The organism is Corynebacterium sp. LK10 (genome assembly GCF_008042455.1).
Classification (GTDB): domain Bacteria; phylum Actinomycetota; class Actinomycetes; order Mycobacteriales; family Mycobacteriaceae; genus Corynebacterium; species Corynebacterium jeikeium_D.
Window position 1 is genome coordinate 57340 of the sequence record NZ_NOVT01000022.1, and the last position, 57671, is coordinate 115010.

Below are 57671 nucleotides of genomic sequence, written 5' to 3' on the forward strand. Positions count from 1 at the left end.
CTGCGCGTCTGCTCGGCGCTAACGGTCCAGTGCTGGAGAAGCTGATTGGTATTGCGGCCGAGACCATGACCCCGTCGTACCCAGAGATCGCGGAGAACTGGAACCGTATTCGCCGCGTCGCCGTCGCCGAGGAAAAGACCTTCACCAAGACTCTGTCCGCCGGTGAGGAGCTGTTCGAACGTGCTGCCACCAAGGCCAAGGCAGAGGGTAAAACCGTTCTATCCGGTCACGACGCCTTCACCCTGCATGACACCCACGGCTTCCCAATCGACCTGACCATCGAGATGGCCGAAGAGGCCGGCCTGACCATCGACCGCGAGGAATTCGATCGCGAGATGGCTGAGCAGCGTGCGCGCGCAAAGGCCGACAGCCAGGCAAAGAAGCAGTCTCACACCGACCTGCATGTCTACCGCGAGTTCATCGATGAACACCCGACGTCCTTCACTGGTTACGATCGGCTTGCCGACGAATCCACGATTCTTGGCATCATTGCCGATGGCCAGAAGCAGTCGTTTGCCGCAGAGGGCGATGAGATTGAGGTTATCCTCGATCGCACTCCGCTCTACGCCGAGGCCGGCGGTCAGCTGGCTGACCGTGGTCGTATCGTGACTGATTCCGGCGCTGTGGTCCACATCAACGATGTTCAAAAGGTGGGCAAGAAGCTGTGGCTGCACAAAGGCATTGTCACCGCTGGTGAATTCACTCCGGGTGTCTCCGCTGAAGCTTTGGTCGACGAGCAGTGGCGTCACGGTGCTCGTCAGGCGCACACTGCAACTCACTTGATTCACGGTGCTCTGCGTCAGGTACTGGGGGATACTGCAACTCAGGCTGGTTCCATGAATAAGCCGGGCTACCTCCGTTTCGACTTCAAGTACGGTGAGCAGCTCACACCGGAACAGCTCCGTGAGATTGAGCAGATCACCAATGAGGCTGTCGACAACGACTGGGCTGTCAATACTGCCGAGATGCCTTTGGAAGAGGCCAAGGCAGCTGGTGCCATGGCATTGTTCAACGAGAACTACGGCGACATCGTCCGCGTTGTCGAGGTCGGTGGCCCGTTCTCAATTGAGCTGTGTGGCGGTACCCACGTTTCGCATTCTTCGCAGATTGGTCCGGTAGCTGTGCTGGGCGAGTCCTCGGTCGGATCGGGCGTGCGCCGTATTGAGGCTTACTCGGGTATGGATTCCTTCCGCTACCTGTCCACCGAGCGTCTCCTGGCTGAACGACTGGCCACTGAATTCAAGGCTCCTTCTGCTGAGCTGCCAGACCGCATTGCAGCACTGGCTGAAAAGCTCAAGGCTGCAGAGAAGCAGCTCGCTGATTTCAAGGCCGGACAGCTGCTGGCCAATGCCGCGTCTCACCTGGAGTCCGCTCGCACCATCGGCGATGTCACCTACCTCGGCCTTAAGCTTCCCGACGGTACGGAGATGAAGGACATCCGTTCGCTGGCTAATGACTTGGCGAAGCGCCTTGCGGATCGCCCAAGCGTCATTGCGTTGATTTCCAACGCTGGCGGCAAGGTTCCGTTTGTGGCCTCGGTTTCGGATGAAGCCGTCAATCGCGGTATTAAGGCCGGCGATTTGGTGAAGCTGATGGGCGCTGAGGTCGGCGGCAAGGGCGGCGGTAAACCGGCAATGGCACAGGGCTCCGGCTCTGATGCTTCCGGAATCGACGCAGCATTGGCCGCGGTTGAGGCCGAACTGTCCAAGTAGCCAATTAACGGCTGTGCTATCGGAAGAGCAGTAAACAATGGCTAAGCCCCGTATTGATACCCCCGGTCAGGATGATCCCGGTCGGGGTCGACGGCTCGGAATCGACGTCGGCGATGTCCGCGTTGGCGTCGCGGTCTCTGACCCCGACTGTATCCTGGCGACCCCGGTTGAAACAGTCACTCGAGCAACGGGGCGAAAAGATCCTGACGGGCCGGATATTGACCGGCTCGTGGAACTTGCCACTGAACTTGAGGTCGTCGAGATTGTTCTCGGCATGCCCCTCATGCTCGACGGCTCGTTCGGGACTTCTGCGCGGAAAGCTACTGACGTTGGATTCCGGCTGCAGCGCCGACTCGGTGACCGAGTCGTAGTGCATTACGCCGACGAGCGGATGACGACGGTAATGGCCCAATCACGGCTGCACGCAGCAGGTATTGATGTTAAGTCCGGGCGGAAGATTATTGACCAGGTTGCGGCAGTAGAAATTCTGCAGTCCTGGTTGGACAGACGGGCAAAAGCTTTGGACGGAAATACCGACTAAGGGGGCACACAAAAGTTACCGAAAGGTGACAATTCACCCACCTTTGCGCAATTATTAAGTGTGTAATACCTAAGCACGTTTGTCGCGTGCATAGGATTTGAAAAGTTGAAGTGGCGATTCACACCTACAATGCAACCTAGTGCTACGACTTCGTCGTAAAGCTATGTCGCACCAGTCGTTATCAGTCGCGTGTCGTACCCGAACGGGAAGACTCCTTGCTGATACCGATGGGAGAGTGAGCTGCATTCGAGGAGATTATTGATGAGTAAAGACGCGCAGACTGCGCGCCGCACTGATAGCGGCGGTGCCGACCGGGACCGCGCTGGTGCTCGCAGCGGTGGGACAAAGTCTCGAGTTCGTCACCGCCAAACGGCAGTGGCAATCAATGTGACTTCTGTCCTGTTATGCGTGTTGGTCCTCGGAGTGATTGGCCTCGTCTGGAACCGTGGCGGCATTGTTGACGATTACGATGGCAAAGCTGAGGGTCCATTGACGATTGTTGAGGTCAGTGAAGGCACGTCACTTACTGATTTGTCCAACCAGTTGGTGGAAAGCGGCGTCGTCAAGTCTTCCCGTGCGTTCATCCAGGCCGCGAATGAGAACTCTCATTCAAGTGAATTGCAGCCTGGTTTCTACCGACTCCATCAGCGGATGAAGGCCGACGAGACCGTCGAGGCTCTTCTGGATGTCGAAAATCAGGTCGGTACCGTTGGCATTCCGACTGGCGCCCGTTTCGCCGATACCCGCATTGTGTCCTCATCGGATGTACGTAAGGGAATTTTCTCGCTTATTTCTGAGGCCACTTGTGTTGAAGACAATGACTGCGTATCCAAGGCCGATCTCGAACGTGCTGCTGGCGAGGCCGATTTGGCCGCGCTGGGTGTTCCAGAATGGGCACGGGACGCGGTAGCTGCGCGTGGCAACGACCCTCGTCGTCTTGAGGGACTCATTACGCCGGGTATTCATCACCTTGACCCGCAGCAGACGCCCGAACAGATGCTTGCAAAATTGGTCAAGGAATCGGTGAAGAATTATGAGGACACGGGTCTCATGGCTTCAGCGGACATGGTTGGTCTTACTCCATACGAGCTGATTACCGCAGCTTCTTTGATCCAGATGGAGGCGCCAGATGGCGACTTCGATAAGGTCGCTCGCGTTATTCTCAACCGTCTCGACGAACCGATGCAGCTGCAGTTCGACTCGACAGTCAACTACGACCTGCCAGATCAGGAAATCGCAACCACGGATGAGGACCGCGCGCGAAAGACCGCGTGGAACACCTACGCCAAGGAGGGGCTGCCGGAAACCCCCATTGCTTCGCCCTCCATCGAGGCGATTCGTGCCATGGAAAATCCGGCTGACGGCACCTGGCTGTACTTTGTCACGGTGGACAAGGAAGGAAATACTGTCTTTAGCACGACCTTCGAAGAGCACGAGGCCGCTATCGACGAGTCACGCAACAATGGCGTGCTGGATTCCAACCGCTAAGAGGTAGAACTCCTATGCCTATAACTCATCGCGCAGCCGTGCTGGGAGATCCGATTGATCACTCGTACTCGCCGGCTATTCACAACGCCGGTTACCGCGCTGCGGGAATGAATGACTGGCACTATGACCGCATCCGATGCAACGCCGAAGAGCTTGCCGACGTCGTTGGTGGCGCAGACCCCAGTTTCCAGGGGTTTTCCGTCACGATGCCCGGCAAGTTTGCCGCGCTGGACTTCGCCGATGAAGTCAGTGAGCGCGCGAGGCTCATTGGTTCAGCGAACACTCTGGTCCGTCGCGATTCGGATTGGTTTGCCGACAACACCGATGGCGACGGCGTACTGGGAGCACTGCGCGAGATAGACTGCACGAACGCACCACGTGGCCGCGCCGTTGTTGTTGGTGCCGGTGGCACAGCACGGCCGGCACTTTGGGCGCTGTCGCAGCTGGGGGTCAATCATGTGACCGTGGTAGCGCGCTCCGAGCGCGCATATGACATTGAACCATTAGCTGCCGCGCTGGGGATGGAATTTGTTTGGGTGACTTTTGATGTTCCAAACCTGGCAGATATTGCTGGTAATGCCGACGTGCTGGTCTCTACGGTGCCGTCAGCCGCAATTGAGTCGGTTGCTGGCTACCTCGCTCGAGCACCGAAGATTCTCGACGTCATTTACAATCCCTGGCCAACCCCACTTGTGAAAGCAGCGGAACGCGGAGGGACACAGGCGGTCGGTGGATTGTCCATGTTGCTACATCAAGCGGTGGGACAGTTTGAGCAGTTTACTGGACGCACTCCCGATGTCGAGGCGATGCGTGCAGCGCTGCCGAACTAGCTCACAACCGTTACAATCCCAAAGTTTTGGGGTGGGGAATAACTGAGATAGGGCTGTCTCCGATTGGACAGCACAGGATTGCCCCGGTCTACCTTGACCGGGTTTTCTATTTCCTAGTCGTGATGCTTGTACTCGGCTGGGGCGGTATTGGCTGCTGGTTGGATGTGACTCGGCGAAGACTACCGAACTGGTGGTTAGTGCTAGGGGCAGTGGGTCTGATAGCAACCACTGGAATGGTGCTCCAGCAAAAGAGCACCTTGGCTGACAATCTCGCCAGTGCAGTCGCAGCCATAGGAACAGGAATAGGCCTCTGGTTTGGCCTCTATGTAGCAGTCTTCATCTTCAACCCACGCTCTATGGGGGCTGGAGATGTGAAGCTCGCAGCAATTCTCGGGGGCGGTGTCGGTCTGGTATCGGGCGAGCCAGTGGCGACAGCAATTTGGATTGCAGTGGCAATTCTGTTGGCTGCCGGACTCACTCTCCTCATGGCAGGAGTCACCGCGGGAAAGCGGGGCTGGGGTGACCGTCGTAAAGCAAAAACAGCGCCTGTACCGGCGAGCGTGCCTCATGGGCCTGCGATGCTTGCAGCAACCGCCATTGTGTGGGGGATAAGCGGAGGGTACCTACAAGTCCCCTGAAGCGGTAGACCAGGGGCGATGAAATGGGGCATATTTGAAACTTGTATGCCCCCAAATGCACAAGAAGTACGGCAAACGTGACATTATGATACCTATGCTTCGTTGGACTACCGCGGGTGAATCTCACGGCAAAGCGCTTATCGCTCTCGTAGAAGGCGCGCCAGCCGGACTTCCCCTGACTACAGATGACGTATCACGCCACCTCGCACGCCGCCGCCTCGGCTATGGTCGCGGGGCGCGAATGAAGTTTGAGGCTGATGAGGTCACCCTGCTGACTGGCATTCGACATGGTGAGACGCTGGGATCGCCGATTGGCATTATGGTCGGCAACTCCGAATGGCCCAAGTGGACTGAGGTCATGAGCCCGGATCCAGTTGACCCAGTTGTTTTGGATACAGCTCGTGGCGCCACCTTAACCCGCCCGCGCCCGGGGCATGCCGATTTCAACGGCATGCTGAAGTACAACCACACCGATGCTCGAAACATCCTGGAGCGTTCATCGGCTCGCGAGACTGCAGCACGTGTGGCGGCATCGGTTGTGGCACGCTTAATTCTGCGTGAGACTCTCGGTGTGGAAGTTGTCAGCCACGTTATTTCCATCGGTCGTTCGGAGCCCTACGAGGGGCCACTGCCGACCTTCGCTGATCAGGACAAGATTGACGAGTCGCCAGTGCGTGCATTCTCCGCAGCTGCGGAGGAGTCGATGATTGACGAAATCAAGGCCGCCAAGAAGCAGGGCGACACCCTCGGTGGCATCGTCGAGGTCGTTGTCCACGGTCTGCCGGTGGGTCTGGGATCGCACATTTCCGGTGATGCCCGTCTGGATTCGCAGCTTGCGGCTGCCTTGATGGGAATTCAGTCCGTCAAGGGCGTGGAGATCGGCGACGGTTTTGAGGAAGCCCGTCGCCGTGGCACCGAGGCTCACGATGAAATGGTGCGTACCGACGACGGCGTGGATCGGGAAACTAACCGCGCCGGTGGCCTGGAGGGTGGCATGACTAATGCTCAACCTCTCGTTGTGCGTGCTGCGATGAAACCAATTTCGACCGTTCCGCGTGCGCTGAAGACCGTCGATATGGCCAGCGGCGATGCAGCTACCGCAATCCACCAGCGCTCTGATGTCTGCGCGGTCCCGGCCGGCGGTGTTGTCGCAGAGGCAATGGTCGCGCTGGTACTGGCGCGTGCAGTGATGGAAAAGTTCGGCGGCGATAGCCTGGAGGAAACCAAGCGTAACGTTGAGGGCTACTTGGAGCAGACTCGACGTCGCCTTGATTGGAAATAGCGCCACAGTCGCGCACACGAAGAAGGGTAAAACGAGGGGAATGTCCGTTCCTACTATTGTCCTTGTCGGACCGCCCGGATCGGGAAAGTCCACCATCGGTCGTCGACTGTCTCGTGCATTGAGCACAAGACTCACCGATACCGATGAGATGATTGAACAGCGCATGGGCAAGACTTGTGGGGAAGTCTTTTCCGAGCTGGGAGAGCCGGAATTCCGCCGTATCGAGGAACAAATCGTGGCGGAGGCTCTGACCCACGACGGAATCGTCTCACTTGGCGGTGGTGCCGTGATTTCGCAGGCGACCCGTGACCTGCTGGCAGACCATAACGTCGTCTACCTCGAGATCAGCATTGCAGAGGGGGTCCGTCGTACAGCGGGTAACAATTCGCGCCCGGTGCTCCAGGCGGATGACCCTGAGGCTCATTACCGCGCGCTCTATGAGGCTCGCCGAGCTTTTTACGAAGATGCAGCCACTTTCAAGGTGCGTTCCGACGAACGTTCCCCGCAGCGCGTTGTGGCCGAGATCCTCAGCTACCTCGATGAAACCTGCGACGAGGCTTAACTGGCGACTCTTAAAAGGCGGCAGCTAATCACTGCCGTATAACCAGCAACTCCATACATTTCTTACGCTAACGACTAGGGACTGACAATGAACTCAACCCGCACAATCCGTGTTGAAGGCCCATCCCCGTACACGGTAGCCATGGGGCATGGACTCACCGAGCAGATTGCGGAGGCCGCTACGTTTGCCTCCCAGGTTGCGGTGATTCACCAGGAGAGCGTTCAAGAGCTGAGCTTCGGCGTCATCAAGGCTCTGGCGGACAAAGGAGTCGACGCCTTTAGCATCCAGGTTCCGGATGCGGAGGAGGGCAAGACGCTCGCAGTTGCTGAAACAGTTTGGGACACTTTTGGTGAACGCGGTCTGGGCCGGCGTGACGCGGTAATCGCGATTGGCGGCGGTGCAGCCACAGATTTCGGTGGGTTCGTCGCCGCCGCGTGGATGCGTGGAGTGAAGGTTATCCAGGTCCCGACAACGCTGCTCGGCATGGTCGACGCAGCTGTCGGTGGTAAGACCGGTATCAACACTGCAGCCGGCAAGAACCTGGTCGGCGCTTTCCACGAGCCTGCCGCGGTGTTCTGTGACCTGGATGTCCTGCGCACCTTGCCGAAGGCTGAACTGATTGCGGGCTCGGCAGAGATCATCAAGGCTGGATTTATCGCGGACCCGAAGATTCTCGATCTTTACGAGGCAAACCCGCAGACCTGCCTCGATGTTGACGGTGACTTGCCAGAACTGGTCGAGCGCGCGATTGCTGTCAAGGCACGCGTTGTCGCTGAGGATTTGAAGGAATCTGGCCTCCGCGAGATCCTGAACTATGGCCACACTTTCGGTCATGCCGTTGAGCACTTTGAAAACTACCGCTGGCGCCATGGCCACGCCGTCGCTGTAGGCATGGTTTATGTCGCCGAGCTGGCCAAGATCACCGGACATATTAATCAGGAACTCGTAGACCGCCATCGTCGCATCCTAGAGTCCATTGGGCTGCCAACGACCTACCAGGCAGGTCGTTTTACCGAGCTCTACGATGCTATGACCAGGGATAAGAAGAACCGGGATGGTGCGATCCGATTCGTTATTCTGGAACGCCCCGGTGAAACAGCCCGTCTTGAAGGTCCGGGCATGGATGACCTCGAGCGTGCATACGAACTGCTCTGCAACAATGGGCAGGCCGCATCTGAGGAGTCAACCCGCTAATGACCTCTCTTCGTGCAGCAACGGATGCCACAACGGCGATTCCGACCGTGCTTGTTCTGAACGGCCCGAACCTCGACCGTCTGGGCAAGCGTCAGCCAGAAATTTACGGTGCCACTACTTTGGCCGATGTCGAATCTGAACTTCGCACCCTAGCCAAGGAGCTTGGCGTCGTAGTGGATTGCCGCCAATCCAACTATGAAGGTCAACTCATCGAGTGGGTTCACGAAGCTGCCGACTACGGTTGGCCAGTCATTATCAATCCAGGGGGGTTGACACACACCTCCGTCGCCCTACGTGACGCGCTTGCCGAAATTGCCGACGGCGCGGGCTTCCACGAGGTCCATATTTCAAACATTCACGCCCGGGAGGAGTTTCGGCACCACTCGTACCTGTCGGCGCTTGCCGCGGGCGTTATCGTCGGATGCGGAACTGATGGGTATTCCATGGCACTGAGAAGGGTGAGTACGAAACTATGACAGATATCTCCACGAACTACGCCGCCCGCCGAGCCGCTCTTATCGACGCATTGTCCGACAACGACTGCGACGGTTTCCTCACAGTCGATCCGACGCATGTTGGTTGGCTTACAGGTTTCCACGGCTCGAATGCTGGTTTGATTGTTGCGGCCAGTGGGGAAGCGCTGCTTTCCACCGACGGCCGCTATACGGTTCAGGCTGGCAAACAGGCACCGGACGTGGAGTTACTCACCGCCCGCAACACCGGCGTGGCACTCGTCGGTCAATGCCGAAAGCTGGATATCTCGCGTCTTGGTGTTGAATCTGAGTTCCTCACTATGGCCGCTTATCAAGAGCTAGAGGATGCCCGGCCACAGGCACTCGAGCTGGTATCGACTACGGGCGTCGTCTCTAAACTGCGGGAGGTCAAGTCCGATACAGAACTCGTCGCTCTGCGCCACGTCGCCGACATCGCGGTCCGCGCATTCGAGGACTTGCTTCACGACGGCATCGTGGTCGCCGGCCGCACGGAGCGCGAAGTCGCCGCAGAGTTGGAGTACCGCATGCGCATGCATGGCGCCGATCGGCCAAGCTTCGACACGATTGTCGCGAGCGGCCCGAATTCCGCCAAGCCACACCACGGAGCGGAAGATCGCGTAATCGAGGCAGGTGACCTGGTCACTATTGACTTTGGCGCCTTTGCCGGGGGCTACAACTCAGATATGACACGTACCCTCTTTGCCGGTGAGGCGGGAACGTCGTCAAGCGAAAACGGTCCGAACAATACGTCGTCAGATTTGGACGGCGCGATTGTTGCCGGGGTGGAGTTCGCAGACGAGAAGGCCCGAGAGATTTACAATGTCGTGCTGGAAGCCCAGCTGGCTGGCGTAAAAGCGGCCGTGCCAGGGGCTGATGTTGTGGCTGTAGACGCAGCATGCCGGGACATTATTGAAAAGGCTGGTTATGGGGAGCACTTCGTTCATTCCACCGGCCACGGAATCGGTATTGAGGTGCATGAGGCTCCATTTGCTGCTCGCACCGGCAAGGGGAAGTTGGCAGCTGGCATGACGTTGACCATCGAGCCTGGTATTTATGTGCCGGGGTTCGGCGGTGTGCGCATCGAAGATACGTTGATTATCACCGACACCGAGCCGGAAATTATTACGCAGCTGCCGAAACCGCGGGCCTAACATCACGGCGTTTTATTTTTCTCTCGATGAGATACGGAGTATCGTGGTTTCGTCAGAGAGCTTTTTAACAATTTCAGGAGAGTTTAGTTGGCTACCACCGCAGATTTTAAAAACGGTCTAGTTATCAAGCACGACAATAAGCTTCAGCAGATCGTGGAGTTCCAGCACGTCAAGCCAGGTAAGGGTCCGGCATTCGTCCGCACCAAGCTGAAGGACGTTCTGACCGGCAAGGTTGTTGACAAGACTTTCAACGCTGGCGTCAAGATTGAGACTGCTACCGTCGACCGTCGCGACATGACGTACCTGTACCACGACGGTGAAGGATACGTCTTCATGGACGACAAGACCTACGACCAGATTTCCATCCTGGACGCTCAGATGCCGGAGGGTGCTAAGTTCCTGCTTCCGGAAACCACCTGCCAGGTGTCCTTCCATGAGGGCAACGTTCTTTTCGCTGAAATGCCTGTTTCGGTTGAACTGAAGGTTGAGCAGACCGACCCGGGTCTGCAGGGCGACCGCTCCACCGGTGGCACCAAGCCGGCAACTTTGGAGACTGGCGCTGAGATTCAGGTGCCGCTGTTCATCGAAACCGGCGACGTACTGAAGGTCGACACCCGTGACGGCTCCTACCTGTCCCGCGTCAACCACTAATTCCCTCATCTAGTTCACCCTTTTGTTGAGAGCGATACATACACATCCATGACTGAAAAGGATCACAAGTCCGTCGAGACCCCGGATGCGCAGGAGTCCGCGAAAGTTCGCGAACCTAACTACAAGCGCCACGGCGCGCGCTACCGTGCGCGCCGTCGTGCGGTAGATCTGCTATTTGAGGCCGAGCAGCGAGGCGTCGACGTCGTCAAGCTTCTTGAAGAGCGGCTGGAAATGGTCCGTAATCCCGATCTGGATGTGAATCCAATTGCGGAGTACACCGAGCAGATCGTGCGCGGTGTAGCTGCGGAAATTATCGGTATCGACTCGACGATTTCTTCGTACCTGACGGAGGAGTGGCCGCTGCGTCGCCTACCGGCAGTCGACCGTGCTATCTTGCGTCTTTCCACCTGGGAGCTGTTCTACAACTCCGACGTGCCTCCGCGTGTGGCCGTGGTGGAAGGCGTTGAGCTGGCATCGGAATACTCCACTGATGTGGCGGCACCGTACATCAACGCAGTTCTCGATGCCGAGGCCAAGATTGCCGACCAGGCACGCCTGGCAGCAGCAGCTGTTAGCACTTCGGTGGGCGAGTCCCAGTTCGACGAGGCTATTCAGGCACAGGCTGCTGCAAATGAGGAAGCTGACAAGGCACTGGCTGACTCCGATGAGATGGCTAAGATTACCGGCCTGGACATGAGCGATATTGCCAAGCTGGTGGCTGAAGACGTGGCTAAGAGCGAGAACGGGTCCTAGCCAATCAAAGCGGCCGGGCTCACTGCGAGCCGATCACAGTCGGTTCTCGCGGATTGTCTGAAACTCCAAGTCCCTTTTTTGGGGGCTTGGAGTTTTGTTGCATTTAGAGGCAATTTAAGTGTGAGTGCTATTCTGGTCAGCGGAAGTTTGCACCGCGCCCGTAGTTGCGAGTCATGCAAACTGATAATCAAATATCCACAATCAAGACATCCTTTAACGGACCGCACTGAGAGGCGGGGAAGGAGGTCACGATGAGCGAAGGAACGCCGCAAACAACCGAGCTGCTCAATGCAGACGAAGTTGCACGTACCATCGCGCGCATCGCGCACCAAATTATTGAAAAAACTGCGCTGGATAGCCCAAATGCTGGGCGCGTAGTTCTCCTCGGTATTCCATCTGGTGGCGTACCGCTGGCGGAGAAGCTAGCCGATTTGATTGAACAGTTCTCCGGCATTCGCCCGGAAACTGGATCGCTTGATATCACCCTGTACAGGGATGACTTGCGCAAGGGCCCGCACCGCGCCCTGCAGCCCACGAACATTCCAAACTCCGGAATCGACGGCACCACCGTTGTTCTCGTAGACGATGTCCTCTTCTCAGGTCGCACAATTCGTGCCGCACTCGACGCTATTGCTGACATCGGTCGCCCGCGAGTAATTCAGCTTGCAGTGCTGGTTGATCGTGGTCATCGTCAACTACCAATTCGCGCCGATTACGTCGGTAAGAATCTGCCAACTTCCCGCGACGAAGACGTCGATGTGCTGGTAGAGGCACTTGACGGCCGTGACGCGGTTATTCTCACCCGGGCGGAGGAACAGTGAAACACCTGATTAGCATTGCGGATTTGACCAAGGATGAAATTGTCGGCCTGATGGATGAGGCCGATCGTTTCAAGGAGGTCATCCGCGGTCGGGAAATTAAGAAGCTGCCGACCCTGCGCGGCCGCACTATTTATAACCTCTTTTACGAGAACTCCACGCGTACCCGCTCTTCTTTTGAGACTGCGGGTAAGTGGATGAGCGCCGATGTTATTAATATCTCGGCTTCCTCTTCCTCTGTGAAGAAAGGCGAAAGTCTGAAAGACACCGCGCTGACTTTGGATGCTATCGGCGGCGATGCCATGGTCGTTAGGCACCCATCGTCGGGCGCGGCACAGCTGATCGCCAAGTGGACTGAGGAATTTGGCAACGGCCCATCGATCATCAACGCGGGTGACGGAAAGCACCAGCACCCGACGCAGGCTCTCCTGGACGCGGTGACGTTGCGTCAGCGCCTCGGTGGAATTGAGGGGCGCAAGGTCGTCATCGTTGGCGATATTTTGCACTCTCGCGTCGCTCGCTCTAACGCCGATCTGCTAAGCAAGCTCGGCGCCGAGGTCGTCTTCGTCGCGCCACCGACGCTGCTGCCGTTTGGCATCGAGACCTGGCCGGTGCGTGTTGCCTACCGCATGGAAGACGAGATTCGCGATGCTGATGCCGTGATGATGCTCCGCGTTCAGCAGGAGCGCATGAACGGAGGCTTCTTCCCATCCCATCGCGAATACGCCACTCGCTACGGGCTGTCGAAGGCTCGCGAGAAGATGCTTCGCGACGACTGCATTGTGATGCACCCAGGCCCGATGCTTCGTGGCATGGAAATTAACGATGCCGTCGCTGATTTGCCGCGCACTGCCGTGCTGCAGCAGGTAGCCAACGGTGTCCACGTCCGCATGGCAGTTCTTTTCACACTGCTGACCTCAGGTGTTTCCGCCAACTTGGAAGGGCAGGCATAAATGTCGAATCGCAATGAGTATGACGAAGCCTCGTACCCCGAGGTAGGACCATTGGCAGCACCCGCACGGGGACAGCTGCTGCTGAAGGGTGTGCGTCCCTACGGTGAAGGCGAAGACGTCGACGTCTTGATTGAAGATGGCGTTATCGCTGAGATTGGAGAAAATCTCACGGCCGAGGACGGGGTAGAGGTCCTGGAGTTCGACTCCCTCGTTCTCTTGCCAGGCCTGGTTGACATCCATGTGCACCTGCGGGAGCCGGGCCGTGAAGATACGGAAACCCTGGCCACTGGTTCCGCTGCCGCAGCACGCGGTGGTTTCACCGCAGTGTTCACTATGGCCAATACCGCGCCGGTAACCGATGACCCCTCGATTGCTGAGTCGGTGTGGCTCAAGGGCCAGGCGCTGAACCTCTGCGACGTTCACCCGGTCGGATCCATTACTAAGGGGCTGAAGGGCGAGACGCTGACTGAGTTCGGCATGATGGCAGACTCGCAGGCGAAGGTACGCATGTTCTCCGATGACGGTAAGTGCGTTGACAATCCGCTGATTATGCGCCGCGCGATTGAATACGCCCGCGGCGAAGACGTATTGCTGGCGCAGCACTGCGAAGATCCGCGTCTGACCGCAGATGCATCGGCTCACGAAGGTCCGACCGCCGCACGACTCGGCCTGACCGGGTGGCCGCGCGTAGCTGAGGAGTCCATCGTGGCCCGAGATGCCATTATGGCTCGCGACTACGGCGGACGCATGCACATCTGCCACGCTTCCACCGAAGGCACGGTTGAGCTGGTCAAGTGGGCAAAGGAGCATGATATTCCGCTGACCGCCGAGGTTACCCCGCATCACCTGATTCTCACCGATGAGAAGTTGGAGACCTACGACGGCGTCTACCGCGTCAATCCGCCGCTGCGTGAGCAGCGCGACACCCTGGCTCTGCGTCAGGCTCTGATTGACGGGATCATTGACTGTGTCGCTACCGACCACGCTCCGCACGGCTCTGAAGAAAAGTGCTGCGAGTTCGAGCACGCTAAGCCCGGCATGCTTGGTCTGGAGACCTCGATGCCAATCATCGCCGAAGAATTCGTTTTGAAGGGCGATTGTGATTGGCGCTGGCTGGCCAAGGTCATGAGTGAGCGTCCCGCTCAAATCGTGAAGCTACCGGGGCACGGCCGTCCGATTGCTGTCGGTGAGCCTGCCAACCTGACCGTTGTTGACCCGGGCAAAAAGTGGACGGTCCGCGGCGAAGACCTGGCGTCGAAGTCTGAGAACACTCCATATGAGGAAATGGAGATGGCCGTGTCCGTGGCAGCTACCGTGCTGCGCGGTAAGGTGACCGCTCTTAACGGAGAGGTCGCTGGATAATATTCATGTCAACGCATAAACATTCACATGCGTCCCGTATGATTAATGTAAATTCCTCGCACGCTACCCAACTGAAAGGCAATAACGTGAGCAACGAGTCGCAGGCCGCGGCCGCTACAGCGGCAGTCCTGGTATTGGCAGATGGCCGAGTGTTCCGCGGACGCGGTTTCGGCGCCACCGGTACAACCCTGGGTGAGGCAGTTTTTACCACCGCTATGACGGGCTACCAGGAAACCCTGACGGACCCGTCCTACCACCGCCAGCTGATTGTGGCTACCGCACCACAGATCGGCAACACCGGTTGGAACGATGAGGACTACGAGTCCCGCGGAAACAAGATTTGGGCAGCTGGCTTTATTATCCGCGATTTGTCGCGCATTCCCTCCAACTGGCGCTCGGAGCGCAGCTTGGAAGATGAACTGAAGGCACAGGGCATCATCGGTATCCGCCAGATTGATACCCGCGCGCTGGTTCGCCATTTGCGCGACAATGGCTCGATTGCCGCTGGTATTTTTTCCGGTGAGGACGCACAGCAGCCCGTCGATAAGCTGGTGGAAATCGTTCGCGCTCAGCCTGCGATGAAGGGCGCGGACCTGGCTCGCGAGGTCAGCACCGATGAGGCCTATGTCGTGGAACCACAGGGGGAGAAGAAGGCACGTGTTGTGGCCTACGACCTGGGCATCAAGTCCAACACCCCGCGTGAGCTGGCTAAGCGTGGCCTGGAAGTCGTAGTTGTTCCGGCTAACACTCCGTACGAAGATATTAAGAAGGAATACCAGCCGGACGGTGTCTTCTTGTCCAACGGCCCGGGTGACCCGGCAACTGCTGATGAGATGGTTGCGGTCGCCAAGGCTGCCCTCGATGACGGCATGCCGCTATTCGGTATCTGCTTCGGTAACCAGATTCTTGGTCGCGCACTCGGCCTGAATACCTACAAGCTGGTCTTCGGTCACCGCGGCGTCAATGTTCCGGTGAAAGACCACCGCACTGGCCGTATTTTTATCACCGCTCAGAACCACGGTTTCGCACTTGAAGGCAAGGCCGGCGAGAGTTTCGATACCCCGTGGGGCGAGGCAGAGGTTACGCACACCTGCCTTAACGACGACGTCGTGGAAGGTGTCGCACTGAAGAACGGCATGGCCTTTTCTGTGCAGTACCACCCGGAGTCCGCAGCCGGCCCGCACGATGCGCACTCTCTCTTTGATGACTTCCTGGCGCTGATCCAGAAGGTCGATTTCAACAAGTCCGCAACCGGAAACTCGAACAAGTAGGAAAGGGCTAAGGGACCTAACACCATGCCACGTCGTACAGACATCAACCACGTACTGGTTATCGGCTCCGGCCCGATTGTTATCGGTCAGGCCTGCGAGTTCGACTACTCCGGCACCCAGGCTTGCCGCGTGCTGCGCGAAGAGGGCCTGAGAGTCACGCTGGTCAACTCCAACCCGGCAACGATTATGACTGACCCGGAGTTCGCAGACTCCACCTATATCGAGCCGATTGAAACCAAGTACATCGAAAAGATCCTGGCCAAGGAAGCTGCAGAGGGCAACCCGATTGACGCTGTCCTGGCAACTCTCGGTGGCCAGACTGCACTGAACGCAGCTATTCAGCTGGACCGCGAGGGCATTCTGGAGAAGTACAATGTCGAGCTGATTGGTGCTGATATTCCGGCCATTCAGCGCGGTGAGGATCGCCAGATGTTCAAGGACATCGTCGCCAAGATTGGTGGCGAATCCGCTCGTTCCCGCGTCTGCCACAACATGGAAGAAGTCCATGAGACTGTTGCAGAGCTCGGTCTTCCGGTCGTTGTTCGCCCGTCGTTCACCATGGGCGGTCTGGGTTCCGGTCTGGCCTTCAACCAGGAAGACCTCGACCGTATTGCAGGTGGCGGCCTGGCCGCATCGCCCGAGGCCAATGTTCTGATCGAGGAGTCCATCCTCGGCTGGAAGGAATTTGAGCTCGAGCTCATGCGCGATGGCGACGACAACGTTGTCGTGGTCTGCTCCATTGAAAACGTTGATGCCCTCGGTGTCCACACTGGTGACTCGGTGACTGTCGCTCCGTCGATGACTCTGACCGACCGCGAGTTCCAGACCATGCGTGACCAGGGCATCGCAATTCTGCGTGAGGTCGGCGTTGACACCGGTGGCTGTAACATCCAGTTCGCCATCAACCCGAATGACGGCCGCATCATCACCATTGAGATGAACCCGCGCGTCTCCCGCTCGTCGGCGCTTGCTTCCAAGGCAACTGGTTTCCCGATTGCAAAGATTGCTGCCAAGCTGGCTATCGGCTACACCCTTGATGAGATCACCAACGACATCACCGGTGAAACCCCGGCAGCGTTTGAGCCGGTGCAGGATTACGTGATTGTCAAGGCTCCACGCTTTGCTTTCGAGAAGTTCCCAGGTGCTGACGATACGCTGACCACCACCATGAAGTCCGTCGGTGAGGCCATGGCTATCGGCCGTAACTACATCGGCGCGCTCGGTAAGGTCATGCGTTCGCTGGAGAACAAGCCAGCTGGTTTCTGGACTGTTCCGGATGAGGACTTTGCAGGTGAGCGCGCAAACGATGTCAACGCTGTCCTTGAGGACCTGAAGCGTCCGACTGAAGGTCGCATCTACGACGTTGAGCTGGCTCAGCGTCTGGGTGCTTCCATCGAGCAGATCCACGAAGCTTCCGGCCTGGATCCGTGGTTTATCGCCGAGATGGAAAACCTGCAGGATATCCGCAAGGAGCTTATCGACGCTCCGGTGCTGACCTCCGACCTGCTGCGTGAGGCTAAGTACTGGGGACTGTCCGACGCCCAGATTGCTGCGCTGCGTCCGGAATTGGCCGGGGAAGACGGCGTGCGCGAGCTGCGCTGGCGCCTGAACATCCACCCCGTATTCAAGACTGTCGATACCTGCTCCGCCGAGTTCGAAGCACAGACTCCGTACCACTACTCGGCATACGAGCTGGACCCGGCTGCTGAGTCCGAGGTCGCCCCGCAGACCGAAAAGGAAAAGGTCATCATCCTCGGTTCCGGTCCTAACCGCATCGGCCAGGGTATTGAGTTCGACTACTCCTGTGTCCACGCGGCGCTCGAGCTCTCCCGGGTTGGGTACGAGACCGTCATGGTCAACTGCAACCCGGAAACGGTTTCCACCGACTACGACACCGCAGATCGCCTCTACTTCGAGCCGTTGACTTTCGAGGATGTCCTCGAGGTCTACCACGCTGAGAGCCAGTCCGGAAAGGTCGCAGGCGTCATTGTTCAGCTCGGTGGCCAGACCCCGCTGGGCCTGGCGGAGCGTCTGCAGGCCGCAGGTGTTCCGATTGTCGGCACTAGCCCAGAGGCAATCGACCTGGCTGAGGACCGCGGTGAGTTCGGCAAGGTGCTGGCTGAGGCCAAGCTGCCGGCGCCGGAGTTCGGTACCGCCACCTCCTTCGCAGAAGCTCGCCAGGTTGCCGCTGGTATCGGTTACCCGGTGCTGGTCCGTCCGTCCTACGTCCTCGGCGGCCGTGGCATGGAAATCGTCTACGATGAGGCCACTCTGGAGGACTACATCAACCGCGCTACCGAGCTGTCCAATGAGCACCCGGTACTGGTTGACCGCTTCCTGGACAGCGCCATCGAGATTGATGTTGATGCACTGTGTGATGGGGAAGAGGTCTACCTCGGCGGCGTTATGGAGCACATCGAGGAAGCCGGTATTCACTCCGGCGACTCCGCGTGTGCGCTGCCTCCGATGACTCTGTCTGCAGGCATCATCGACAAGGTGCGTGAATCCACCAAGGCACTGGCACACGGCATCGGTGTCAAGGGCCTGATGAACGTTCAGTACGCACTCAAGGACGAGACGCTCTACGTCATCGAGGCCAACCCGCGTGCATCTCGTACCGTACCGTTTGTCTCCAAGGCAACCTCAGTTCCGCTGGCTAAGGCCGCGTCCCGCGTCATGATGGGCGCTACTATCGCGGAACTGCGCGAAGAGGGCATGATTCCGTCCAACTTCGACGGTGGCTCTCTGCCTGCTGACGCTCCGATTGCGGTTAAGGAAGCCGTCCTGCCGTTCAACCGCTTCCGCGACTTCGAGGGCCGCGCTCTCGACAGCCTGCTGAGCCCGGAGATGAAGTCCACCGGTGAAGTCATGGGCTTGGCAGACAACTTTGGTGCCGCTTTCGCCAAGGGCGAGCTGGCCGGTTTCGGTGAGCTGCCGACCGAGGGCACGATCTTCGTCTCGCTGGCCAACCGCGATAAGCGCACTCTGGTCTTCCCGATCCTCACGCTGGCGGATATGGGCTTCCGCATCCTGGCAACGGAGGGTACGGCCGGTATGCTGCGCCGCAACGGTGTTGAGTGTGAGGTCGTCGCAAAGCGTACGACTGATTCCGATGCGCCGACGGACGAGCGCGACATCGTCGACATGATTCGCGACGGTGAGGTTGACATCATTATCAACACCCCGTCCGGTTCTGCTGGCGCACGCTCTGACGGATATGAGATTCGCGCTGCTGCTGTGAGCCAGGGCGTAACTTGTGTGACCACCGCTCAGGGGGCCGTCGCCGCACTGCAGGGCATTCTGGCACTGCGCAACGGTGAGATGAGCGTTAAGGCTCTGCAGGAACTCCACCCGGCAGAGTTGGCTGCTCAGGAGCAGGCCTAACATGACCGCGAAGGCTGAAGGTTCCGCAGTGCGGACAGTCAAAGGTTTCGGCGATCGCCTCAGCGAGGTTGTCGCCGAGCGCGGTCGGCTCTGCGTGGGCATCGACCCGCACCCGGGGCTGCTGGATGCCTGGCAGTTGCCGCATTCGGCTGACGGTCTAGAGCGTTTTGCCGCCACATGCGTCGAGGCGTTCGGTGACATCGTTGCCGTCGTCAAGCCCCAGGTGGCGTTCTTCGAAGCCTACGGTTCCAAGGGCTTTGCCGTCCTGGAGCGGACGTTGGCGGATCTGAAGGACGCCGGTGCGCTGTCGATTGCAGATGCCAAGCGGGGCGATATCGGTTCGACGATGGCTGCATACGCTGATGCCTGGCTGTCGGATAGCTCGCCGCTAGCCGCCGACGCACTGACGGTATCTCCGTACCTTGGGTTCGGTGCTCTTGATCCGGCGTTTTCGTTGGCGTTGGAGAACGGACGCGGCCTGTTCGTGCTGGCCGCAACGTCCAATCCGGAAGGTGCGTCCGTACAGAAGGCGACGGTTTCGGGTGAGAGTCTGGCTCAGACCATGGTCAACCAGGCAGCCGCTATTAATGCCCGCCAGATTGACGCTGGTGCAAAGGCGGGCAGCATCGGCGTTGTTGTTGGCGCAACGCTTGACGACGCCCCGGTGCTCAGTGACCTGCGTGGTCCCATTCTCATGCCCGGTGTGGGAGCTCAGGGTGGAACCCCGGCCGATGTAGATCGTCTGGCAGGGGAATCCAAGGGGCTTGCACTGCCAAATATTTCGCGTGCAATTCTCTCCGCTGGGCCTGATCCTGCTGCGCTGCGGCGCGCAACTATTGAAGCTGCGGCTCCGTTCCTATCCGAGAGTTAGCAGCGAATCGACAATTTGGCAGAGGCCCGCAGGGCGCACCTCATAGAACAGGTGCCCCTGCGGGCTTCTTCCGTACCTAGCTGCCGAGATTATCCTAATGAGCCTCAGGTGGCGGCGGAGTAGGTATAGGCAAGTTACTGTGACGATTCCTGGGAGATTTCGTACAAAAACCGTGGTCAATTTCCATTCTCCTGGGCAAACGGTGCTACAATCGCCGGAGTTGGTTGACCACGACCGAAAGGTGGGGCGGATAAAGCCCTGGTGTCATTTTTATCGACACCCCGTCAGCATTTGCCTCAACAACCGGTAAGTGCGGTACGGTCTCCAATCGTTAAGCACGGTGTCGTTGCCTGCCCTTGGTGGACGCGAGGCTCGTGCAAGTAAATAAGAAACTAACCAATCTATTTTTACGGAGGAACACGTGGCCCTTCCGCAGTTGACCCCGGAGCAGCGTGCAGCAGCACTCGAGAAGGCAGCTCAGGCCCGCAAGGTACGCGCAGAGCTCAAGGACAAGCTGAAGCGTGGCGCTATCGACCTGCCAGAGGTTCTCAAGCAGGCTGACGAGAACGAGATCATCGGCAAGATGAAGGTCTCCGCTCTGCTCGAGGCTCTGCCGAAGGTCGGCAAGGTCAAGGCACAGGACATCATGAATGACCTGGAGATTGCTCAGACCCGCCGCCTGCGTGGCCTGGGTGACCGTCAGCGTCGCGCTCTGCTGGAGCGCTTCGGCTACGCAGTGGAGGACTAGTCGCAGTGGCCGGGAATGAAAACGGTCAGCTGGTAGTCCTTGCCGGCCCTGCCGGTGTGGGAAAATCCACTGTTGTCAGTCGGCTCCGTGCCGAGGTTCCCGGACTGTACTTCAGCGTTTCCATGACCACCCGCGCCGCACGGCCGGGTGAGGTCGATGGCCGCGACTATTTCTTCGTGACCCCGGAGAAGTTCCAACAGCATATTGATGCAGGAGAGATGCTCGAGTGGGCTGAAATCCACGGTGGTCTGCAGCGTTCTGGAACGCCGCGTGGCCCGGTGGATAAAGCTCTCGCCGAGGGACGTCCGGTACTCGTTGAGGTGGATCTGGCGGGAGCCCGCTCCATCCGTAAGGTAGCGCCGAATGCTCACCTGCTGTTCTTGGCTCCGCCAAGCTGGGAGATTCTCGTCAGCAGGCTCACTGGTCGTGGCACGGAAACCGAGGCGCAAGTCAAGCGTCGCCTGGAAACCGCGCGAGTGGAAATGGATGCTCAGCACGAATTCGATGAGGTTGTTGTCAACGACAATGTCGATGATGCTGTGGCGGCCATCGCTCAGGCGCTGACTACTGGCAAGTAACAGGGCGACTCCACATCATCGATAGTAGAAATCGTTTCCAAGCAATGGTGTTTCTATTGCTCCGACGGTTTCTATTGTCACCCCAGTAACTCACGTTCTATTGAGGAAAGATTTCTCGTGACCCAGGAAAATACCGCCACCGAGGCAGTGTTCGACCCGCCAATTGGTATTACCAATCCGCCGATCGATGAGCTGCTTGGTAAGGCTTCTTCGAAGTACGCTCTGGCTATCTTCGCTGCCAAGCGTGCACGCCAGATTAATGACTACTACCAGCAGATTGACGAAGGCATGCTGGAGTACGTTGGCCCGCTGGTTACTCCGGGGGTCGCTGAGAAGCCTCTGTCCATCGCTCTTCGTGAAATCAACGCTGGTCTGCTGGACCACACTGAGGGCTAGAGCATTTCCTTAAGGGGAGATATCTGTATGCATGCCGCCGGTAATGCTGACGTATCCGAATGTTTAAAGGTTGTCGTCGGGGTTGCCGGCGGCATCGCTGCATATAAGGCCGCACACGTTGTTCGTGGCTTCAAGGAACTCGGTCACGATGTTCGCGTCGTTCCCACCGAGTCCGCATTGAATTTTGTAGGTGCGGCTACTTTCGAGGCGCTGTCGGGGAACCCGGTGTCGACTACGGTTTTTGACGCAGTCGATGAAGTTCAGCATGTCCGCGTGGGGCAGGAGGCCGACCTCGTCGTCGTGGTTCCCGCGACTGCCGACTTTATGGCGCGTGCCGCACACGGGCGTGCCGACGACCTTCTCACCGCAACTTTGCTTGTGGCGACCTGCCCGGTGGTTCTGGCTCCTGCCATGCACACTGAGATGTGGAACCATCCAGCTACGCGCGATAATGTCGCGATTCTTCGTCGCCATGGCACTATTGTCCTCGATCCGGCCCATGGCCGTTTGACTGGTAAGGACACTGGTCCAGGTCGTCTGCCGGAGCCAGAGCAGATAGTTTCGCTGGCATTAGCGGCAGTCGAGAATCCGCGCCACTTCCGCCGCGACTTCGAGGGCGTGCGCTTCATGATTACTGCCGGTGGCACCCGTGAGGCTATCGACCCGGTACGTTTTATCGGCAACCACTCCTCAGGGCGTCAGGGCTTCGCGCTAGCTGAGATGGCAGCACAGCGTGGCGCTCAGGTCACTGTGGTGGCAGGACATACAGATCAGTTGCCGACACCGCTGGGCGCGAATGTTGTAAAGGTTGATTCCACTTTGGAGATGGCCAAGGCCGCCCACGAACACTCCAAGTTGGCCGATGTCTGCATTTTTGCCGCTGCCGTCGCCGACTTCCGTCCGGCATCGACCGCTGGGGCCAAGATGAAGAAGGGCGTCGCAGACGACGCTTTGAGCAACATCCAGCTCGTAGAAAACCCTGACATTCTGGCTACCACTGTGGAGCGGCGTAAAGCGGGCGAGATTCCGGCAACCACGACGATGGTGGGCTTTGCGGCTGAGACCGGCGACGAGACGACGACGCCACTCGAGCTTGCGAAGCAGAAAATTGTGCGCAAGGGCTGCGATTTGCTCATGTGTAACGACGTCTCAGGTGGGCAAACTTTCGGTGCGACGGACAATGTCGGATGGTTGTTGTCTCTCGATGGCGAGCAGTGGGACGTGCCGCGGGGCTCAAAATTCTCGGTGGCCGGTTCGATTTTGGATGCAGTTTCCGAGCTGCGACAGGAACCTCAGCCAGCGGAGTAGCGGAGGCCTACTACGGCGACTGAACCGCTTGGTCTATAATTATCGAATCAAACGAAAACCCACGCCGCAGCGACACCGCAGGCGTGGGGAAATGATCTAGAAGAAAGTTGTACTGCTCGTGGCCTCTAATCTTCGGCTGTTTTCCAGTGAATCTGTTACCGAGGGGCACCCAGATAAGATTTGCGACTCGATTTCGGACTCCATCCTTGACGCTATGCTCGCGCAGGATTCTGCATCGATGGTCGCCGTTGAGACTGTGGTGACTACCGGTTTAGTCCATGTTGTTGGCGAAGTTCGCACGAAGAGCTACGTTGACATCCCCGGTATTGTCCGGAGTCGACTGAAGGAGATCGGTTTCGATTCTTCTGAAAAGGGCTTTGACGGCAAGACCTGCGGCGTCTCCGTTTCGATCGGTGAGCAGTCCTCAGATATTCACGACGGTGTGCACACTTCTCTGGAAGCACGCAGCTCTGATGGCGAAGTCGAAGCAGAAGATCTCAAGGGCGCTGGCGACCAGGGGCTGATGTTCGGCTACGCTACCAACGAAACTCCGGAGTACATGCCGCTACCGATTGCGCTGGCACACCGCCTGGCTCGCCGCTTGACGCAGGTACGCAAGGAAGGCATCGTCCCATCGCTTCGACCGGATGGTAAGACTCAGGTCACCTTCGCTTACGACGAAGACAATAACCCGGTGTACTTGGACACTGTTGTGGTGTCCACGCAGCACGACCCGGATGTGACCCAGGAGTGGATTACCGAGCAGATTAAGACTCACGTAGTCGATTGGGTGCTCGACGACGCTAACTTGCGCGAGCGCTTTGTTACCGAAGAATTGAAGCTGCTGGTCAACCCGTCTGGCCAATTTATTATCGGTGGGCCGATGGGCGATGCCGGCCTGACCGGCCGCAAGATTATCGTCGACACTTATGGCGGTATGGCTCGTCACGGTGGCGGCGCATTCTCGGGTAAGGACCCGTCAAAGGTGGACCGCTCCGGCGCTTATGCCACCCGTTGGGTTGCGAAGAATGCCGTGGCTGCGGGTCTGGCTGACCGCCTGGAGATTCAGGTCGCCTACGCTATCGGCCGCGCTCGCCCGGTAGGCCTTTACGTCGACTCTTTCGGCACCGGTCACGTTTCGGACGACGCCATCCGCGAGGCTATCAACAAGGTCTTCGACCTTCGTCCGGCCGCTATTATTCGTGACCTGGACTTGCTGCGCCCGATTTATGCGCAGACCTCCACCTACGGTCACTTCGGCCGAACTGACTTGGACCTGCCGTGGGAGCAACTCAACCGTGTTGAAGAGCTCCGCGCAGCCGCTGGCCTGGGATAAACACCACCCGCCAGCATGACCCTGGGGTGGGGAAGTAGAGTAAGACTCTATGACCGACGCCCCTTTCGCACCCGCCGCCGCAGCTGAGAAGCTGCCTGTCGCGCGGGTGCTTCCACTTTTGGGGCTGCCGCAGTTGGATCGCCCCTTCGATTACCTGGTTCCGCGCGCGCTAGCGGAGGAAGCGGTTGTCGGTTGCCGGGTGCGGATTCGATTCCACGGCCAATTGGTCAATGCGCTGGTGCTGGAGCGCTGTGCCACGCCCACTCACGACGGCAAACTGTCCTATCTCAAGGATGTCATCAGCACTGAGGTTGTCTATCCGCCACAGCTTCGACGGTTGGTGGATTCTCTGGCGGAGTATTACGGCGCAACACGCTCAAACATCATTCGATCCGCCATCCCAACCCGTCATGCACGGGCCGAACGTGCCCGCAAGGAGAAGATGCCCCCAACGTGGGAGGAATTGGGAAAGCTTGCCACCGAGGATCCGGACCTTTCCGCGTGGGGCAACTATGTCTTCGGCGAATCCTTTGTCGATTCCGTCCGCAAGGGCGCCCCGGCACGCGCAGCGTGGCAGCCAGTTCCAGGGGAACAGGTGGCAGCCATGCTCGCCGCGCTCAGCGTTTTGGTCGCCCGCGATGGTGGCGGTGTTCTCATCATTGTGCCGGACGCACGCACGCAGGCACGCTTCGAGAGCGCTTTTCGCGAGCTCATTTCTGCCCGTCAGCTCACTCTTCTCGGGGCTGGTCTCGGTCCCGAGCCCCGCTATCGCCGCTACCTGGATATCCTGCACGGCCAGGGGCGCATAGTCGTCGGAACGCGCTCGGCAGCGTACGCCCCAGTGCAGAATCTGCGTTTAGCAGTGATTGTCGATGATGGCGATGACAACCTCGTAGACCCCCGCGCACCCTACGTCCACTCTCGCGAGGTGCTGGTCACGCGAAGTGCGCAGGAGGGATGCGCTCTTATTTTTGCATCGTATAGCCGTACAGCAGAGGTGCAGCTGCTGGTCTCCTCAGGTTGGGCGCACAATCTGGTTGCAGGCGCCGACGCCCTGGCTGAATCCATGCCGGAGATGATTGCCTCCACGGACACTTCCGAAGACCCGGATGACGTCAGTAGGGGACGCCTTCCTGCCATCGCTTTTCGACGGGCAAAAGCCGCGCTGCGCGAAGAGCTTCCGATTCTGGTCCAGGTACCCCGCAAGGGATATGTACCGACATTGTCGTGTCGTTCCTGTGGTGCTCCTGCGCGCTGTCGCTGGTGTAACGGTCCACTGGGAATTCCACCGTCCGATAACCCGGACGATCCGGCGCCGCCGACCTGTCGGTGGTGTGGCCGCATCGACATCCACCACCGTTGCCATAGCTGCGGTTCCACCAAGATTCGGCCAGTCGTGGTCGGCAGTGAACGTACGGCGGAAGAGTTTGGTCGTATTTTCAGTCCATTCCCAGTCGTCGCTTCCTCTGGCGAACGGATTGTTGACGACATTCCCGAAGGCCCGAGGGTCGTGGTGGCCACGCCGGGAGCCGAGCCTTATGCGCCGGAGGGCTACGGTGCAGTGATGCTGCTGGACACTTGGGCGATGCTCGGCCGGCAGGACTTGCGCGCTCATGAAGAGGCCTATGCGCATTGGTCTCGAGCTGTCACGCTTGCGCGACCGCGGGAGCGAGGAGGGGCAGTGGTTATCGATGCGGATGCTGCAGTCCCGACTGTGGCCGATCTTCTGGCATGGGACGCGGTAGGCGCTGCGAACAGGGAATTGGCCGACCGTACAGCCGCCACTCTGCCTCCGGCCTTTCACGTGGCAGCGGTGGACGGGACTGAAGAGGGCCTGCGTAACTTCATGGAGTCCCTGGAGGTTCCATCGGGCGCGGAAATCCTGGGGCCGGTAGACCTTCCCCGCAACGCCAGACCACCAGCAGGCGTGGAACCGGGTACACCTATTCAGCGGATGTTGGTGCGCTGTGACCGTCGGCAAGCACGGGCGGTGGGAGCGGCGTTGAAGGCAGCACAGGTCGTTCGAGCGACCAGGAAGGACCCGACGCCGGTGCGCGTTGTCGTCGATCCGATTAATTTCGGCTAGCTGCTAAAATGAGCGCGTTATCGCTTGATTCACACCAGTTTTCTTGGAGGCTCTAAGTTCATGGCAGTTCGTGAGGTACGTCTTTTCGGCGATCCGGTGTTGCTGTCCAAGGCGGATACCGTCACTGATTTCGACGCGACGCTGTCGCACCTGATTGATGACATGTTCGACACGATGGACGAGCAACAGGGCGTCGGGCTCGCGGCAAACCAGGTCGGCGTGCTGCAGCGCGTTTTCGTCTACGACTGCAACGGCACCCGCGGGCACATCGTCAATCCGGAATGGGAAGCCATCGGCGACGAGACTGTCCACGAAATCGAAGGATGCCTATCTATCCCGGGTATTAATGGACCCGTGACTCGACACGCACGTGTGCGCGTTACTGGCCAGGATCGCCACGGCACACCGGTGAGCTTCGAAGCTGATGATTTGCTGGCTCGCTGTGTGCAGCATGAAAGCGACCACCTGGATGGTGTGCTGTTTTTGAAGCGTCTCGAGGGCGACGAGCGCAAGACCGCGATGCGTTCTCTGCGTGAGCAGGACTGGTTCCTCAACCGCGGTTAACTCACCTGCGCCTAGACCCCTGGGTGTGGCGCCCCGAGTTTCATCACTAGATTAACTAGAACAACTAGGTCCACCAGGAAGGAATCCACTTACTGTGCGCCTGATTTTTGCCGGAACCCCGGAACCTGCTGTCGTTGCACTGAAGAAGTTGCTCGAAGACTCCCGTCATGAAATCGTCGCTGTTCTCACTCGCCCCGATGCCCGCCGTGGCCGCGGTAAGTCGCTTTCGCCCTCGCCGGTGAAGGCGCTGGCCTTGGAACACGACATTCCCGTGCTCACCCCGACGACCCTGCGCGATGAAGAGATCCAGCAGCAGATCCGCGAATTAAACGCCGACTGCATCCCGGTGGTCGCCTACGGCAATCTCGTGCCGGAGGAATTGCTCGATGTACCGACGCACGGCTGGGTCAATCTGCATTTCTCACTGCTTCCTGCTTGGCGAGGTGCCGCGCCGGTGCAGGCAGCTATCGCTGCCGGCGATGAAGTCACGGGTGCCAGTACTTTCCGGATTGAAAAGGGTCTGGATACCGGACCAGTTTTCGGTACCGTCACCGAAGCGATTCGCCCGACCGATAATGCCGACGACCTTTTGACCCGCCTGGCATACTCCGGCGCGGATCTTCTAGCCGCCACCATGGACGGCATCGAAGCCGGTGCGTTGCGTCCGACCGCTCAGCCAGAACAGGATGTCAGTTACGCCGCTAAGTTCGGGCCGGAGGATGCCCGAATCGTTTGGACTCAGCCGCGACATCTTCTTGACCGCCGCGCTCGTGCATTCACGCCTGCCCCAGGTGCGTGGACAACTCTCGACGGCGCACGTTTGAAGGTCGGAGAGCTCACCCCGCTTTCCGACGAGGACAGCGCCGCGGTCGACGAGGTGCGAAAGGCAGCTGCTCCGGAGGCGGCAGCCGCCACACCGGGTGAGTTGGTAGTGGAGAAGCACCGAGTATCTGTGCGTTGTGCCGATGGCTATGTGCAGCTGGTGAAGGTGCAGCCACAGGGTAAGAAGATGATGGATGCGTCCGACTGGGCGCGAGGTAGCCAACCCGGCGGAAAGGTCTGCGAGTAAATGGGCAACGACAAACCCCGCCACACCGGTGGCGGACGGCAGCGCGGCAACCGCAGCGGACAGAACCGCAATGACCGCAACCGTAACCGTGACAACAGAGGTGGGGACAATCGCGGTGGCATTGACCAACCGCGCAAGGTCGCACTGAAGGTACTAGCCGACGTTCGCGAGAATGATGCTTACGCGAACCTGCTGCTGCCCAAGTTGCTGAAGGCACACAAGCTCAAGGGTCGGGATGCTGCTTTTGCAACTGAGCTGACGTACGGCACACTGCGGGCGGAAGGCCTGTTGGATGCCGTGATTGAGGCATCGTCGTCACGTCCGTTAAGCGATATTGCTGGACCGGTGATGGACGTGCTGCGCCTGGGCACGTACCAGCTGCTGCGTACGCGCGTCGATGTCTACGCGGCGGTCGATACCTCGGTGCGGGCGGTGGCGAAGGTAGCGGGACCTGGTGCGCGCGGCTTTGTCAATGCCATTTTGAGGAAAGTTTCCTCGAAGACCGAAGGCGAATGGGTGGCTGAGGTCGCGCCGGATCCTGCGACCGATCCGATTAGCTACGTAGCGATGAAGCATGCCCACCCGCGCTGGATTGCGATGGAGTTTGCCCGCGCACTCGGTGCACAAGCCGGTGAGCTGCAGCAGGCACTCGCTGCCGACGATGCGCGCCCGGTGGTGCACTTGGTCGCTCGTCCGGGCGAGATTACTGCTGAGGAATTGGCACTGATCACCGGCGGTGAAGAGGGACCGTGGTCGCCGTACTGCGTGCGCTTGGATTCCGGTGCCCCAGGAGAATTGGAGCCGGTCCGACAGGGCTTGGCTGCGGTGCAGGACGAGGGTTCTCAGCTCATTGCGCGTGCCGTCACCATGGCACCCGTTGCCGGTGAAGACAGCGGCCGCTGGTTAGATTTGTGTTCCGGCCCCGGTGGTAAGTCAGCTTTCATCGGCGGCATCGCAGCTATTGAGGGCGCGAAGCTCGACGCTGTTGAGGTATCTGCGACTCGCGCAGAACTGGTGAAAAAAGCCACGGCCGGGCTGCCAGTGACTGTAACCGTTGCGGATGGTCGCGATACCGGGCTGGAGGCAGGCTTTGACCGCATTTTGGTAGACGCGCCGTGCTCTGGTTTGGGCTCGCTTCGCCGTCGCCCGGAAGCGCGCTGGCGGAAGTCGCCGTCCGATCTGAACTCCTTGACTGCGCTGCAGTTTGAACTGCTCAGTGAAGCTGTGCGTCTGGCACGGCCGGGTGGCATCATCGTCTATTCCACGTGTTCTCCGCATCTGCGGGAAACCAGGGGCATTGTCGATAGGGCAGTGACGGAATTGCCGGTGACGGAGCTGAATGCACACGAGTTGGTAGCGCCGATGACTGATGTCGGACCGTATCCATCTGTGCAGATGTGGCCACACCGCCACGGTACCGATGCGATGTTCTTCTCAGTTTTGCGCAAGAACGACTAGGCTCAGAGGTTATGAGCGCACCAATTATTGCCCCGTCCATTCTCGCTGCTGACTTCGCTCGCCTCGACCGCGAGGTTGAGGCTGTAGCCAATGCAGATTGGCTGCATATCGACGTCATGGATGGCCACTTCGTTCCCAACCTGTCCTTCGGCGCTCCGGTGCTGGAGGCCGTAGCTGCGGTGACGGACAAGTACTTGGATGTCCATCTCATGATTGAGAACCCGGAGAAGTGGGTCGACACCTACATTAAGGCGGGGGCGAGCTCCGTTATTTTCCATGTGGAAGCCGTCGACGATGCCATCGCACTGGCACGCCACATTCGTTCCCAGGGCGTGAAGGCCGGGTTCTCGCTGCGCCCGGGTACCCCAATTGAGCCGTGGCTGGATCACCTCGCCGAATTCGACGAGGTGCTGGTCATGAGTGTCGAACCCGGTTTCGGGGGCCAGTCCTTTATGCCGGATCAGCTAACCAAGGTCGAGAAGCTGCGTCAGCGCATTGATGCCGAAGGTCTGGATACTCTGATCGAGATTGACGGTGGTATCTCCGCCAAGACCATCGAATCCGCTGCCGCCGCCGGTTGCGACGCCTTCGTTGCAGGGTCGGCCGTTTTCGGCGCTGATGATCGTGCGGCGGCTGTCGATGAGCTGCGCGCATTGGCCACTACTGCTGCAACTAAGTAGACGGCGGTGAAGCACGGTGGCACAGTTTCCGGATCTCGTCTCCGCACAGCCGCTGACTGACGCTCAAGCTATGGCATTGGCCATAGAAGCCGGCCAGCGAGTTCGGGGCACCACCTATCCCAATCCACCGATTGGTTGCGTCATCCTCGATACCGCAGGGATTGCGGTAGGAGTGGCCGGAACTGAGCCGGTAGGTGGCCGACACGCAGAGCCACAAGCATTAGAAATGGCGGGGGCACGAGCTCAGGGCGGTACTGCAGTGGTCACACTAGAGCCGTGCAATCATATCGGCCGTACACCACCGTGCACCGAGGCACTTGCGGCAGCCGGAGTTTCCCGCGTCATATTTGCGGTCGCCGATCCTAATCCCGTGGCCGCTGGCGGCAGCGAGTGGTTGCGATACAAGGGAATCGACGTGGTCGAGGAGTTCCAACGCAATCGTGTGGCGGATGGCTATCTGCGTCCATGGTTACACTGGCAGCGCACTCGGCGCCCACACATCACGCTGAAGACGGCGGGCACGCTGGATGGTTTCGCCGCCGCTACCGACCGCACCTCGCAGTGGATTACGGGGGAGCAGGCGCGGGCACGGGTACATATCGATCGTGCACGTCGGCAAGCGATTGTCGTCGGAACGGGAACAGTGCTCGCTGACAATCCGCGATTGACCGCGCGCACACCAGACGGCGAGGAGCTGTCAACGCAACCCCTGCGCATCGCGATCGGCACCTCGGAGGTCGCCGCCGATGCGAATATCCGCGGCGATAACTTCCGCCACATTCGCACTCACGATGTGGAAGTGGCGCTGGAGACAATGGCGGATATGGGACTTATTGACGTGCTGGTAGAAGGCGGCCCACGGCTCGCCAGCGCTTTCTTAGAAGCCGATGCTGTCGACGCGATTGAGTCTTACATTGCCCCGGCGTTTCTCGGAGCTGGTCTGCCGGTGACATCGGCCAACCATGAGACCACCATCACTGACATCTCGCGCTTTCGTACCGTCGCGGTCGAGACTCTGGGAGATGACATTTTGATTACGGCTCTCCGCAGTGGCAAAGATCGCGGGTAGACCGGCTAGAGTTAATTTTGTAAAAATCTTTCAATTTATAACAAACGGTAAAGGATTTTCCTGACCACTATGTTTACGGGAATTGTTGAGGAACTCGGCGAAATTCGCGAAATCCACCGCGAAGCCGATTCCATTACTCTGACCATTCGCGCGACCACCGTGCTTGACGACGTGCACCACGGTGATTCCATTGCTGTCAATGGCGTTTGTTTGACCGTCGTGGAGTTTGGCGATGATTTCTTTACCGCTGATCTCATGCAAGAGACTCTGGTTAGGTCGAGCCTCGGCCAGGTTGAGGTCGGCTCCAAGGTCAACCTCGAACGTGCAACCGCAGTCGGTCAACGCCTCGGCGGCCATATCGTGCAGGGACATGTCGATGGCACCGGCGAGGTTATTTCGCGCACGCCAGGGGAGCGCTGGGAAGTAGTGCGGATTTCGCTGCCGGAGCATCTCTCCAAGTATGTCGTGGAAAAGGGCTCAATTGCCGTGGATGGTACTTCGTTGACCGTCTCTGCAGTAGGCGAGGGGTTCTTTGAGGTCAGCCTGATACCGACGACGCTGACGGACTCCGTTATTGGTTCGACCGCGGTAGGCGCCAAGGTCAATTTGGAAGTCGATGTGCTAGCCAAGTACGTCGAGAAAATGTTGGAAAGATAAGCTACAAGACTGTGATTAAGTTCGATTCTGTAGAGCGGGCCATTGCGGACATCGCAGCCGGTAAGGCCGTGGTCGTCGTCGACGATGAAGATCGTGAGAACGAGGGCGACATCATCTTCGCCGCCGAGAAGGCAACGCCTGAACTTGTTGCCTTTATGGTTCGCTATTCCTCTGGTTACATCTGCGCGCCGCTGACCGCCGAGGACTGCGAGCGTCTGAATCTGCCACCGATGGTGTCAGAGAATGAGGATGCCCGCGGTACCGCATACACAGTGACCGTGGATGCCAACACCGGTACGACCGGTATTTCCGCCACAGATCGTGCGAACACCATTCGTACTCTCGCTGACCCCACGTCGAGCCCGCACGATTTCACCCGACCAGGACACGTGGTCCCGTTGCGAGCTCGCGATGGTGGCGTCCTAGTCCGTGCCGGCCACACCGAGGCTGCGGTCGATCTCGCCCGCCTGGCAGGGCTTCGTCCTGCCGGCGTGCTGTGTGAGGTTGTCTCCGAGGAAGACCCGACCGGTATGGCGCGCGCGGAGGAACTGCGTCGCTTCTGCGACAAGCACGATTTAGCGCTGATCTCCATTGAGCAGCTGATCGAATACCGTCGCCACAACGAGCACTTGATTGAACGCGTTGTCGAAACCAAGCTGCCGACCGACTACGGCGAGTTCCGTGCCATTGGGTACCGGAGCCTTATCGACGGTGTCGAGCATGTCGCTCTCGTTGTGGGGGATGTGTCTTCCAACGATGGTCAGGACGTCCTCGTGCGTGTGCACTCCGAATGCCTCACCGGCGACGCACTGGGATCTCGCCGCTGCGACTGCGGTCAGCAGCTGCACAACTCCATGCGCATGGTTCACGAAGCGGGGCGTGGCGTCATCCTCTACATGCGCGGTCACGAAGGCCGAGGCATTGGTTTGATGCCGAAGCTGCAGGCCTACCATCTGCAAGATGAAGGCGCTGACACCGTTGATGCCAATCTCGCGCTCGGTTTGCCGTCGGATGCCCGTGAGTACGGCACTGGTGCACAGATCCTGCAGGATCTTGGAGTCACCACTATGGCGCTGCTGACGAACAATCCGACCAAGCGTGCCGGCCTAGGTGGTTATGGACTGGAGATGAGCCGCCGGGTACCGGTGCCAGTTGAGGTCAACGAGGATAACTTGAAATACTTGTTGACAAAGCGCGAACGCATGGGCCATGAGCTCCCTTGGTTGGATGAGTACATGGAGACCCACGGCATTTCGACAGAAGGAGCACAGTAGATGAGTGGCGCAGGTCTTCCTGAAATTTCCGTTCCCGATTCCACTGGTGTGACCGTCGGTCTGGTCACCTCTCACTGGAACGAGGAGATTACTGGACAGCTTCGTCGTGAAGCGCTGGCCCAGGCCGAGGAGGTCGGCGCTGTAGTTACGGATGTGACTGTCGTCGGTGCTCTGGAGATTCCGGTTGTGGTGCAACAGCTCGCCCGAACTCACGACGCCGTGGTGGCGCTGGGGTGCGTTATCCGCGGTGGTACGCCGCACTTCGACTATGTCTGCGACTCGGTGACTGAGGGCCTGACGCGGATCGCACTGGACTGTGAAACGCCAGTTGGCAATGGTGTGCTGACCTGCAACACTGAACAGCAGGCAATTGATCGTGCCGGCGGTAAGGGCGCCGCGGAGAATAAAGGTCGCGAGGCCATGGCCGCAGCGCTGCACACCGTCGCAGTGTTGAAGTCCCTTCGTGAAGGTGGAGCTGAGTAAGAATGGGTAACTCCGAACGCCACAGCAATTCGACTGCCGTCGACACCGGTAGCGAAGACAAATGGCTGTTGGAAATCACCTCGCAAAAGCTGCGTCTGTGGGCGATTATCGCTGCAGTTGTGGTTTTCGCTATCCATATCTTCATGGGTATCGTGGTGGACTTTGGTAACACCGGAGCTTCGGTGACCGCTATCGACCAGCTGGCTTTCCCAATGATTGGTTTGATCATCGCCGGGGTAATCCTGCTGCTGACTCGGGCTCGCGTTCGCGTAAATGCCAGGGGTGTGGAAGTCCGCAATCTACTCAATGCGAAGTTTTACCCGTGGGTCGATATTTACGGCCTGAGTTTTCCAAAGAAGTCCCGCTGGGCTCGCTTGGAGCTGCCTGACTTTGAGTTTGTGCCGATGCTCGCGATCCAGTCGGCCGACGGCAGCCGCGTCGTGGAAGACATCCGCCGGTTCCGTGAACTTGAAGACGAGTTCATGCCGGAGGACTAACCCAAGGACACGTTTTAAGGACACCGTAAGTGACTGACCCTTCTCAGTACCGTCCCGCCCCCGGCACCATTCCCACGGAGCCGGGGGTGTACCGTTTTCTCGATTCAACCGGGCGCGTTCTCTACGTCGGCAAGGCGAAGAATCTCCGTGCGCGTTTGTCTAACTATTTCCAGGACTTAACTCGGCTTCATCCCCGCACCCGCCAGATGGTGCAGTCCGCTTCGAAGGTGACGTGGACTGTCGTCCACAATGAAGTCGAAGCGCTGCAGTTGGAGTACACCTGGATCAAGCGCTTTAATCCGCGGTTCAACGTGATGTACCGCGACGACAAGTCGTATCCGATGTTGGCCGTCAGCGTTGGAGAGCTGTACCCGCGGCTCTTTCTCTACCGAGGACCGCGCCGGAAGGGCGTGCGTTATTTCGGGCCTTATTCACACGCGTGGGCTATCCGAGAAACGCTCGACTTGCTTACACGAGTTTTCCCAGCCCGCACCTGTTCAAAGGGAGTCTTCAACCGGCAGCAAGCCCTGGGGCGGCCCTGTTTGCTCGGCTATATCGACAAATGCTCGGCGCCTTGTGTCGGCCGTGTCAGTGCCGAGGAACACCGCGAAATTGTCCGTGGTTTTACCAGCTTCATGTCGGGAAATACGGGCCCGGTCACGAGGCGCTTAAAAAAGGAAATGGAGGAAGCTGCCGGCGAGTTAGACTTCGAGCGCGCCGCTAGTCTGCGCGACAACCTCGCTGCCATCGACAAGGTCATGGAGCGGCAGTCAGTCGTGCTTTCCGACGCCGCCGATGCCGACTTTATTGCGCTAGCAACCGACGAACTGGAAGCGGCCGTGCAGATTTTCCATGTTCGGGCGGGACGTATTTACGGTCAGCGCGGCTGGGTAGTGGAGAAGTCCGGCGAGTACGCGACTACGGAGTTTCGAGAGGGAGAAACTGACCCCAGCTTGGGTGGGCTGCTAACGCAGTTCCTGACACAGTTCTATGGCGACGCCGCCAAGCACGCGGATGTCGACGGCGATGAATCAACCACTGCCGCCCAGGTTGTGCCCCGCGAAATTCTCGTTCAGGCCACGCCCGACGATCTTGACGAGGTTACTGCATTTTTGGCCGATATTCGTGGCACCAATGTAGATATTCGCGTCCCACAACGCGGTGACAAGCGGACGCTCATGGAGACCGTGCAGAAAAATGCAGCTGAAGCGCTACGCCAGCACAAGCTAAAGCGAAGTGGAGATCTAACTACTCGATCGCAGGCTCTCTCCGAACTCCAGGACGCGCTATTTATGGATGAAGCGCCGCTGCGCATCGAGTGCACTGACATCTCGCATATTCAGGGCACCGATGTGGTGGCCTCGTTGGTGGTCTTCGAGGATGGATTGCCCAAGAAGTCCGACTACCGCCGCTACCGAATCAAAGATGCAGCGGGTGACGGTCGCTCGGACGACGTCGGTTCTATCGCTGAGGTGGTGCGCCGTCGTTTTCTGCGCCATAACGAGGACAAGCTCGCCATGCCCGATGATGCAAGCGAGATGTTCGTCGAAGAGACGACTGATGCCGTCGATGAGCAGTCGCGGAGTAACCGCAAGTTTGCCTACCCGCCACAGTTGTTCATCGTCGACGGTGGTGCACCGCAGGTCGCAGCCGCACAGGCGGTCCTCGATGAACTCGAGGTCACCGATGTGACGTTGGTGGGAATTGCCAAGCGCTTAGAAGAGCTGTGGATTCCCGACGATGATGAGCCGCTAATTCTGCCGCGTAATTCGGAAGCGATGTACCTAATCCAGCGAATTCGTGATGAGGCGCACCGCTTTGCCATTAATTATCACCGTCAGCAGCGATCTAAACGCATGCGCTCGTCGGTGCTTGATGGCATTAAGGGGCTGGGGCCAGCACGCCGCAGTGAGTTGGTCAAGCACTTTGGTTCCGTTGCGGCGCTGAAGAAGGCCAGCGTCGAGCAGATCGAAGAAGTGGCTGGTTTCGGGCCGATGCTCGCGAAAACTGTTTACGATTACCTCCATCCAGACGAGAAGTCGTCAGAGCCAAACTCGGATGTCGGTCCGGGAGAGTAGGCGTAGAAGTAGGTAAACAAGTGGCTAAAACCGCACTTGAAACAGTGCTAGGGGGTTTACTTCCGCTAGTAAAACCGAGAGCGGTTGGGCGGAATTGTATTAGAGTGATGGCATGATTACTTCGGGTTATTCCCCTCAGGCTGAAAAGTCACTTGTGTTGATTACCGGCATGTCCGGTTCCGGACGCAATACGGCCGCCAGCGTCTTGGAGGAGATGGGCTGGTATGTCGCAGACAACCTGCCCCCGGAGTTGATTATGCGCATGGTCGAGTTGTCGTTTGAAGCGGACTCTCCAGTAGAGCGCCTCGCTATCGTCACCGACGTGCGCTCGCGCGCGTTCGCCGGCAGTTTGGGGGAGGTGCTCGACGGACTCCGCAATGAGGGGCGCCAGCCCTATGTCATCTTCTTTGATGCCAACGACGACACCCTCATCGCCCGCTACGACTCTGTCCGCCGCACCCATCCGCTGCAGGAAAATGGCACGCTTTCACAGGGTATTGCCGCTGAACGTCAGATGTTGCTGCCAATAAAGGGCATGTCGGATTTAGTAGTGGATACCTCTGACATGAGCGTGCACGATTTGCGCCGTGAGTTAGAGCATCAGTTGTCGGATACCGCTAGCAAGATTCAGCAGATCACCATCGAATCATTTGGGTTTAAGCACGGTGCGCCGCGCGATGCCGACATGCTTTTCGACGTCCGTTTTCTCCCCAATCCCTATTGGGTACCTGAGCTGCGTGCGGGCCGCGGTACCAACAAAGCCGTGGCCGACTACGTGCTGTCCCAACCTGAGTCTCAGGGGTTTTTGGACAACGTCACAAACTTGATTGAATTGGTTTTGCCCGGGTACCGCCGTGAGGGCAAGGGTTTTATGACTATCGCTGTGGGATGCACCGGAGGCCATCACCGAAGTGTGGCCATGTCGGAGGCGCTGGCTAAGAAGCTCGAGGGAGTTTCCGGGATCAACGTCAACGTCGTCCACCGCGATATTGACCGCAACTAGCGGTTTTCGTGGAGGTGTAGAAATTGACATCAATTACCAGTCTGGGTGGCGGTCATGGTCTATTTGCCACGCTGAGAGCTGACCGTCAGGTTGCGGACCATGTCACAGCGGTGGTCACAGTTGCCGACGACGGCGGATCCTCGGGTCGCCTTCGTCGTGAGCTGGGGCAGATTCCCCCTGGAGACCTTCGCATGGCACTCGCCGCGCTTTCCGCAGATACGGAAAAAGGCGATCTGTGGGAAAAGACACTGCAGCACCGCTTTGGCGGAACTGGCGCACTGGCAGGGCATGCGATTGGCAATCTGATTATCGCTGGCCTCACCAGTGTGATGGGAAATGAAGTCGACGCGCTTGACGAAATTGGCCGGTTGCTGCAAATCCGGGGTCGCGTCGTGCCCATGTCGCCGATCCCGCTAGAGATTGAGGCCGAAGTCGTTGGCTTGGAGCAGGATGCTCGCGTTGTGCGCCAGGTCCGTGGCCAGGTCGCAGTGGCCACGACACCTGGCCAGGTGCGCCGAATCCGGCTGATTCCTGAGACTCCGCCGGCATCCGAGGAGGCCATTGAAGCTATCCTCAATGCCGATTTGGTGACGCTGGGTCCGGGTTCGTGGTTTACTTCGGTTCTGCCACATCTTCAGGTGCCCGGGCTGCGGGATGCTCTGCAAGAAACCAATGCCACAACCGTCGTGGTGCTGAATCTTGTCGCCGAGCCGGGGGAGACCGCCGGTTTTTCTTCCGAACGGCACATCCATATGCTCACGCAGCATGCACCTAACTTGAAGCTCAATTACGTGCTTGTCGACGACAACACGCCGCTCGCGGATACCGAACGAGAATACCTGCAGCGAGCGGCGGATAGCCTAGACGCGCAGGTTGTCTTCGCCGATGTGCAAGAAGTTGATGACCACGGAGCTTTGACAGGTCGACATTCGCCGGAGAAGCTAGCTGTCGCACTTCGTCAGTTCCTCTAAAGCGTCCTGTCAATCGAGGGTTTTTATGCATTCTCCTGCGGGGATGCAGCAGGCAATCAACTAATTGCCACTCGATTGGTACCGGATACTATCCTTGAGGTTTATTGCTAAAGCTCAAATGGGGTTAATTTCACCTAAATTAACCAGGCCCAAACCCAGCTCGTACACATGAAATGAGGATGGACAGCATCGTGGCATTGACGGCGAAGGTCAAAGACGAACTAGCCCGCGTGTCAGTTTCGCAGGAAAGCGCTCAGGCAGCGGAGATTGCGACCCTGTTCCGCTTCGCAGGAGGACTCCACCTGGTGGCAGGTTCGATTGTGCTGGAGGCGGAGTTGGATTCCGGCGCTGTCGCACGCCGCCTGCGCTCCATGCTGGCCGAACTCTACGATGTCAAAGCCAGCCTCAATGTCTTGTCTCCCGGTGGCTTGCGAAAGACCTCGAAGTACATCGTGCGGGTAACCGATGGCGCGGAACTCGTCGTTAGGCAAACTGGCCTGATTGACTCTGCAGGACGTCCCGTACGTGGGCTACCACGCAAGCTGATCATGGGGCAGAAAATTGATCAGGAAGCTGCATGGCGGGGTGCTTTTTTGGCACATGGTTCACTGACTGAGCCGGGGCGGTCCTCAGCTTTGGAAGTCACTGCTCCCTCTGCTGAAGCGGCACTCGCATTGGTGGGATGTGCTCGTAGGCTCGGAATTACGGCTAAGAGCAAGGAGAATAAGTCCCGCGGTGGCGATCGCGTAATCATCCGGGAGGGCGATGCAATCGGTGCGCTGCTGACGCGAATGGGAGCCCAGACTACTCGCCTGCAGTGGGAAGAACAGCGTATGCGTCGTGAAGTGCGAGCGACGGCCACTCGTTTGGCAAACTTCGACGATGCCAACCTGCGGCGCTCGGCTCGTGCGGCCGTTATTGCAGCAGCGCGAGTAGAGCGTGCTTTAGAGATTCTCGGTGACGATGTACCAGACCATTTGGTGTCTGCAGGACAGCTGCGCATCGAGCACAAGCAGGCTTCATTGGAAGAACTTGGGCAGCTGGCCAATCCGCCAATGACCAAGGACGCCGTCGCAGGACGCATCCGCCGTTTGCTCTCCATGGCGGACAAAAGAGCAAACGAACTCGGAATTCCCCCCACAACTGCAGTCGTTACAGACGAACTTTTTGACAAAGAAGTTGACGAGTAAAGCACCTGTTATGCCTAGTCAGGTGCGTAATTTTTGATAAATCTCCGTTTATTTGGGATTTTCGCACCAAACCACCGCTGCGCGAATGAAAAACCCAACGTACACTTCTGTAGTGAACCTGTTGGAGCGCAATCAGCGCCCTGACAAGTGGCATCGATTCGCCAATCCATTAAGGAGATTATTGTGACGGTTCGTGTAGGTATTAACGGTTTTGGTCGCATTGGCCGCAACTTCTTCCGCTCCCTGCTCGCTGCGGGCGCTGACCTGGAAGTCGTTGCTGTAAACGACCTCACTGATAACAAGACCCTGGCTCACCTGCTCAAGTACGACTCCATCATGGGCAAGCTTGACGCAGAGGTCACCTACGACGATGAGTCCCTCACCGTCAACGGCAAGCGCATCGCGGCATACGCTGAGCGCGACCCGAAGGACCTGCCGTGGGGCAAGCACGAGGTCGACATCGTCATTGAGTCCACCGGTTTCTTCACCGATGCCAACGCTGCCAAGGCTCACATCGAGGCTGGCGCCAAGAAGGTCATCATCTCCGCTCCGGCTAAGAACGAAGACGCAACCTTCGTTGTCGGTGTTAACCACACTGACTACGACCCGGAGAAGCACAACATCATTTCGAACGCTTCTTGCACCACCAACTGCCTGGCTCCGATGGCTAAGGTCCTGGACGACAAGTTCGGCATCGAGCGCGGTCTCATGACCACCATCCACGCATACACCGGTGACCAGCGTCTGCACGACGCTCCGCACAAGGACCTGCGTCGCGCCCGCGCTGCTGCACTGAACATTGTTCCGACCTCCACCGGTGCTGCAAAGGCAGTCGCTCTGGTTCTGCCGCAGCTCAAGGGTCTGCTGGACGGCTACGCACTGCGTGTTCCGACCCCGACCGGCTCTGTCACCGACCTGACCTTCACTGCGAAGAGCGAGGTCACCGTCGAGTCCGTCAATGCTGCCATCAAGGAAGCTGCTGAGGGCGAGCTCAAGGGTGTTCTGGGCTACAACGAGGACCCAATCGTTTCCAAGGACATCGAGGGCGACCCGCGTTCCTCGATCTTCGACGCACCGCTGACCAAGGTCATCGGCGATCAGGTCAAGGTTGTCTCCTGGTACGACAACGAGTGGGGCTACTCCAACCGCCTCGTCGACCTGGCTGTCTACGTCGGTGAGCGCCTCTAATAACTCACCTGGTTAATCCCAGACCCCGAACGGGCCGGGGTGGTTGCGCCTGAGTAGGGCACGCCACCCACGGCCCGTTTTTTACACACTTTCACAAGGATTTCATTGAGATGACTGTTAAGACTGTCAAAGACCTGATCAACGAAGGTATTGAAGGCCGTTACGTCCTCGTCCGCTCCGACTTTAACGTTCCGTTGAAGGACGGCGTTATCACCGATCCGGGTCGAATCGATGCTTCGCTGCCCACCCTGTCCGCGCTTGTCGAGGCCGGCGCCAAGGTCGTTGTTATGGCTCACCTGGGTCGCCCGAAGGGCGAGGTTAAGTCCGAGTTCTCCCTGGCCCCGGTCGCTGAGGCGCTATCTGAGCGCCTGGAGCAGTACGTCGCGCTCGCCGGTGATGTCTCCGGTGAGGACGCGCACGAGCGCGCAAATGGTCTGACCGAGGGCGATGTACTCCTGTTGGAGAACGTCCGCTTCGATCCGCGCGAGACCTCCAAGGACGAGGCAGAACGCGCCGAATTCGCAGCCGAGCTGGCCGCACTTGTTCCGGACGGAGCATTTGTTTCCGACGGTTTCGGTGTTGTTCACCGCGCCCAGGCTTCCGTCTTCGACGTCGCTAAGAAGCTGCCGCACTACGCCGGCAACCTGGTTCAGGCTGAGCTTGAAGTTCTGCGCAAGGTCGCAGAGACCCCGGAGAAGCCGTACACCGTCGTGCTCGGCGGTTCCAAGGTTTCCGACAAGCTGGGCGTTATTGAGGCTCTCGCGCCGAAGGTTGACTCCCTGGTCATCGGCGGCGGCATGTGCTTCACCTTCCTGGCTGCCAAGGGCTACGACGTTGGTGCGTCCCTGCTGCAGGAAGAGATGATTGACACCTGTAAGGATCTGCTGGACCGCTACGGCGAAAAGATTGTTCTGCCAACCGACGTAGTCGTGGCCGACAAGTTCGCTGCTGACGCTGAAAACAAGGTCGTCGATGCCACCGAGATTCCGGAAGGCTGGATGGGCCTGGACATCGGATCGGCTTCCGCTGAGGCATTCGGCAAGGTGCTGGCTGAGTCCAAGACTGTGTTCTGGAACGGTCCGATGGGCGTGTTCGAGATGGAGGCTTTCGCAGCTGGTACCCGCGAGGTTGCACAGGCCATCATCGATGCCACCACTAACAACGGTTGCTTCTCCGTCGTCGGTGGCGGCGACTCCGCAGCAGCAGTACGTACTCTGGGGTTGAACGAGGACGGCTTCAGCCACATCTCCACTGGTGGTGGCGCTTCGCTGGAGTTCCTCGAGGGTAAGACTCTGCCGGGCGTCTCCGTCCTGGAAGACTAAGATTTTTCCACCACCGGATTTTCATCGCTTAAAAATCCGCTAATTGATAGGGAAGTGAATTCCACCACTATGGCACGTACACCATTTATTGCTGGTAACTGGAAGATGAACCTGAACCATCTCGAAGCTATCGGTGTGGTGCAGAAACTCGCGTTCGCTCTGCCAAAGGAGTACTACGACAAGGTTGACGTCGCTGTCATCCCGCCGTTTACCGACCTGCGTTCGGTCCAGACTCTGGTTGAGGGCGATAAGCTCGGCGTCACTTACGGCGCGCAGGATGTCTCAGTCCACGAGTCCGGCGCTTACACCGGCGAGATTTCCGCATCGATGCTGGCAAAGCTCGGCTGCACCTGGGTCGTCGTCGGTCACTCCGAGCGTCGCGATATGCACGCAGAGGACGATGAGCTGGTCGCAAAGAAGGCCAAGGCAGCACTGCGCGAGGGCATGAACCCAATCGTCTGTGTCGGCGAGCCGCTGGAGGTCCGAGAGGCCGAAGAGCACGTCGAGTACGTTGTCTCTCAGGTCAAGGGCTCCCTGGCTAACCTGACCAACGCTGAGCTGGCCAAGACCGTCATCGCTTACGAGCCTGTCTGGGCTATCGGCACCGGTAAGGTCGCATCGGCTGCAGACGCGCAGGAAGTCTGTGCAGCTATCCGCGAGACCGTCGCAGAAATTGCGGACGAGAACATCGCAAAGGAGATGCGCATCCTCTACGGTGGTTCCGTCAAGGCCGAGAACGTCGCTGAGATCGTCGGCAAGCCCGACGTCGACGGCGGCCTCGTCGGTGGCGCTTCGCTCGACGGTGAAGCATTCGCGAAGCTCTGCGCACTTGCTGCAGATGCCGCTCAGAACGCCTAAGTGCATATAAATTCAGAACAACTGATAAGATAGGCGCCATGCGCGACCCCGGATTGGTTTTATTGATTCTCATAAAACCGATTCGGGGTTATTGCCTTTAGGCGGACTCAATCCAGGCACACCGACTGGCAATGTTTTAGCGCGATACATTTCCCGAGGCTTTCCACTTGGAATGCCCGGCAATTTTCAAAGGACGTGCTCAATGAACGAACAAGTACATGGTGACACTGACCGACACACTGCAAGCAATGAGCAATCCTCATCGACCGCTACCGCGAAGCAGCAGGACTTGCTCTGGGAGGATATTCGCCACCTGGGTCGAATTCTTGGGCAGGTAATCCGCGAGCAAGAGGGTGACGAGGTCTTTAACCTGGTCGAAAATGCTCGCCGTGCAGCCTTCGAACTCCATCGTGGCGATGGCGACATCGAGAAGCTCACCGGCCTCTTCCGCGATATTGACCCAGCCGAGGCAAGCCCTGTCATCCGTGCTTTCACGCACTTCGCACTTTTGGCCAACCTCGCTGAGGATTTGCACGAGGAGCTGGGCATCGAGGCATCTCTCGATGCTGGCGATCCACCGCAGGACTCCACGCTGGAGGCAACATGGCAGAAGCTTCGCGACGCCAAGGTTTCCGGCGGCGCGATTGCGGACATGATGGACCACATTGAGGTCGTCCCGGTTCTGACCGCACACCCAACGGAAACTCGTCGTCGCACAGTGTTCGATGTGCAGAAGCACATCACGGCCGCAATGCGGCGCCGCCACGAGATCCAGGCAGCCCCGATGAATGCGCGCACCGCGGACCGACTCGCTGAGATTGATGCCGATATCCGTCGCCGGATCCTGACGCTGTGGCAAACGGCTCTGATTCGCATGAACCGCCCGGATATTCGCGACGAGGTCGAAGTTGGTCTTCGCTACTACCAGCTTTCTCTGCTGGAAGCTGTGCCACAGATTAACCGAGACGTCGTCAAGCACTTGCGTCAGCTCGGCGGGGACAAGTTGCCGGCTAACCCAACGATTCGCATGGGCTCGTGGATTGGCGGTGACCACGACGGCAACCCATACGTGACAGAGGAGACGCTGCGCTATGCCTCCGATAGGGCGGCGGGTACGATCCTGCGTCACTACTTCTCGCAGCTGCACCTGCTGGAGCGCGAGCTCAGTCTCAGCGACCGCCTGACCAAGGTCACCGTGGATTTGGTCGCTCTGGCCAGCCGCGGCCACAATGACGTTCCTAACCGCGAAGATGAGCCGTACCGTCGTGCGGTTCACGGTATCCGCGGTCGCGTGGCGGCAACAGCGGTGAACTTCTTCGACGAGTCCATCATCGAGGGCGACTGGTCGGAATTCACTCCGTATGACAGCGCCGAGGAGCTACTTGAAGAGCTCTCGATTATCGACGACTCCCTGCGGTCCAGCCACGATGACCTCATCGCCGATCACCGCCTGCGCGACCTGATGGATTCAGTGGAGGTATTTGGTTTCCACCTGTACTCGATTGATATCCGCCAGAATTCGGACTCTCATGAGGAAATCCTCACCGAGCTGTTCTCCGCTGCCGGTGTGGTGGACAACTACGCGGGATTGAAGGAAGCTGACAAGGTCGAGCTGCTGACCAAGGAACTGCAGTCCTCCCGTCCGCTGGTTTCGACTTCCGCAGATCTTTCCGAAGCTACGGCTCGCGAGCTAGGCATTATGCGTGCGGCATCTCGTGCGGTGCGCAAGTACGGTCACGACGCGGTACCGCACTGCATCATTTCGATGTGTACATCGGTCTCCGACCTGCTGGAGCCGATGATTCTGCTCAAGGAAGTCGGTCTGATTCGCCCGAATGGCTCCCAGCCGACCGGTTCTGTTGACGTCATCCCGCTGTTCGAAACCATCGAAGACCTGCAGGCTGGTGCCGACGTGCTGCGTGCTGCGTGGGACATTCCGGTCTACCGCGCATACGTGTCCGCACGCGGAGATCTGCAGGAAGTCATGCTCGGCTACTCCGACTCCAACAAGGACGGCGGGTACTTCGCTGCAAACTGGGCGCTTTACGACGCGGAGGTCGCAATCGTGGCAGCCGCGAAGGACAACGACATTCGCCTGCGTCTCTTCCACGGCCGCGGAGGTACTGTCGGCCGTGGTGGCGGTCCGTCCTACGAGGCAATCCTGGCGCAGCCTTCCGGCGCAGTCCAGGGGTCGGTGCGTATCACCGAGCAGGGCGAGATTATCTCTGCCAAGTACGGTCACCCTGCAGCGGCACGCAGGAACCTCGCCGCGCTGGTTTCGGCAACGATTGAGTCGACTCTGCTCGACGTCGATGATCTGAAGAACCCGGCTCGCGCCCACGAGATTATGTCGGAGATTTCCGACCTGTCTCGCGAGGCCTACTCGAAGCTCATGCACGAGGACCCGGGCTTTATTGACTTCTTCACGTCGTCGACCCCGGTCGATGAGATCGGCAGCCTGAACATCGGTTCGCGTCCGACCTCACGCAAGCAGACCCAGACCATTTCTGACCTGCGCGCAATTCCGTGGGTACTGTCCTGGTCGCAGCAGCGTTCTATGGTGCCGGGCTGGTTTGGTGTCGGCTCTGCACTGCAGGAGTGGATCGGCGAGGACGAAGACGGTTCCCGCCTGGCTGAGCTCCGTCAGCTCAACGAGATTTGGCCGTTCTTCAATTCGGTGCTGTCGAACATGGCGCAGGTCATGTCCAAGGCTGACCTCAACCTGGCGCGCGCCTACGCTAGCCTGTGCCAAGATAAGGCCGACGGTGAGCGCATCTACGGCATCATCAATGCTGAGTTCGACCTGACTTTGGAGATGTTCCTGAAGGTAACCGGGTACAAGCACCTGCTGGAGGACAACCCGCTGCTCAGGCGCTCGGTGGACATGCGCTTCCCGTACCTTATGCCGCTGAACATCATCCAGCTGGAGATGCTGCGTCGTTACCGTGCCGGCGATAATCGCGACAAGGTGCGTCGGGGCATTCAGCTGACCATGAATGGTCTGGCAACTGCACTGCGCAACTCCGGCTAGGAATTCGCCTAGGGATACGGCTAGGGATACCTAGCCAGCGGAGCAATTGCGCTAGTATAGTTGGAGTTCTTAAAGAAGCGACGTTTCAAAAGGAAGTGCGCGTGTACCTCGCCATTCAGATTGTCCTGGTCATCACATCAATCCTGATGACGCTGTTCATCCTGCTCCACAAGGGTAAGGGTGGCGGACTGTCCAGCCTCTTTGGTGGCGGCATGCAGTCGAATCTGTCCGGTTCGACTGTGGTGGAGAAGAACCTTGACCGCGTCACTATTGTGACCGTGATTATCTGGTTGCTCTGCATTGTCCTGTTGCTGCTGTTCAATACTTTCGGCTGGTAGGTTCCGCACGCAGCACGCCCCACCGCAGGCCTTTAAGGGCTCTTCGGAATTTTGGGTGTAGATGGGTTTGGTGATCGGGGTGTGTTGAAGTGGTCGGACGCGATTGATAGAGTAAGCCCGGACTCATTACGGAAGTTGGAAATCCCACATGCTCAAAAGCTGGCTGTTACTGATCGGGGCGGTTGTTGCCGAGGCGCTTGGCACCATGTGCCTGCGTGCAGCCGTTGATCAACCGCTCTATGCCATCGGGGTGGTCATCGGATACATCATTGCTTTCACCCTCTTGGGACTCGCCCTGGGAAGAGGTATTCCAATCGGCATTGCCTATGGAATTTGGGCAGCAGCCGGAGTTGCCCTGGTCGCGGTTCTGGGTGCCGTGTTATTCCATGAAACGCTCAGCTTAACGGCGATCATCGGCATTGTCACCATCATGGCCGGCGTCTTCATTGTCCAAACCGGCCAGCGCGATCCAGGCAAAGCTGAGGTGTTGGAATCATGAGCTGGCTGTTTCTGTCCTTTTCGATCGTTTCTGAAATTATCGCTACCCTGAGTCTGCGTGCTTCGGATGGCTTTCGGAAGAAAATCTGGATCCTGCCACTCGTGGTGTTCTACGGGCTCGCTTTCTTTTTCTTAGCGGTTACTATCTCCTACGGCATGCCGGTGGCCATTGCCTACGGCATCTGGTCAGCTATCGGTGTCGCGCTCATCGCAGTGCTGGCGCGGATCATCTGGAAAGAGCCGTTAACCCCGCGCATGATCTTGGGACTGGTGCTGATCATGGCGGGGGTGGTGCTCGTCGAACTGGGGTAAGCGCTATTGGGCCCGAGCGGCGCGAACCTGCTGCTGGATAGTCTCCATGACCGAAGCATCGGCCAAGGTTGTGGTATCACCAATCTCGCGGTCTTCGGCGAGATCTTTGAGCAGACGGCGCATAATCTTACCCGAGCGGGTCTTGGGGAGGTCAGTGACCACGGTGATTGATCGCGGTGTCGCAATCGGTCCGATCGCGGCACGAACATGATCACGCAGGACCCCGACGGCGTCGTCGAGTTGCTGAGCGCTTTCGCGCAGAATCACAAACGCCTCGATCGCCTGCCCGGTGGTTTCATCTTGGGCCCCGACCACAGCGGCCTCAGCAACCATCGCATGGGCGACCAACGCCGATTCAATTTCTGCCGTCGACATCCGGTGCCCGGAAACATTGAGCACATCATCGACCCGGCCCAGGACCCAAATATCGCCGTCCTTATCGAATTTCGCGCCGTCACCGGCAAAATATACGCCAGGGTACTGTGACCAGTAGGTTTTCTGATACCGTTCCTCATCGCCCCACAGGGTGCGCAGCATGCCGGGCCACGGTTCGGTGATCACCAGATAGCCACCGTTGCCGGGTTCTACCGGAACGCCGGCTTCGTCATAGATATCGGCCGTAATGCCGGGCAGGGCGCGCATCGCGGCCCCGGGTTTCGTGGCGGTCACCCCGGGTAGCGGGCTGATCAGAATATGGCCGTTTTCGGTCTGCCACCAGGTGTCCACGATCGGTGCGTTATTGCCCCCGATGTGCTCGCGGTACCACATCCACGCTTCGGGGTTGATCGGTTCACCCACGCTGCCCAACAACCGCAGCGACGACAGGTCATATTCGGCCGGGATATCGCGACCCCAGCGCATGAACGTACGGATACTGGTGGGCGCACAGTACAGAATCGTCACGCCGTATTTCTGCACGATCTCCCACCAGCGCCCCCGATGCGGAGTATCCGGGGTGCCCTCATACAGCACCGAGGTGGTCGCATTGGCCAGCGGCCCGTAGACGATATAGGAGTGCCCGGTGACCCAGCCGATATCGGCGGCCGTCCAGTAGATATCGGTTTCGGGTTTGATATCAAAAACCGCCCAGTGGGTGTAGGAAACCCCCACGAGATATCCGGCTCTTCGGAATTTTGGGTGTAGATGGGTTTGGTGATCGGGGTGTGTTGAAGGCGTAAAAAGAGTCGAGGTCTTCCGAAGATGGAAGTGACGAAACCACACATCTGAAGAAAGACCTCGACATGCACCAGCTTACCTTCTCGCGCCCAGATCTTGATGCCTTTTGCCTGCTGAGCAATTCCGGCGTCACCGTGACCGGTCAACACGTCACCGCCGAGCAAGCCGTGCTGGAATGTCGAGTCGTGGAGGCCGATCAGTTCTGTCGGCATTGCGGTGCTGAAGCCACAGTGCGAGGCAGTGTGGTGCGCAAAGTCACGCATGTGCCGGTGGGTTGGCGGCCCACCCACTTGCATGTGCGGTTACGCCGCTACCGGTGCGATACCTGTGCCCGTGTCTGGCAACAAGACACCACATCCGTGGTGGCTCCGGAGGCCAAACTCTCGCATGCTGCCGCGTTGTGGGCGTTGAAATCGGTAGTCATCGACCGGTTATCCATTGCCCGGGTGGCGGCCAATCTGGGCGTGTCCTGGCATACCGCCAACGACGCGGTGCTGACCACGGGTCGGCGGTTGCTCATTGACGATCCCAACCGGCTCAATGGGGTCAGAGTGTTGGGGGTCGATGAGCACGTGTGGCGCCACACCCGCTGGGGTAACCGGTATGTCACCGTGGTCATCGATTTGACCCCCGTGGCAGACCGCACAGGCCCGGCACGGTTATTGGATATGGTCCCGGGCCGGTCCAAACAAACCTTCATCACCTGGTTAGAAGCGCAAACCAGCGCGTTTCGGGCCGGCATTGAGATCGTGGCCATGGATGGGTTCACCGGGTATAAAACCGCAGCAGCTGAAACCCTGCCTGAGGCCACCACGGTCATGGATCCCTTCCATGTGGTGGCCCTGGCCGGTCAGGCCGTGGATAAGGTTCGACAACGCATCCAACAAGCCACCCTGAGCCGGCGTGGTCGCAACGGGGACCCATTGTATGGGATCCGCAAAGTGCTAAAAACCGGCAAAGAGTATCTGACCGAACAACAACAAGCCCGCCGGGATGCCGTGTTTGCCAACCCGGACCATGCCCCGGTCAAGACCACCTATGACATCTACCAAAAGATTGTCGCCGCCTACCGCAACCCCAACAAGAAGCAAGCCAAAAAACGGTTCCGCAAACTCATTGCTTCCATCAGCCACGGGGTCCCCAACACGCTCAAAGAGCTGCAGACGTTGGGCCGGACGATGAAACGCCGGGCTGATGACATCTTGGCCTACTTCGATCATATCGGCACCAGCAACGGTCCCACCGAAGCCATCAACGGCAGAATCGAACACCTGCGCGGTACCGCCCTAGGCTTCCGCAACCTCACCCACTACATCACCAGAGCACTGCTGGACACCGGCGGATTCCGAACCAAAATACACTCATTTTTACGATGAGCCCCTTTAAGCAATAAAAATTCCCGTCGATAGCATTTCGCTTATCGACGGGAATTTGCTGGTTCTGGGCTGTTAGCGGTGAAGCGGAAGCCTAGAGCTGCGCAGCCGCAGCATCGTCAACAAAGACAACGGTTTCCTGAACACCGCGAACCCCGGCCGCCGGCCACTGCGCTGGGTCGTCCTGCTGAGCGATAGCTGCAATTGCCTCAGCCTTTTCGCCGCCCGCTACAAGTAGCCACACACGCTGAGAGCTGGCGATGGCCGGCATCGTCAGCGTGATGCGGGTCGGCGGTGGCTTCGGGCAGTTATGCACGTCCACGACCAAGCGTTCCTGCTCAGCCAGCGCTGCGGTATGTGGGAAAATCGAGTTGATGTGTCCCTCTCCGCCCATACCGAGAAGGTGAAGGTCAAAGCCATTTGGAGCCTTCTCCCGAACGATCGCTTCGTAGCTTTCGGCGGCCTCCGTGGTGGTCACGCCGCTGTCGGCAGCGGCAAACTCGAAGATGTTTTCCTCCGGCACGCCGACAGGGGACAAGAGACGCTTACGAGCAGCCAACGCATTGCGATCTGCCGAGTCGGCAGCGACAAAGCGTTCATCTCCGAAGAACACCAGGACTCGGTTCCAGTCGATGTCTCCGGAATCGTCGGCAAGCGCACTGAGCAAAGCGGTACCCGCGCCGCCACCGGTGAGAACGACGCGTACGAAACCGTCATCGGTGACCGGAGAGGCGTTGCCATGGTGGACGGCGACAACCGCATCGATGAAGCGCTGACGTGCAGCCTCGACGATGCCCGCCTGGTCAGCGGCGCGGTGGAACTGAGGGGCAGGGACGGTATTCGAGGCGTTATCGGTGGTCACTTGTCAGAGACTCCTGGTTCGTTAGCGAAGCTAGTTGTTGTGGACGTCGGAGATTGCATTCCCACCGTGTGAATCTGACTGAGGCCACGCAGGGCACGTCCGTAGGCAGTATCGTGGTCGAGGTGACGCAGCTCCTCTGCCAAACATTCGGAGCGTGTTGGACGCGATACTGCAACCTTGAACGGGGGCTTTTCTCCGTTGGTGACCGATGCAGTGGTGGCGCTTTCAATATCGATACGCAAAGTCTGGCCATTTTCACGCTCAAAGGCGACGGAGGTCACCGGTGGCTTGGCGCGGCCCTTTTCGTCCACCGGAATCTTCTTCTCACCGGTGGAGTAACGGTTGACCGGCAGCCCCAGGCGATCTGCCAACCATCCGGCGGCGACCTCGACCGATGGCGAGTCCTGTGGGCCGTAGATGGACACGGAGGTCACCGGCGAGTGCGGCGGCAAGTCGAAAGCGGATGCCAACACACCGCGCCAGTTCGTCAGCCGCGACCAGCTCAGGTCGGAATCGCCGGGCGTGTAGCCCGTACGGCGCGTGTAGATAGCGTTGCTATTCGGGTCACAGAGTGAATCGGTGATACGGCGCTGGGCAATCCGGCCGATTGGTGTCGCCGCTGGGACCTGCGGCGCCTCAGACGGCCACCACGCCACGACCGGCGTATCCGGTAGCAACAGGGGAGTCACCACAGAGCTGTGGTGCTGACCAATCTCACCGGACATATGCATAACGACGATCTCAGCGGCACCGGCATCACCACCGACGCGGAGCTCCGCGTCAAGGCGATTGTCCAGGCGTGGATCATCGGAGACCAATACCAGCACACGGGATGGGTGCTCGCGGGAAACGGAGTTGACCGTGGAAATAATGTTTTCCAGGTCGTCTTCGCTTTTGGCCAAAACAATCAGGGTGAGGACACGGCCCGTGGTGACGATGCCGCCCTGCTCTCGAAGCTGCACCAACTGACGAGCAATGCTCGCGGTGTCAGTGTCTGGCAAATTGACAATCATGAAAGTGTTCTTTCTGTCAGAAAATTCTTAAGAACTGAGAGGTCGGCAACCTATGGCCGTCGCCAAGCGCGACCGTCGCGCTCGAGCATGTGGTCAGCGGAGGAAGGCCCCCACGAACCTGCGGGGTAGCCCTCGGGACGACCGCGCTTGGCCCAGTACTCGATGATGGGGTCAAGAATCTTCCAGGACAGCTCGACTTCCTCATTAGTGGGGAAGAGGCTGGCCTCGTCGAGAAGCGCATCCAGAATCAGGCGCTCGTAGGCCTCTGGCGACTGCTCGGTAAACACCTCGGAGTAGGAGAAGTCCATGTTGACATCGCGTACCTCCATGGCCGAGCCCGGAACCTTCGAGCCGAAGCGCATGAGCACGCCCTCGTCTGGCTGGACTCGAATCACCATGGCGTTCTGGCCGAGAGCGGCAGTCATCGTCTCCGCAAAAGGCAAGTGCGGTGCGGACTTAAAGACCAGCGCAATTTCAGTGACGCGACGGCCGAGGCGCTTGCCGGTGCGCAGGTAGAAGGGGACACCGGCCCAACGACGAGAATTGATCTGGAGCGTACAAGCGGCGTAGGTCTCGGTCGTGGACTCGGGGTCGAATCCTTCCTCATCGCGCAGCCCCGGCACAAAGTTGCTGCCCTGCCAATCCGCGGTGTACTGGCCACGTGCGGTGTATTTCGAAAACGGACGCACTGGCTCGACGGCACGCAGAACCTTAATCTTTTCCGCCTGCAGCTCTTCCGGGGTAAAGGCGATGGGCTCTTCCATTGCCACCAGTGCCAGCAGCTGGAGTAGGTGGTTCTGAATTACGTCACGAGCCGCACCGATACCGTCATAGTAACCGGCGCGACCACCCAAACCGATGTCCTCGGCCATGGTGATCTGAACGTGGTCAATGTAGTGAGAATTCCACATCGGATCGAACAACTGGTTGGCAAAACGCATGGCCAAAATGTTCTGGACGGTTTCCTTGCCCAAGTAGTGGTCGATGCGGAACACGGCGTCTTCTGGGAAGACCGAGTTCACAATCCGGTTGAGTTCCTGAGCGGAGGCTAGGTCGTGTCCGAATGGCTTCTCAATAATCACGCGACGCCAATAATCCTCGCCCGACTGCGCCAGCCCCGAACGATCGAGCTGATGACAGACATCGGGGAAGTTAGCTGGCGGAATGGACAGGTAGTAGGCCCAGTTGCCAGCGGTGCCGCGGGAGCGATCGAGCTCCTCAAGTTGTGCGGCCAGGCGATCGAAGGCCTCGTCATCGGTGAAGGTACCGGTGACAAAGTGAATGCCCTCAGCCAGGCGCTGCCAGACACTCTCACGGAAGTCTGTGCGGGCGCCCTGTTCCACTGCGGTGCGCACATAATCCTCAAAGTCCTGTTTCGACCATTCGCGACGACCGTAGCCAACTAACGCGAAGGAGGCGGGCAGCAGACCGCGGTTGGCCAGATCGTAAATGGCAGGCAGAAGCTTCTTTCGGGCCAGATCGCCCGTCACTCCGAAAATCACCATGCCGCCCGGGCCCGCAATACGCGGCAAGCGTTTATCCTGTGGGTCGCGCAGCGGGTTGATGTATCCGTCGTGGTTGGTGCTGTCGTCTCCGTTGTGCGGAGAGCTGGCAGTAGGGGAGTTCGAATCGTTGCGTTGCAGAGAATCACTCACGGTTTACATAATGTCATATCGAGAAAAGTCCGGTGGAATCGTTTCCGATTCCTCCGATGGGGCCTTGACGGGTCCCTTTCTTCTGCCTTAGGTTTATGACCTAGGTGGTATACCCATAAACCATGGAGGTGTATATGCAGGCGAAGGAGGCGGACCCTCGGCCCATCTACGTCCAGATCGCCGAGGATCTGAAATCAATGATTTTGTCCGGGGAGCTCTCGGCTGAGGATCGTGCCCCTTCAACCAAGGAGCTCTCGGAGTTTTATCAGGTCAACCCAACCACGGCCGCCAAGGCCATGACGGAACTGTCGATGGTGGGGCTTGTGGAGAAGAAAAGAGGACTCGGAATGTTTGTCACTCCAGATGCCCGTGAGCGCATTCGCGCTGAGCGTCGTGAAGCGTTCCAGCGCACCTACATCGAGCCGTTAAAAGCGGAGGCCGGCATTCTCGGCCTCACGCTCCACGACATCATCGCCATGCTGGAGGAGGAGAAATGAGCATCTACGGCGTGATTGGCCCCAACGGCGCCGGCAAGACTTACTACCTGCGTACCCTCGCGCAGATGCCTACGGCGGCCCTGGCGAAGGCTGCACCCGACACCCAGGTCTTCGGTGCCACCCCGCGCGAATATTTCCAGATCCTGCGCACCGGCTGGGATCAGCTCGATGTGCCCCACGCGGAGTCCCTCCTCGATTTCCCCGCTGACACCCCTATCAAAAAGCTCAGCCTGGGCCAGCGCCAGCTGCTCATCGCCGCTGCCACCCTGGCATCGGGCAAGGAAGCATTGCTTTTCGACGAGCCCTTCAACGGCCTCGATGTCGAGCACCGCGCCACATTGCGCGGCATGCTTATCGACTCGGCCGAATCGGCCAACATTGTGGTCACCTCGCAGCACTCCCAGGATCTAGCCGGCCTAGTCGACACCTTGATTGTCATCCACAAGCAGGATGCGTACGGGCCCTATGACGTCGATAAGCTGCGCGCTAGCCATCCGGTGCTGCGAGGCCCTACGGATCTCGTGGCGCAGGTGGCCGGCCCAGTGCTCGCTAAGAAAACCCTCGGCGAGCGCTGCGAGGCAATCCTGGCTACAGAGCTCAGTTCGTCTGCCGCTGCGCATGCCCGCGCCCTCGGCGTTGAGGTGAGCTACCTCGACCCCGCGGCCCTCATCGACCTCGCAAGCACCTCCTCCTACATCGAACGGAGCAAGAAATGAGCACCGGAGCTTTCATCGCGACCAACAAGAAAACCTTCCTCGGTGTTGCCGCCGTGGCCATCCTGTACTCGGCCTTCGGGCGCATGCTCGTAGGCAGCGGAACCGGCAACACCTTGCTTGGCATTATCGCGCTGGGCATCCTCTTCCTCATCACAGCCCGGCGTTCGGTCACCCTGCGTGACTACGGCGTGAGCACCGCCCGCTGGGTACGCTCCGCAATCATCGCAATCTTGGGCACATCGTTGGTGGCTACCGCCTTCATCGTCACGGCGATGGTCATCGAGCAGAACAAGTCCGGTTACTACCGCGGATTCGATAGCTTCATTGTCACCTCCGGACCGGCCCTGTTTCCGGACACTAACGGGGAGCTGTACATGATTGAGGATTCCGGGCAGAACTACACCACAGTTCTGCTCACCGCGCTGTGCGTCTTCTTGAGCTTCCTCATGACTACCGTGGCGAGCACCGCAGTCGGCACCGTCGCCGGCGCGAAGGGCACTCGTGCAGGATCAATTACCATTGGCCTGGCCCTGGCCACGCTCTTCCTCTTCAGCTATCTGCTGGACGTGACCGACTCCGTACCGGGTGCCCCCTGGCCGGCTGTGCCGATCTTTGCCTCAATCATCGCCGTAATCTCTGCGTTCGTGATGGCCTGGGCTTTAAAGGAAGACAAACGCCCACTGCCCTCTGTGCGTCCCACCTTCGCCACGTCCTAGCACCAATAGAAAAGCTCCCCGCGCAGGGGAGCTTTTTCATGTCCAACGTTGAACATGCGGGTTAAGTAACACAACAGGCGAACCGAAACTGACAACCCCAAAAGTTACGGGCTGCAGATGTGAAACTGTGCAAGTTTATGACACCTTCAGGCTATTTTTCGGGCCGTTTTTGACATAACCGCAGTCAGTAACTCGGATCGCCAGGCGACCTGCTGGCGCCAGCCAGAAACGCAGCCACTACCAACAGGCACCTAGATAATCAGCAGGCTTACTTCAGCTGCTCCATGCGCTGTGCAATCGACTCGAGCAAGGACTGCCAGGAGTCCACGAACTTCTCCACGCCCTCGCGCTCCAGGACAGCGAAGACGTCATCGAGGTCGATGCCAATCTCGCTGAGCTGAGTCATAACGGCATTGGCTGCGTCACCCTGGCCGCTGACGGCGTCGCGAACCTCGCCCTCGAAGCCCGCGGCAGCACGCAGCGTCTTCTCCGGCATGGTATTCACAGTCTGCGGTGCAGCCAGCTCAGTGACGTAGAGGGTGTCCGGGTAAGCCGGGTTCTTCACACCGGTCGAAGCCCACAGCAGGCGCTGCGGCTTAGCACCGGCGTTTTCCAGCTGTGCCCAGCGAATATTCTGCGCCGAGAAAGTCTCCTCGAACTTGGCGTAAGCTGCACGGGCATTGGCCAGACCAGCCTTGCCGCGCAGAGCCAGGGCCTCCTCGGAGCCGATCTTGTCCAGGCGAGCATCGATTTCGGTGTCAACGCGGGAAACAAACAGCGACGCAACAGAGTGGACCGAAGCCAGGTCCACGCCGTTGTCCTTCGCACGCTCAATGCCCTCGATGAACGCATCAATGACCTGCAGGTAACGCTCCACCGAGAAAATCAGGGTGACGTTTACCGAGATTCCCTCGGACAGAGCCTGGGTGACAGCCGGCAGGGAAGCATCGGTCGCCGGAATCTTAATCATCGCGTTCTGCTTGCCGACGCGCTCCCAGAGCTTACGGGCCTGCGCAATCGTGGCCTCGTAGTTGTCGGCGTAGCGAGGATCGACCTCGATGGACACACGGCCATCGACACCGTCGGTTTCTTCGGATACACCAGCGAAAAGGTCACAGGCATCGCGGACGTCGTCGATTGCCATCGCGAACACAGCATCTGCCGAGTTCGCACCCTCTGCAGTGAGCTGCGCCAGCTGAGAGTCGTAATCCTCACCGGCGGTCATCGCCGAAGAGAAGATTGCCGGGTTAGTAGTGACACCGACAACCCGAAGCTCTTCAATCAGATTTTTCAAATCGCCCGAGGTGAGGCGCTGGCGCGAAAGATCGTCGAGCCACGCCGAAGTCCCTACCTTGGCGAGCGCTTCCATCGTGGTGCTTCCCATAGTGTTTAACGCCTTTCTGTCAATACCGCTTCGTTGCCTAAAGACTTCGCTAAAAGTTGTATGTCCTTAAACTACTGTGCGTCACAAACAATACTGGCGCTACCGGAGCGCGGTACGGTTTTCACAAATCCCGTCCCGACAGCGGCCGATAGCGCCAGGTTTTAACAAACTTACTTAGCAGCCTCGATGGACTCCTTGGCGGCATCGACAACAGCCTCTGCTGTGATGCCGAACTTCTCGAACAGCTCCTTGTACGGAGCCGATGCACCGAAGTGCTCCAGGGAGACAGCGCGACCAGCATCACCCAGGTGGCGGTACCACGGCATTGCAATACCGGCCTCAACCGAGACACGAGCGCGGACGGACTTCGGCAGAACCTGCTCGCGGTAGGCATCGTCCTGCTGCTCGAACCAGTCAAGACACGGAACGGAGACAACGCGGGCGCTGACGCCTTCCTCAGCCAGCTTGTCAGCAGCTTCGACAGCGAGGTGAACTTCCGAACCGGTAGCCATCAGGATGACGTCCGGGGTCTCCTTGGCACCGTCGACAAGCACGTACGCACCACGACGGACGCCCTCAGCGGCCTTCTCCTTGGTACCTTCCAGGACCGGAACGTTCTGGCGGGTCAGAGCCAGAGCCTTCGGGCCTGCCTCTCCCTGAAGAACAGCGGCCCAAGCCTGAGCGGTCTCGTTAGCGTCAGCCGGGCGGACAGTGGACACACCCGGGATAGCGCGCAGCGAAGCCAGCTGCTCAACAGGCTGGTGCGTCGGACCGTCTTCGCCCAGACCAATGGAGTCGTGGGTCCAGACATAAATAGGGGAGATGCCCATCAGCGATGCCAGGCGGACAGCCGGACGCATGTAGTCCGAGAAGATAAGGAAGGTGCCGCCGTACGGACGGGTACCACCGTGGAGCAGAATGCCGTTGAGGATCGAGCCCATAGCGTGCTCACGAATACCGAAGTGCAGGTTGCGGCCGTACGGGTCAGTGGTCCAGGTGCCGGTGGTGATGGACTTCGGACCGAAAGACGGCTCGCCCTTCAGGACGGTGTTGTTGGAGCCAGCCAGGTCAGCCGAGCCACCCCACAGCTCCGGCAGGGTCTTGCCCAGTGCCTGCAGCGCAGCCTCAGAAGCCTTACGGGTGGCAACACCCTTCTCGTCCGGCTCCCAAGTCGGCAGCTCAGCGTCGAAGCCCTCCGGCAGCTCGCCAGCGGTCAGACGGTCCAGCAGAGCCTTGCGCTCCGGGTTAGCCGCAGCCCACTCGTCGAACTTGACCTGCCACTGTGCATGAGCCTCAGCACCGCGCTCAACTAGCTTGCGAGTGTGCTCAATG

The 57671-nt window shown here is 58.9% G+C and carries 52 protein-coding genes and 2 pseudogenes (2 of these 54 only partly in view); 48 read left to right on the plus strand and 6 right to left on the minus strand.

What is annotated here, in order from left to right; translation table 11 throughout:
* From alaS to CHU70_RS09900, 44 genes and pseudogenes are all read left to right on the plus strand, one after another.
* On the plus strand, positions 1-1712 hold the 3' portion of the coding sequence (alaS, locus tag CHU70_RS09685) for an alanine--tRNA ligase (protein ID WP_016422696.1). Its footprint begins 949 nt before the window's first position; 1712 of the gene's 2661 nt are visible here — the last part of the coding sequence; its start codon lies beyond the left edge, outside the window; it ends in the stop codon at positions 1710-1712.
* A gap of 37 nt (positions 1713-1749) precedes the next feature.
* Positions 1750-2253, plus strand: coding sequence for a Holliday junction resolvase RuvX (gene ruvX / locus CHU70_RS09690; protein ID WP_016422697.1), 504 nt, complete (start codon positions 1750-1752; stop codon positions 2251-2253).
* A gap of 261 nt (positions 2254-2514) precedes the next feature.
* Positions 2515-3741, plus strand: a complete 1227-nt coding sequence (gene mltG, locus CHU70_RS09695) for an endolytic transglycosylase MltG (RefSeq protein ID WP_147719049.1) — start codon at positions 2515-2517, stop codon at positions 3739-3741.
* 14 nt (positions 3742-3755) lie between these two features.
* Entirely contained in the window at positions 3756-4571 is an 816-nt protein-coding gene (locus CHU70_RS09700; RefSeq protein WP_016422699.1) for a shikimate dehydrogenase, read from the plus strand.
* A gap of 122 nt (positions 4572-4693) precedes the next feature.
* Positions 4694-5209, plus strand: a complete 516-nt coding sequence (locus CHU70_RS09705) for a prepilin peptidase (RefSeq protein WP_224783722.1) — start codon at positions 4694-4696, stop codon at positions 5207-5209.
* A gap of 94 nt (positions 5210-5303) precedes the next feature.
* Positions 5304-6491 (plus strand): chorismate synthase, encoded by a 1188-nt coding sequence (gene aroC, locus CHU70_RS09710; RefSeq protein WP_187269731.1) that lies wholly within the window; start codon positions 5304-5306, stop codon positions 6489-6491.
* Between the two features lie 40 nt (positions 6492-6531).
* Positions 6532-7053 carry a shikimate kinase gene (locus tag CHU70_RS09715; RefSeq protein WP_048731844.1) on the plus strand — a complete coding sequence of 174 codons (522 nt, stop codon included), beginning with the start codon at positions 6532-6534 and terminating at the stop codon, positions 7051-7053.
* Between the two features lie 87 nt (positions 7054-7140).
* The gene (gene aroB / locus CHU70_RS09720) at positions 7141-8247 is read left to right on the plus strand and encodes a 3-dehydroquinate synthase (RefSeq protein WP_147719048.1); all 1107 of its coding nucleotides are present in this window, start codon (positions 7141-7143) and stop codon (positions 8245-8247) included.
* The gene (gene aroQ, locus CHU70_RS09725) at positions 8247-8723 is read left to right on the plus strand and encodes a type II 3-dehydroquinate dehydratase (protein WP_016422704.1); all 477 of its coding nucleotides are present in this window, start codon (positions 8247-8249) and stop codon (positions 8721-8723) included. Before aroB ends, aroQ begins: the two co-directional genes overlap by 1 nt.
* On the plus strand, positions 8720-9892 hold the full coding sequence (locus CHU70_RS09730; protein WP_070653108.1) for a Xaa-Pro peptidase family protein: 1173 nt from the start codon (positions 8720-8722) through the stop codon (positions 9890-9892). Before aroQ ends, CHU70_RS09730 begins: the two co-directional genes overlap by 4 nt.
* A gap of 87 nt (positions 9893-9979) precedes the next feature.
* On the plus strand, positions 9980-10543 hold the full coding sequence (gene efp, locus CHU70_RS09735) for an elongation factor P (RefSeq protein WP_016422706.1): 564 nt from the start codon (positions 9980-9982) through the stop codon (positions 10541-10543).
* 48 nt (positions 10544-10591) lie between these two features.
* Positions 10592-11113: pseudogene (gene nusB, locus CHU70_RS09740) on the plus strand (transcription antitermination factor NusB); the annotation flags it as partial.
* A gap of 434 nt (positions 11114-11547) precedes the next feature.
* Entirely contained in the window at positions 11548-12117 is a 570-nt protein-coding gene (gene pyrR, locus CHU70_RS09745; protein ID WP_016422708.1) for a bifunctional pyr operon transcriptional regulator/uracil phosphoribosyltransferase PyrR, read from the plus strand.
* The gene (locus CHU70_RS09750; protein WP_147739801.1) at positions 12114-13067 is read left to right on the plus strand and encodes an aspartate carbamoyltransferase catalytic subunit; all 954 of its coding nucleotides are present in this window, start codon (positions 12114-12116) and stop codon (positions 13065-13067) included. Before pyrR ends, CHU70_RS09750 begins: the two co-directional genes overlap by 4 nt.
* Positions 13068-14429: a dihydroorotase gene (locus CHU70_RS09755; protein ID WP_016422710.1), complete on the plus strand. Its 1362-nt coding sequence runs from the start codon at positions 13068-13070 to the stop codon at positions 14427-14429.
* Between the two features lie 38 nt (positions 14430-14467).
* On the plus strand, positions 14468-15700 hold the full coding sequence (gene carA, locus CHU70_RS09760) for a glutamine-hydrolyzing carbamoyl-phosphate synthase small subunit (protein WP_255465687.1): 1233 nt from the start codon (positions 14468-14470) through the stop codon (positions 15698-15700).
* 24 nt (positions 15701-15724) lie between these two features.
* Positions 15725-19084, plus strand: coding sequence for a carbamoyl-phosphate synthase large subunit (gene carB, locus CHU70_RS09765; RefSeq protein WP_049193726.1), 3360 nt, complete (start codon positions 15725-15727; stop codon positions 19082-19084).
* Between the two features lies 1 nt (position 19085).
* Positions 19086-19955 carry an orotidine-5'-phosphate decarboxylase gene (pyrF, locus tag CHU70_RS09770; protein ID WP_070438379.1) on the plus strand — a complete coding sequence of 290 codons (870 nt, stop codon included), beginning with the start codon at positions 19086-19088 and terminating at the stop codon, positions 19953-19955.
* Positions 19956-20376: 421 nt separating this feature from the next.
* The gene (gene mihF, locus CHU70_RS09775; protein ID WP_016422714.1) at positions 20377-20703 is read left to right on the plus strand and encodes an integration host factor, actinobacterial type; all 327 of its coding nucleotides are present in this window, start codon (positions 20377-20379) and stop codon (positions 20701-20703) included.
* A 5-nt stretch (positions 20704-20708) separates the two neighbouring features.
* Positions 20709-21281 (plus strand): guanylate kinase, encoded by a 573-nt coding sequence (gene gmk, locus CHU70_RS09780; protein WP_070438382.1) that lies wholly within the window; start codon positions 20709-20711, stop codon positions 21279-21281.
* 117 nt (positions 21282-21398) lie between these two features.
* Positions 21399-21677, plus strand: a complete 279-nt coding sequence (rpoZ, locus tag CHU70_RS09785; RefSeq protein WP_005510796.1) for a DNA-directed RNA polymerase subunit omega — start codon at positions 21399-21401, stop codon at positions 21675-21677.
* Positions 21678-21704: 27 nt separating this feature from the next.
* Positions 21705-22985: a bifunctional phosphopantothenoylcysteine decarboxylase/phosphopantothenate--cysteine ligase CoaBC gene (gene coaBC / locus CHU70_RS09790; protein WP_070547083.1), complete on the plus strand. Its 1281-nt coding sequence runs from the start codon at positions 21705-21707 to the stop codon at positions 22983-22985.
* 118 nt (positions 22986-23103) lie between these two features.
* Positions 23104-24321: a methionine adenosyltransferase gene (gene metK / locus CHU70_RS09795; RefSeq protein WP_147719047.1), complete on the plus strand. Its 1218-nt coding sequence runs from the start codon at positions 23104-23106 to the stop codon at positions 24319-24321.
* A 49-nt stretch (positions 24322-24370) separates the two neighbouring features.
* Complete coding sequence (locus CHU70_RS09800) at positions 24371-26407, plus strand: primosomal protein N' (RefSeq protein WP_147739802.1); 2037 nt, start codon at positions 24371-24373, stop codon at positions 26405-26407.
* 60 nt (positions 26408-26467) lie between these two features.
* The gene (gene def, locus CHU70_RS09805; protein ID WP_016422719.1) at positions 26468-26971 is read left to right on the plus strand and encodes a peptide deformylase; all 504 of its coding nucleotides are present in this window, start codon (positions 26468-26470) and stop codon (positions 26969-26971) included.
* A gap of 94 nt (positions 26972-27065) precedes the next feature.
* Entirely contained in the window at positions 27066-28040 is a 975-nt protein-coding gene (fmt, locus tag CHU70_RS09810) for a methionyl-tRNA formyltransferase (RefSeq protein WP_016422720.1), read from the plus strand.
* Positions 28041-29498, plus strand: a complete 1458-nt coding sequence (locus tag CHU70_RS09815) for an RsmB/NOP family class I SAM-dependent RNA methyltransferase (protein WP_147719046.1) — start codon at positions 28041-28043, stop codon at positions 29496-29498. It begins immediately after the preceding gene.
* Between the two features lie 11 nt (positions 29499-29509).
* Entirely contained in the window at positions 29510-30178 is a 669-nt protein-coding gene (gene rpe / locus CHU70_RS09820) for a ribulose-phosphate 3-epimerase (RefSeq protein WP_016422722.1), read from the plus strand.
* A 16-nt stretch (positions 30179-30194) separates the two neighbouring features.
* Positions 30195-31247 (plus strand): bifunctional diaminohydroxyphosphoribosylaminopyrimidine deaminase/5-amino-6-(5-phosphoribosylamino)uracil reductase RibD, encoded by a 1053-nt coding sequence (gene ribD, locus CHU70_RS09825; RefSeq protein ID WP_016422723.1) that lies wholly within the window; start codon positions 30195-30197, stop codon positions 31245-31247.
* A 69-nt stretch (positions 31248-31316) separates the two neighbouring features.
* Positions 31317-31904, plus strand: a complete 588-nt coding sequence (locus CHU70_RS09830) for a riboflavin synthase (protein WP_049193722.1) — start codon at positions 31317-31319, stop codon at positions 31902-31904.
* An 11-nt stretch (positions 31905-31915) separates the two neighbouring features.
* Complete coding sequence (locus tag CHU70_RS09835) at positions 31916-33178, plus strand: bifunctional 3,4-dihydroxy-2-butanone-4-phosphate synthase/GTP cyclohydrolase II (RefSeq protein WP_016422725.1); 1263 nt, start codon at positions 31916-31918, stop codon at positions 33176-33178.
* Complete coding sequence (gene ribH, locus CHU70_RS09840; protein WP_049193721.1) at positions 33179-33661, plus strand: 6,7-dimethyl-8-ribityllumazine synthase; 483 nt, start codon at positions 33179-33181, stop codon at positions 33659-33661.
* Between the two features lie 2 nt (positions 33662-33663).
* A complete protein-coding gene (locus CHU70_RS09845) occupies positions 33664-34158 on the plus strand; it encodes a PH domain-containing protein (protein WP_016422727.1) in 495 nt (164 codons plus the stop codon).
* 29 nt (positions 34159-34187) lie between these two features.
* Positions 34188-36236, plus strand: a complete 2049-nt coding sequence (gene uvrC, locus CHU70_RS09850) for an excinuclease ABC subunit UvrC (protein ID WP_049193720.1) — start codon at positions 34188-34190, stop codon at positions 36234-36236.
* A gap of 112 nt (positions 36237-36348) precedes the next feature.
* Positions 36349-37239 (plus strand): RNase adapter RapZ, encoded by an 891-nt coding sequence (gene rapZ, locus CHU70_RS09855; protein ID WP_005510809.1) that lies wholly within the window; start codon positions 36349-36351, stop codon positions 37237-37239.
* A 23-nt stretch (positions 37240-37262) separates the two neighbouring features.
* Positions 37263-38210, plus strand: coding sequence for a uridine diphosphate-N-acetylglucosamine-binding protein YvcK (yvcK, locus tag CHU70_RS09860; protein WP_048731879.1), 948 nt, complete (start codon positions 37263-37265; stop codon positions 38208-38210).
* Between the two features lie 191 nt (positions 38211-38401).
* Complete coding sequence (gene whiA, locus CHU70_RS09865; protein ID WP_049190810.1) at positions 38402-39400, plus strand: DNA-binding protein WhiA; 999 nt, start codon at positions 38402-38404, stop codon at positions 39398-39400.
* 183 nt (positions 39401-39583) lie between these two features.
* On the plus strand, positions 39584-40588 hold the full coding sequence (gap, locus tag CHU70_RS09870; protein ID WP_048731894.1) for a type I glyceraldehyde-3-phosphate dehydrogenase: 1005 nt from the start codon (positions 39584-39586) through the stop codon (positions 40586-40588).
* A 110-nt stretch (positions 40589-40698) separates the two neighbouring features.
* Positions 40699-41910 (plus strand): phosphoglycerate kinase, encoded by a 1212-nt coding sequence (gene pgk / locus CHU70_RS09875; RefSeq protein WP_048731880.1) that lies wholly within the window; start codon positions 40699-40701, stop codon positions 41908-41910.
* Between the two features lie 69 nt (positions 41911-41979).
* Positions 41980-42768 carry a triose-phosphate isomerase gene (gene tpiA, locus CHU70_RS09880; protein WP_049190741.1) on the plus strand — a complete coding sequence of 263 codons (789 nt, stop codon included), beginning with the start codon at positions 41980-41982 and terminating at the stop codon, positions 42766-42768.
* A gap of 202 nt (positions 42769-42970) precedes the next feature.
* A complete protein-coding gene (gene ppc, locus CHU70_RS09885) occupies positions 42971-45799 on the plus strand; it encodes a phosphoenolpyruvate carboxylase (RefSeq protein ID WP_147719045.1) in 2829 nt (942 codons plus the stop codon).
* Positions 45800-45900: 101 nt separating this feature from the next.
* A complete protein-coding gene (secG, locus tag CHU70_RS09890; protein WP_005510775.1) occupies positions 45901-46137 on the plus strand; it encodes a preprotein translocase subunit SecG in 237 nt (78 codons plus the stop codon).
* A 148-nt stretch (positions 46138-46285) separates the two neighbouring features.
* Positions 46286-46636, plus strand: coding sequence for a multidrug efflux SMR transporter (locus CHU70_RS09895; protein ID WP_035757987.1), 351 nt, complete (start codon positions 46286-46288; stop codon positions 46634-46636).
* Positions 46633-46947: a multidrug efflux SMR transporter gene (locus tag CHU70_RS09900; RefSeq protein WP_035757985.1), complete on the plus strand. Its 315-nt coding sequence runs from the start codon at positions 46633-46635 to the stop codon at positions 46945-46947. The genes CHU70_RS09895 and CHU70_RS09900 overlap by 4 nt, the downstream gene beginning before the upstream one ends.
* A 3-nt stretch (positions 46948-46950) precedes the next feature.
* Here the strand turns inward: CHU70_RS09900 and CHU70_RS09905 are convergent.
* Positions 46951-48066: pseudogene (locus CHU70_RS09905) on the minus strand (AMP-binding protein); the annotation flags it as partial.
* A 122-nt stretch (positions 48067-48188) separates the two neighbouring features.
* Here CHU70_RS09905 and CHU70_RS09910 point away from each other — a divergent pair.
* A complete protein-coding gene (locus CHU70_RS09910) occupies positions 48189-49499 on the plus strand; it encodes an ISL3 family transposase (protein WP_070439683.1) in 1311 nt (436 codons plus the stop codon).
* Positions 49500-49590: 91 nt separating this feature from the next.
* Here CHU70_RS09910 and pgl read toward each other — a convergent pair whose 3' ends face one another.
* The 3 genes from pgl to zwf are packed head-to-tail and all read right to left on the minus strand — an operon-like array spanning position 49591 to position 53026.
* Entirely contained in the window at positions 49591-50358 is a 768-nt protein-coding gene (pgl, locus tag CHU70_RS09915; RefSeq protein ID WP_070567129.1) for a 6-phosphogluconolactonase, read from the minus strand.
* Positions 50355-51371: a glucose-6-phosphate dehydrogenase assembly protein OpcA gene (locus tag CHU70_RS09920; protein WP_070567126.1), complete on the minus strand. Its 1017-nt coding sequence runs from the start codon at positions 51369-51371 to the stop codon at positions 50355-50357. The genes pgl and CHU70_RS09920 overlap by 4 nt, the downstream gene beginning before the upstream one ends.
* A 50-nt stretch (positions 51372-51421) precedes the next feature.
* A complete protein-coding gene (gene zwf / locus CHU70_RS09925; protein ID WP_016422737.1) occupies positions 51422-53026 on the minus strand; it encodes a glucose-6-phosphate dehydrogenase in 1605 nt (534 codons plus the stop codon).
* 134 nt (positions 53027-53160) lie between these two features.
* On the opposite strand from zwf, the gene CHU70_RS09930 reads away from it, so the two are divergent.
* Genes CHU70_RS09930 through CHU70_RS09940 form a run of 3 tightly spaced genes read left to right on the plus strand, consistent with a single transcriptional unit; the run spans position 53161 to position 54955 of the window.
* Positions 53161-53523, plus strand: a complete 363-nt coding sequence (locus CHU70_RS09930; RefSeq protein WP_016422738.1) for a GntR family transcriptional regulator — start codon at positions 53161-53163, stop codon at positions 53521-53523.
* Positions 53520-54239 carry an ATP-binding cassette domain-containing protein gene (locus tag CHU70_RS09935; protein ID WP_069358692.1) on the plus strand — a complete coding sequence of 240 codons (720 nt, stop codon included), beginning with the start codon at positions 53520-53522 and terminating at the stop codon, positions 54237-54239. The genes CHU70_RS09930 and CHU70_RS09935 overlap by 4 nt, the downstream gene beginning before the upstream one ends.
* Positions 54236-54955: a hypothetical protein gene (locus CHU70_RS09940; protein WP_070547097.1), complete on the plus strand. Its 720-nt coding sequence runs from the start codon at positions 54236-54238 to the stop codon at positions 54953-54955. The genes CHU70_RS09935 and CHU70_RS09940 overlap by 4 nt, the downstream gene beginning before the upstream one ends.
* Positions 54956-55223: 268 nt before the next feature.
* On the opposite strand, the gene tal is transcribed toward CHU70_RS09940, so the two are convergent.
* Together tal and tkt are read right to left on the minus strand one after the other, a co-directional pair.
* A complete protein-coding gene (gene tal / locus CHU70_RS09945) occupies positions 55224-56339 on the minus strand; it encodes a transaldolase (protein ID WP_070567121.1) in 1116 nt (371 codons plus the stop codon).
* Positions 56340-56509: 170 nt separating this feature from the next.
* Positions 56510-57671, minus strand: partial view of a transketolase gene (tkt, locus tag CHU70_RS09950; RefSeq protein ID WP_147719042.1) — the 3' portion only. The gene runs 938 nt beyond the window's last position; the window shows 1162 of its 2100 coding nt (coding positions 939-2100); the start codon falls outside the window, past its right edge; its stop codon occupies positions 56510-56512.

Bases quoted from the DNA above. Each gene is read 5' to 3' on its own strand.
- ruvX (WP_016422697.1), top strand. From the start codon at position 1,750: ATGGCTAAGCCCCGTATTGATACCCCCGGTCAGGATGATCCCGGTCGG.
- mltG (WP_147719049.1), top strand. From the start codon at position 2,515: ATGAGTAAAGACGCGCAGACTGCGCGCCGCACTGATAGCGGCGGTGCC.
- CHU70_RS09700 (WP_016422699.1), top strand. From the start codon at position 3,756: ATGCCTATAACTCATCGCGCAGCCGTGCTGGGAGATCCGATTGATCAC.
- CHU70_RS09705 (WP_224783722.1), top strand. From the start codon at position 4,694: ATGCTTGTACTCGGCTGGGGCGGTATTGGCTGCTGGTTGGATGTGACT.
- aroC (WP_187269731.1), top strand. From the start codon at position 5,304: ATGCTTCGTTGGACTACCGCGGGTGAATCTCACGGCAAAGCGCTTATC.
- CHU70_RS09715 (WP_048731844.1), top strand. From the start codon at position 6,532: ATGTCCGTTCCTACTATTGTCCTTGTCGGACCGCCCGGATCGGGAAAG.
- aroB (WP_147719048.1), top strand. From the start codon at position 7,141: ATGAACTCAACCCGCACAATCCGTGTTGAAGGCCCATCCCCGTACACG.
- aroQ (WP_016422704.1), top strand. From the start codon at position 8,247: ATGACCTCTCTTCGTGCAGCAACGGATGCCACAACGGCGATTCCGACC.
- CHU70_RS09730 (WP_070653108.1), top strand. From the start codon at position 8,720: ATGACAGATATCTCCACGAACTACGCCGCCCGCCGAGCCGCTCTTATC.
- pyrR (WP_016422708.1), top strand. From the start codon at position 11,548: ATGAGCGAAGGAACGCCGCAAACAACCGAGCTGCTCAATGCAGACGAA.
- CHU70_RS09755 (WP_016422710.1), top strand. From the start codon at position 13,068: ATGTCGAATCGCAATGAGTATGACGAAGCCTCGTACCCCGAGGTAGGA.
- carA (WP_255465687.1), top strand. From the start codon at position 14,468: ATGATTAATGTAAATTCCTCGCACGCTACCCAACTGAAAGGCAATAAC.
- carB (WP_049193726.1), top strand. From the start codon at position 15,725: ATGCCACGTCGTACAGACATCAACCACGTACTGGTTATCGGCTCCGGC.
- pyrF (WP_070438379.1), top strand. From the start codon at position 19,086: ATGACCGCGAAGGCTGAAGGTTCCGCAGTGCGGACAGTCAAAGGTTTC.
- coaBC (WP_070547083.1), top strand. From the start codon at position 21,705: ATGCATGCCGCCGGTAATGCTGACGTATCCGAATGTTTAAAGGTTGTC.
- CHU70_RS09800 (WP_147739802.1), top strand. From the start codon at position 24,371: ATGACCGACGCCCCTTTCGCACCCGCCGCCGCAGCTGAGAAGCTGCCT.
- def (WP_016422719.1), top strand. From the start codon at position 26,468: ATGGCAGTTCGTGAGGTACGTCTTTTCGGCGATCCGGTGTTGCTGTCC.
- CHU70_RS09815 (WP_147719046.1), top strand. From the start codon at position 28,041: ATGGGCAACGACAAACCCCGCCACACCGGTGGCGGACGGCAGCGCGGC.
- rpe (WP_016422722.1), top strand. From the start codon at position 29,510: ATGAGCGCACCAATTATTGCCCCGTCCATTCTCGCTGCTGACTTCGCT.
- CHU70_RS09830 (WP_049193722.1), top strand. From the start codon at position 31,317: ATGTTTACGGGAATTGTTGAGGAACTCGGCGAAATTCGCGAAATCCAC.
- ribH (WP_049193721.1), top strand. From the start codon at position 33,179: ATGAGTGGCGCAGGTCTTCCTGAAATTTCCGTTCCCGATTCCACTGGT.
- CHU70_RS09845 (WP_016422727.1), top strand. From the start codon at position 33,664: ATGGGTAACTCCGAACGCCACAGCAATTCGACTGCCGTCGACACCGGT.
- rapZ (WP_005510809.1), top strand. From the start codon at position 36,349: ATGATTACTTCGGGTTATTCCCCTCAGGCTGAAAAGTCACTTGTGTTG.
- pgk (WP_048731880.1), top strand. From the start codon at position 40,699: ATGACTGTTAAGACTGTCAAAGACCTGATCAACGAAGGTATTGAAGGC.
- tpiA (WP_049190741.1), top strand. From the start codon at position 41,980: ATGGCACGTACACCATTTATTGCTGGTAACTGGAAGATGAACCTGAAC.
- ppc (WP_147719045.1), top strand. From the start codon at position 42,971: ATGAACGAACAAGTACATGGTGACACTGACCGACACACTGCAAGCAAT.
- CHU70_RS09895 (WP_035757987.1), top strand. From the start codon at position 46,286: ATGCTCAAAAGCTGGCTGTTACTGATCGGGGCGGTTGTTGCCGAGGCG.
- CHU70_RS09900 (WP_035757985.1), top strand. From the start codon at position 46,633: ATGAGCTGGCTGTTTCTGTCCTTTTCGATCGTTTCTGAAATTATCGCT.
- CHU70_RS09910 (WP_070439683.1), top strand. From the start codon at position 48,189: ATGCACCAGCTTACCTTCTCGCGCCCAGATCTTGATGCCTTTTGCCTG.
- CHU70_RS09920 (WP_070567126.1), bottom strand. From the start codon at position 51,371: ATGATTGTCAATTTGCCAGACACTGACACCGCGAGCATTGCTCGTCAG.
- CHU70_RS09930 (WP_016422738.1), top strand. From the start codon at position 53,161: ATGCAGGCGAAGGAGGCGGACCCTCGGCCCATCTACGTCCAGATCGCC.
- CHU70_RS09935 (WP_069358692.1), top strand. From the start codon at position 53,520: ATGAGCATCTACGGCGTGATTGGCCCCAACGGCGCCGGCAAGACTTAC.
- CHU70_RS09940 (WP_070547097.1), top strand. From the start codon at position 54,236: ATGAGCACCGGAGCTTTCATCGCGACCAACAAGAAAACCTTCCTCGGT.
- tal (WP_070567121.1), bottom strand. From the start codon at position 56,339: ATGGGAAGCACCACGATGGAAGCGCTCGCCAAGGTAGGGACTTCGGCG.